Genomic DNA, 57671 nt, shown 5'->3' with positions numbered 1-57671 from the left:
GTGATGTCGTCTATTGTAATCGTGTTTTCTATGGTCTTTCCCTCTGCACTTTCAACCCTGACGTCAATAGGATTGCCTTCAAGGATTTCCTTTAAAAGGAAGCCTCCGCCGTATGACCCGTCATATATTGAGTGTGCTGTTCCGTGAAGTATCACGTCAACTGAACCGAGCCATTCGTTTGGGCATGGCCCTGCATAGGCCGGAACGCCGTTCAGGTATACCTCATTTGCCCTTATGAAAACTCCAGGGTCTGATACTATGAAGTTGAGTATCGCCGCTGTTCCGCTCATCACTCCGCATGTTCCGCAGGTGACCACATCCACTTCATCGAAGCTTGGAGCGTCATCATTTTTTATGAGCTTTTTAAATTCTTCTGCCGTATATATATTGGCTTCGCCATCCTCAATCTTTTGATTGATTTGGCTGATGCTTCTAGTTGTCAATTTTCTACTCTCCTTATTGTTTTAACTGCCAACGCCCGAGTTAAATACAAATTATATTTTGCCAACTGTATCTCCCCTCAAACCCTGCCTCAGGGTTTCAAGAGAGGTAATGTCATCACTGGAAACATTGCCCAAATTGACAGTGTTTCCAAGCTTGAGTATGAAAAAGACCTGCTGGTCCTTGTTTGGAGCTTCCCATAATATCTTATCTGCATCAATCTTATCCAGAATCATGTCTATTTCATCTTCCTTGGCATTTCCCGCCTTGTCGAATATGCCAATGTTCTTTCCGCCTTCCCTCGCTTCCACTATAACAAGTGAGGAACCGGCATCAAGCTCTTCCTGCATGCATTCTATCCTTTCATCGATGGAAAGTTCCTTATCCAATTCAGGATTCTTCTTGCCGACTTCAGACAATACCTCAAATCCTTCCTGCTTTGCTCTTTTGATGCAGTCCAATTTGTCATTATGGCTGATGTTTGTGGATCCGTCTGATATTTCAATGGCCGGAAAGCCCAGTTCACGGGCTTCGGTGAAAAATTCGTCCAGTTTATCGTTCATGTATGCAAGCTCAAAGAGGGTTCCTCCGGTGTATGGGGTTATGTCATGGTTCCTGTACATCTTAACCTTGGCTTTTATTATTTCCTGCTCATGGACGATGGATGTTCCCCATCCGAATTTCAGATAGTCCACATATTCTCCGGATATGTTCATGAGGCTTTCTGCGGTTTCAAGACCCAGTCCCTTGTCCAGAACCATTGTAATTCCACAATTTCTAGGTTTCTCTTCACGTTTTTTGGATAAAAATTCAAAGGATTTCAAGATATCACACGTGTTATTTAATTACTTTAAAATATTGTTAGTTATATTGTCATATATAATATTTACACTTTGCTAAAAATTACAAAAAAAGAAAAAGGGTTATTCGGCATGAAGTTCAGCTTCAGACCTTCTCACCAAATCTGAGAGTGAGTTGCGGACATTTTCAGGGATAGGGTTGTCCTCCCTTTCGGCGATGATTTCTGAAATAATCTTGCATAGGACAAATATGGCATGCTTATGCTCTGCCTTTGTCTTGTGAATGTGATGGGGGCTTATTTTCAGGGTGATATATTCACTACAGTCGTTTTTGATTTGGTCGTCTTCTGCTAAATATTTTAAAACATATACTAAAAATTGATGCATTTGAATCATTTCGTCTTTATACATAGATATCTAACCCTTATTTAACTAATTTCAGTTAGTTAAAAATTAACTCCTTAATTATATACAATAATATTATATGATTATCATATTTAAATATTGCATTCAAAAATATATTACTTTAATTGGAAAATCAACTTGACTTAAATTTTATTAATGTCAAACTTATCTGTCTCGACGATTTTCGGAAGCCTTCCGACAGTTGCAACGTTCCCGCCGCATATTATGAGAACGCCATAAAAAAGTTCGGTGAAGCATTCGGCGGTTTCGGCAGCATTCACCACCCTCTCCTCACTGCCATGCCCCTTTGCATCATTGGCAATCCTTGTTGCAAGTCCGTCAGCAACTGATGCTGATTTTGAAATAACTGTAACACTGTCGGATTCACCAAAGCTTATGGAATGGCCGATTCTTCCGGATGACGTGCATATTCCCAATGGAGATTTCCTTTCCCTTATTCTAAAGGCGATATCATTGCCCAAAATGTCATTTCCGGAATATATTCCGCACAAAAGGGTCCGGTCGTTGACAAGTGCAATGTCCCCGCCGTTTTCTACAATAGAATTTTTTGAATTCAATGCCATCAGATAATCCAGCGAAAGCTCAGAGATGGTGCCTGCAACGCATGCCATAGGTCCCACTTCGCAGAGGTTTGAGGATTCATACATTTTGGATACAATCATCGGCAGGTTCTCCTCACTGGATTTGATTGGATTGAAGCTGTGAAGAAAATTGGGGTTTAAAGCTATATGTGAGCTTAAATCCGCCCTTATGGAACGGATGTAATTTTCCAAGTCATGATCCTTCACATCACTCCTCAGTCTGATGTGTGTTTCGTCGATGTTTATTTCCATAATTTATAATTAAACTTTTATTTATTAAAACTATACTATTATTATGAAATCCTTAACTAAAATGCTCTGTTTGGTTGACGGTGAACACTATCTGCCAGTCACACAAGAAGCAATAGACACATTAAACAATTTGGAACACATTGATATCAAAGGAGCAGTATTCATCGGAGGAACCGAAAAGCTCAGGGACGATTCAGAGGAATCATACTCAGAAAAGCTTGGAATTCCCGTGCAATTTGCAAAGGACAAGGACATCCCGTATGACATCATTGTGGAAATGATTAGAGAATATGACATAGACACTGTCTTTGACCTGAGCGACGAGCCTATACTTGACTATTCGAAAAGGTTCAAGATTGCCTGCAAGGTACTCGGTGAAGGAATATCATATGAGGGGCCGGACTTCAAGTTCGAGCCTACAACACAGTATGACATAATGGAAAAGCCTTCAATAACAATTCTCGGAACAGGAAAAAGAATAGGCAAGACTGCAGTGTCAGGTTTCGTTTCAAGGCTCATCGACAAAAACGGCTATGACCCATGCGTAATCGCCATGGGAAGGGGAGGACCTGAAGAGCCTGAAATAGTGCATGGAGAGGAGCTTGAAATCAATGCGGAATTTTTGCTTGAACAGTCAGAAAAGGGAGTTCACGCTGCAAGCGACCACTGGGAAGATGCCCTCATGAGCAGGATTTTAACAATAGGATGCAGACGCTGCGGCGGAGGAATGGCCGGCGAAGTCTTTTTGACCAACATGAAAAAGGGCGCAATGCTTGCAAATGAGGTCGACTCCAAATTCGCAATATTTGAGGGAAGCGGTGCTGCAATACCTCCTATCAAGACAAACAGGAAGATTGCCCTGATCGGTGCAAACCAGCCTATTGAAAACCTCACTACCTACTTCGGACCATATAGGGTAAGCCTTGGAGATCTGGTCATTTTGACAATGTGTGAGGAGCCAATGTGCTCTGAAGATAAGGTAAAAGAAATAGAGGAGTTTGTAAGTGAAGTAAATCCCGATGCCACTGTAATATCAACAGTCTTCAGGCCTAAGGCTCTTGGAGACATAAGCGGCAAGAAGGTGCTGTTTGCAACAACAGCTCCAGAAGCGGTAAAGGACAAGCTGGTGGACTATCTTGAGGAAAAATTCGGCTGTGAGGTTGTTGGAACCACAGCACACCTTTCAAACAGGCCACTTCTACGGGAAGACATGCAGAAATATATGGACAAGGCAGACGTCATGCTCACCGAACTCAAGGCGGCTGCAGTTGATGTTGCAACAAAGGACGCAATTGCCCACGGACTTGAGGTCGTCTACTGCGACAACATACCTGTGCCTATAAATGATTCATACCCTGACTTGGCCGAATCGGTATTAAAATTAGTTGACATGGCTATTGATGATTTCAAATCATCATAACTTTTTCTTTTTTTTCAGTGAAACATTGATAGGAATGACAGAAACCAGACTATCACAGTAACTATCAGCACATATTTTCCATGCTTTTTGGCATTCGGCGAATCATCCTTGTGAGAAGATAGATTGATATTATCAAACCGAAGAGCGGAATCAGAATTGCCAGAACATATCCAGCCACTATTGCCAGAGTGTGGCTTTTCTCAGTAGCCGTTTTGAACTGCTGGGTGTTTTCATGATGGGCATTAATATTGCCTTGATTGTTTTCAAGCTCAATGCCACAGTTTTTGCAGAATCTGGCTTCATCTATAAGCTTCTCTCCGCATGAAGGACAATATTTGGTCATGAAATCACTCTTCAGCAAACAATTTATTAATCAGATCATCTTCTGACTTATAAAAGTTAAGCTTCAGCACCCTTTGGAGGGTATCAGGCGCTCCCAAAAGTTCCATTGCCTGGTCCCATGGAATGAAGACTTTCTTTGCGTCCTGCTTGTAGCACAGCTCCAATGTTTGTGGCAACATTCCCTTACTTGAGTCAGTGAGTATTACTGTAGCGTCATCAATATTTTGATTTCTATTGATGGATTCATCAGATAGGAGTTCTGCTATATTAAAATTAGTACTTTCATCACCACCCATCAGATTATCAATCACTTTTTCATTATTTTGGATAGATAATTTGTAGATGTCACCGTCTATGAAATAGACCTCGCCGACTTCACATGTGACGTCGAGAAGTGAGGTGAATGAATCGGCTTGTGGATAGACCTCTTCGGGTTCCTCGAATTCAGGAATCACATAGCCTGACTTATCCACAAAGTCGGCTTCTCCTGCAATGATTTTCAAAAGGCGAATGATTTCCCTGTTCTGCTTTTCAATGTTTTTGTTGATTCTTATCAGTTCCGCTAGTTCAGACATGATAATCTATTTAAAATTAGTAATTATTAAAATTTTTTAAAGGACCCTCATCGGCCACAAACTCTCGATGAAAAAATAGTACACAACACAATTGCCGATGAGGTCCATTTTCAACCATCACCAAATAGTATGGGGATTGCCTTCAACAATCCCATATCTTAATATGAACCTCAAAACATATATATTTTGTCATTTAAAGCCAGTACAATATTGCAATTGGAATATAATATCATAATATGGTTTCAATTTTGAAATCAGGACAACAAAAACATGTAATATATAGTATCGCACAGCTTCTCGTCATGGGCAAACTTCTCAAATCCTATGGAATACTTGAGGAGAGTTACCCTTGTAATCAGGACATTGTCGCTTTGGGGATTTAGAATGATTCCTTCCATGTCTTCCGAGAGGACAAAATTGACAAGCATCGCAAGGTTGACCACCTGTGAATACCTGAACTTGTCAGTTTCAACCTTTTTCATCTTCTCCTCGCTTGAAAACAGGGTTGCATATGTCCCTCCGACATTGTCGGTATACATCTGGGCCAGGGGGCCTGAGTCCATCATGGATATGATGCCGTCCTTTGCCTTTGGAGAAAGGTCGATATCGCTTACCATCATTGTCAGAAGCCTTGAGTTGGACATCAGCTCAAAAAGGGCCTCATAATCCCCTATATTTTGGGGATTTTCAATGAATCTTTCAAGATCATCATTTATGGTGTCCTTAAGCTGCTTCAGCTCCTCAGCGGTGTATGCATTGGTTGAGTAGAAGTTGGTTTTAGGGATGTTTTTGATTTCCAGGATGAATTCCTTTGTGAAGACATACTTCTCGGTTGCAGGATTCAAGACATAGCCTTCGATGTTGCTTGTCTTTAAAACATTCTGGTATAGCTCGAAGGAGTTCTGCATGAGCTCAATGTCTTCCTCATCCTTGAAGAACTTTCTGAACTCATCAGGGTCTGTGAAAAGAGGTGTCAGTCTCAATCCATTGTCATCCTCATATATTATGAAATTAAGGGTGAAATCATCCCTTTTTGCCGGAATATAAAGGTTTGAATATCTGAACTCATGTATAAGTCTCAATGTCAGGTCCTTTGTCAGCTTATTGTTGTTTGAATAGATATCCTCTATTACTGTCCTTAGGTGTTTGTGGTTTGTCATCAAAGGTATATTGTTCAAGGAAATATTTAAAATTTTCAAATGGCCTTGCTGTGAGATTTTCTATTATTTTGACTTACCGACTATTTTTCAAAAAGCCCCTTGAATGAATCCGGCAGGAACCTGTCATTTTTCACGAATTCGGGGATTCTGGAATCTATGCAATAGGTCACGCAGCTGTCATCTGCAAACCTCATCCCCCTTCCGTAAGTCTGGACCAGTGCAAGCGAGGTCTTGTAGTCATACCAGTCCGCATCGGCATTTGCCCTCATCATTATCTGCTTGTCCCCCAAATCGGGATATGGCAGCTTATATATAATCTGAAATCGGCAGAGCTCTCCGGGAAGGTCAACTCCCTCATTCATGGATGGCGAAACGAACACCAATGGCTCTTTAGAGCTCTTGAACTTTTCAAGCTGCTCTGCACGGTTCTGGGTGTTGTGCTCCATAAGCCTCGGGTCCTTTAGATTGTCAATCAGATAGTCCTTGCAGGATTTGCTTACCGTGTGGATTATACCCTTTTCGCCTTCATGACGGCTTAAAATGGATCTTACAGCATCAATTGTTTTCGGCGCATTATCGGCGATGCATTTGCGGGACAAATCATACTCTCCAATGGTCCTGATCGGGTTTCTGCTTAAGTCGAATGGGGATTTTCGCCTTATCGGATATATCTCATCTTCACCAATGCCAAGGCATTTGGAAAAGAACTTCCAGTCAAGTATGGTTGCGCTCATGAATATGCAGACCTCCCCGTATTCAAGAAGGGTATTCTTGGCGTAGTTGTCCACCTTGAGGGGCTTGAATTCAAGGATTTCATATTCGGGATTGTAGTCGAACACCCATCTGTATGGGTCATATGCAATGTTTTCGATGAACCTGTTGCAGTCGCTTATTTCCCTTTTAATGAACGCTATCTTTTCAGTCAGGTGTGGCCTCTCCACATCCTTTATCCTGTCGAGTTCGGCCAGATATTTCTCCCTCACCTCATGGATGAACATGAGCCATACATCATAGTCACCGTTTTCAAGCTCATAAAGCATCTCATCGCTTATCTCCATTTTAAGATAACTTGAAAGGTCATCTATTGAAAACTCAAGCTTCAGCTGGCTCATTATGACATTTTCAAGGTTATGGGCCTCATCACAGATAAGGAGTTCCCTTTTTGTGAAGTCCCCTACATAGTTAAGTTCCAGAAACATGTAATGATAGTTGGAGATGACAGTCTTTGAATTCAGTGCAGTGTGCTTTTGGATATAGTAATCGCAGTCTGTTTTCGGATTTTCGCATGGCTCGCCTTCGCCGATGCATTTGCCCTCGTCGCATGAAAGCTCCATATCCCTGCGGCATCGGAAGTTTCCCCTTCCCTTCACAAGGCACAGGTTATTGAAATCCTCAAGGTACTGGTCCTGCAGCTGTTTTGTTACGGTCAGTATATATGAAGACCCGTAAACTGATGACAGTGTGGCGGCGATTGCGGATTTTCCGGTTCCAGTTCCGGCCTCAAGGACAATATATCGATAGCCCCGGCTGATTGCATAAATTATTTCAGATACAGTTTCAAGCTGGTCCGGCCTTGGACTTTTAAATGGAAAGTTCCTTTCGGCTACGGGGCTGACCTTCGAATAATCGCTATATTCCCACATTGATTTAATTTTAGTTAACGGTTAGTATTTAAACATTGAGAGAGCATTTGAAAACTATTCATAGTCCTTGACTGAGTGGATGAGATTATCCATTTCACCTATCAAATCGTCGACTTCCTCAGTGGTGGTGAGACTGTCTTTGACTATAAGTTCGTTTGAAAGGCTGTCCAGCTTCTCTGTAATCTCCTTTAGGATGCCTATTTTAGCCTCGATTTCAGATGCTATCCTTGGTGAGTATTCATCTGCAAGGCTTATCATGGTATATGCGGAATCCCTGTGCTTTTTGAAGAGTTGGGATGACTTGTCGACGCCTGTGATGAAACGTGTGTATGTCAGTTGAGGCGGCTCGAAGCGCTTGGCAATGAGATCACGTGTTGACTTTTCCTTGGATGTGAACTTCTTGTTCAGGTCATCCAGCTGGAGCTGGTAGTCAAGGTATTCCGGAATTATATCGGATTTTGTCCTTCTGGTAGTAATCTTTGGAATTTTCTTTTTCTTTTCGATTTCCTTTTTAGGCCTTTTCGGAAGCTCTGGCTTGACATTGGAGTCGTCGCTTGTAATCTTGTGTATTCCGAATCCGATTGCAAATGCCGGAACCTCAAATATCAGTGCGAAGAGGATTGCGCTGAAGATAATCAGGTTATTGAATGTGAAAAGCCCTATGCCAAATGCCCCAAGGAATATGCAGAATGAAAATATTTTTGTTTTTGACTGCACATATCCTCCGTTTGGAGTTTGCCAATAGAAAAAGAGATGCTTCAGGTCCTTAATCAATCCATAGTCGTTAAAGATTAACTTGTTTGGCTGCGGTTCGCCCTTAATCTTATGGATTATGAATCCCAGAAGGAATGTGATTACTCCGAAAATGGCTCCGAAAATTATCGCAACGGGAATGCTGGGTGATGTGGCATATGCAAAGGCTGCCATGGATATGAACATTACAATTCCTGAAAGCTTTGATTTGGCAAGGATGCTTCCCTGAGGATAGTTCCAGTAAAACATCCTGTGAATCACATCATCTTTCGGCTCTACAAGCTCACCTGTATATCTGAATGTAGTGCATTTGCATTCCGGGCAGAAATTCGCCTCATCGTAAACCTCGTTTCCGCAGTTATTGCATATCTTTGTCATGTTATTCCTCAACTAAAAAATCCTCATAGGTAAGTGTGTTAAGTTCCTCATCGGTGATGTCCTTCTGTGGAGCCAGCCTGTTTGCCTGGGCGGTTATGACCTCTTCAAAGAAGTTCCTCACTGCCCTGCCGTTTGCAAAGTTGTCTGACTTGTGCTCGCACATCTTTTTAAAGTACTGCCTTACATATTCATCTGCAGGCCCGTCAAGGCTCAGGTTGGCCTCGCTGCACATGAGCATGAATATGTCGTAGAGCTCTTCTTCCGTATAATCCTCGAAGTATATGAACTTGTTGAATCTTGACTCGAGGCCTGGATTTGAATGAAGGAACCTTTCCATAAGTGCAGGATAGCCTGCCACGATGACTATCAAATCATCCCTGTGGTCCTCCATAGCCTTTAAAAGGGTGTCTATCGCTTCCTTTCCGTAGTCGTTTTCGGATGTTGATGCAAGGGAATATGCCTCGTCGATAAAGAGTATCCCTCCCATTGCCTCATCTATGACTCCGCTTGTCTTTATTGCGGTCTGGCCGACATATCCTCCAACAAGACCTGACCTGTCGGTTTCAATAAGGTGACCCTTTGAGAGAAGCCCGATTTCATGGTAAATCTTTGAAAGGAGCCTTGCCACGGTTGTCTTTCCTGTTCCAGGGTTTCCGCTGAAGACAAGATGAAGGCTCATCGGAGGCTGTGTGATGCCCCTTTCCTCTCTGAGCTTTCTGATTTGAACCAGATTAATAAGGGAATTGACATCCTTCTTGACCTTTTCAAGGCCTATGAGCTTGTTCAGCTCTTCAAGGTATTCCTCAAGGGAATGGCTTTCCTCTTCCTCCTTTTTGTCCTCAAATTCCTTCGGTATGACACAGTCGGTGCCGTCATCCTCAACGAGATAATCTCCAAGACGGCCCTCAAGGGAGGCAATGTAATCGGAGTACTTTTCAAAGACATCAGGATTCAAATCCCCGTCGACAGTGAGGAAGAACTTTCCAAGAAACCTGTATGTATAGAAAAGCTCGTTGCATGCCTTCACTCCGGTCATGTCGAAGTTCCTGGCGAATTCGTCAAGCTCATGAAGGCATTCGAAAGACACCGGCATGTCCTCCAGTTCGGCATCGGTGAGCTTCATGATGTCTTGTCTTGTATAATATGATACGAGAAGCTCGTTTATGAAATTAAGTTCATTGTCACTGATCACGCCGTCGCCCAGTCCCAGAAAGCTGAAATACCTGAAAAGGTCATCCAGAATAATCACCTCAAGGGAGGTGTTCTGGGATTTTATCTGCGGACAGTAATCCCTTAAAAGATCAATGTCCAATGTCCTTATCAGAAATAGCATTCCTGACAGGTGACTTTTCATATAGTCCATTCCAATCTTTTCAGTCTTTGAGCCGCAGTTCGGGCAGGTCACCTTCGAGTTGTCCAAAACCTTGCCGCAATTTGTACAGATAGTCCACTCCAACATAATATCCTAAAAATAGTTTTTGACTTGAGAGATTATATAAGTTGTGATTATTTGACCGGGAATGCATATCGGGTGGCGTCCTCAAAGTCGGGATTCATCAAATCATCATCCGCCATGTGAAGAAGGACCTGTCTCGGGACGTAATACTCGTCCGTTCCCGGATTTATGATAAGTCCGTCCAGGTCGTGGGAAAGGATGAAATTGAATACCCTGAACTTGTTGGTCACCTGGGCATAGTAGAAATAGTCAAGGGTGTCATGAAACTCTGAAATTGCATCGATATCGGTATATACTGCGCCGTAGTGTTCCCTTCCGCTTTTAGTGGTGAACATGGTGAATGTGTCTGACTCCTGCCTGTCGATTACCCCGTCCCTGGCAAGGCCGCTTATGTCCTCGTCGCTTACGACAACGTTCAAAAGCACTGACTTGACAAGAAGCTTTGAGAGCTTGTCGAACTTGTTGAAGTTGGAATCCTTGCGTATGAACCTCTTGAGGGACCTGTTCTTTTCCTTAAAGGCAATCTCCCTTAATTTAGCTCCGTCCAAGCCTTTGCCGGTGATCTTTTCCGTTGCAATTGGAATCTTTTCAAGAAGCTCCGTGTCTATGCAGAACTCATCGCTCATCATGTCTATGAGAACCCCGTCCAGTTTGAAGTCCTGGACAATCTTGACGAAATATGCGATTTCATTGTTGAATGAAAAGAAATCCTTGGAATATTTTCCCATTTCCTCCTCGCTTGTAAACAATGGAAGAAGAGTGGTTTCGCCATCAATCTCCACATGCGGAAAACTGATGTGCTCCCCGTCAAAAATGGCAGGCAGCATAAGATTTGAAACCTTAAGCTCCAGAATCAGATTAAGATACATATCTTCCGGAGGATTGGTGCTGTTATCAAAAAAATTCCTGATTTCCTTTATTGATGCTTTCAGATACTTGTTTGTTTCACTCATCAATATTATTTTGTCCCTTAAAGTATTTATAAATATTTTGTTAGTAAATGCAATAATGTGAAAAACATGAGAAAATAATGTCAAAATAATTAAAGTCTATTATATCAAATAAAAAGAAATAACATGAAAAGCAAGCCGACAGAAGATGAGATTTGGGCAATGATAGGATTCATAAAAATTTCACGTTCAAGATACAGGACCCTGCAGTGCCTTGGAAATGACCATCTTATGCCCATTGAAATATCAAAAAAGACCAGGCTCACACCTGCCCAGGTGTCCGTAGCCCTGCATGATTTAAAAAAGAAGAAAATTGTGCGGTGCATGAACGAAACCGTGAAAAAGGGAAGGATCTATCAGTGCACAGAATTGGGTCTTGAGATAATTGACAGGCTTGAAAAGACAGGCTTTGACCCCGACAAAGACTAGTCGATAACCTCATGTCCGCATTCCTGACAGAAAAGTGAATCAGGATCTATTTTTGAACCGCAGTTTGTGCAGTACACGTCATCGCTGTAGATGACCGCCTTTCTTGCCTCCAGCTCCTCGGCTGAAATCTTTCCTTCCTCAAAGAGGCTTTGCAGCTCCAGAAGGGCATCGATTTCATCATAGTTCTGGTTGTATATGTTGTCCTCAATGATTTCCTTTAGCGGAACGGCCCTGTTTTCATTGATTTCAAATGCGATTTCACCGTTTTCCTTTGTTGTGATGGTGAAGCTGTTCTTGGACCAGCTGCCCTCCTCGATATCGATGTCAATCATGTCGGTGTATGGGATTTCCATGCCGGTTTCCTCTATCTCGATTCGGTCATGGTGAAGAATCAGGTCGGTTCCTATTGTCTTGTCCTCTTCGTCTTTAATGTTGATCCATACCTTGCGCTCGGTGAATATGATTTCCTTCTGCCTCCTGATTGCCTCAAGGCGAAGGTTAATGGAATCCACGGAATCCTCAAACTCCTCAATGAGCTCCTCTGTGATTTCATCCTCGTTGATGTCCAAGTCTTTTGATTTGAGGAACTTCAAAAATACCTTGTTCGGAGAGCCCATGATGTTTAGAAGGTCATGCTCCTCCAGAAGCTCCTTGTTCCTGTCCAGGGTGTCGAATGAGGAATTCTTGAAAATGTTTTTGAGTTCCATATTTATATGTATGGGATATTCTATAATTAATATTTTCTTATTGCACAATCAGTTTGGCAACAAGATGCCTCTCCATGAAAAGAAACAGGATTTCCGCTTTTGCATGGTCCTGGAACATATTTTTGATGTCGGATGCTGATGATGCCTCATCAATCAGGGTGTATGTGCTGTTTGCAACATATCCGACAGTCTTTCCGTTGTAATCAATGCGTATTGCATCGGCGTCATGCTCGTTTGAAGGCTCCTTTACCAAATCAAGAATGATTCCTTCACTCAATGAGACATGGTCATGGAACTGCCTTCCCGCAATGCAGATAATGGTTTCACTGGTGTTTTTAAGCATTTCTGACTGGCTTTCATATTCATCAACCTTGTCGAACTGCCTGTTTGCAAGCTTGATGCAGACATATGCCTCACGGGGCCTTTTCATCTTCTCAAGGATGCTTGCCTTTGTTCTTAAAAAGTCGCATCTGTCCTCATCATCACCTGTGAGTTTCAATGCTTGATTGATTTGCTCAAGTGGCCTTTGGAGATTTCCCGAGTATTGCTGTGCATTTGCCATCCTTTCCAGAAGCCTTGCCTTGTTGTCCCTTACTAGCTGGGAGCTTGTCTGGGACAATGCCTTGTCATAATAAAGCAGTGCCCGGTTATAGTCTCCCATGTCCTCAAGGATGATTGCCTTGACGTTGTAGATTCTCCAGTTTTTGCTGTAATTTAAAGCCTCGTTGATCTTATCGAGGGCTTCATCGTACCTCCCGTCGTTTCGAAGCCTCCAGGCCTCCATCCTCAATGACTCCGAAACTGATTTATGGGGATGATTGCCATCATCCGCATTCTCATCGTCCCTGAGATATCCCATATAACCTATATCGGGGACACCCACATGGTCTCCCCAGTCTTCAGGGTCCCCAACATGCCATTCATCCATGATTATTTCCTATGTTTATCCGAATTTTACAAATCCGCTGCGCAATGTTTTGCCATGGGAATAAATCTTAATCTTAGGTTTGGCCATCCAATCGCCTTGTGTGACAATTTTTGCCTTGACAGGATAGTACTTGGTTTTATAGGCATTCTTATATGAAACCTTTACCCATTTTGTTATTGCGTAGGTATATGCACTCAATCCAATACCATATCTGTTTTGAGGATTTTTTACAGTATATGTGTACTCAGATACTTTTTGCCATCCGTTATACCACATTTTTCTCATGGTCGCCAAATAGCTTACGCCATAAAATGTTTTGCATGATTTTGTGGTCTTATATTTTTTAACAGTTTTTATATATGGTTTTTTGACTTTATGGGTATAATCTGTTTTTATTTTTAAAGTAAGATATTTTTCTTTTAATATTGCCTTAGCCAATTTTTTATATTGCTTTGATGTGAGCTTAATTTTATATTTGCCCAATTTTATAGGATTTTTAATTTTTACTACTTTAATCCTAAATTTTGAAGTACTTTTTTTGTGATTTTTATCTCCTGAGAATTTGAAACTGCATTTATAAGTTTTTTTCTTTGATGGTAGTTTTAGTTTAATTATTGCAAATCCATTTTTAACTTTAGTCTTATACACTTTCTTTCCGATTTTAAACTTTGCTTTTCCAGTAATGCCTTCTCTATGCCCATTTTTATCAAAAGTATATGCCCAAATTGAATCTTTGTATCCTCCTAATGTAGTATATGATTCACTGTGGGATATTGTTGGAGCCTTATCTATTCTGAATGAGGATTTGGCTAGCAATTTACCTTTGCTGTCAACAATTTTGATAGTATATACCCCAGTTTCCTTAAGATTATTCATAGCAAAACTATATGAATGCTTTGGATATTTGAAATAATCACCAATGTATCCATTTGTATTGAAATCTTTGCTGTATTTTAAGGATTTGCCTTTATAAATCTTAAATGAACCTTGTAAATTGCCTTCAAAACTATAATAAATATTTTTATGTTGTTTATAATATGCATTCACAGGGTTGATCTTTAAATTCCTAAATTGATTTTCTACATACACGCTGTTAATAATAATATTATTTTTTTTCTCATCATTTCCACATTTAGTTGTAATTGAATAAGATCCACTTTTTAAATGAATTTTTAAGGTAGCATAACCATCATCATCAGTGGTGGCAAAATATTCATTACCATTACAAATGAAACTTACATTTAAACCGCTTTTATAAATACCATTATCAGAAACACGAACTTTATACACTATATCCCCATCACAATTTCCAGTAATGTCCTGTGTTTCAAGAATAATATTTGTAACATATAATTTGGCAGTGCTCATAACATGATTATCCTGATAATTGATGATTTTAATTGTATAAACTCCCTGATACAATGACCTGGCATTAAGATTGTAAGTTTTTGAATAGGCAGAGCTGGTACTATAATATCTCTGGGAAATTTTTTCATTATCATTAGAATCATATACTTTCAAATAGTAGTCATATTTATAGGGATAACTAGAAGCAGGTGTAATGGACATTATAATAGACCCACTAGAGCCATAGAACAATGAAACATCAGAAACACGAACAGAATAAGCAGAATAAGGAACGGATTTCACAGCCAAAGTAGCAGTACTCATTACATAATCATCACCATTGTTCAAGATTTTAATAGTGTACACTCCTAAACTTAAAGCATTAGCTTCAATAGTATAAGTTTTTGAAGTGGCCGCAGTAGTACTATAATACCTCTTACTAATCTTTTCAACATTCTTTGAATCATAAACCTTCAAATAAAAATCATACTTATAATTATAAGAAGAAGCAGGCGAAATTGTCATTTTAATAGATCCACTATTCCCATAATACATAGAAGTATCAGAAACACTAACAGAATATGCTGAATTTGGTACAGAATAAATAGACAACTTTGCAATATCCATTACCCTTTTATCATAGGTATTTATGATTTTTATTGTATATAATCCGGAAGTCAACTCATTTTTTGAAATACTGTATGTTCTAGATGAAGATGAAGAACGGCTATAATACCTTTGAGAAATCTTTTCTTCATCATTGGAGTCAAAAACCTTCAAATAAAAATCGTATCTATAAGTATAAGAAGAAGAAGCAGATGAAATTGACATTTTAATAGATCCAGTAGAACCATAAATCATTGAAACATCAGAAACACTAACTGAATAAGCAGAATAAGGAACAGATTTTACAGTCAATTTAGCGGAATCCATCAACCTTTTATCAAGGGAATTTCTGATTTTAATAGTGTAAGTCCCAGGCTCTAACTGCTCGGAACTAATGCTATATACTTCAGAAGTTTTATATTTTTCACCAAGATAATGTTGATTAATTACAGTAACATCATTTGAATCGATAACATACAAATCAAACATATAATACCTATCAAATCCCACAGCTGGAGAAATAGACATCTTAATAGATGCGGTATTACCATAATTATAAGACATATCAGACACACTCACTTCATAATCATCATAATAAGGCAATCCGCTTAAAATATCTTCATCAGGAGTGGCGGAATTCTCTTCAAATAATGTTAAAACTTCATCATTTTCATAAGAAGAATCATCGTTATCTATTTTTATATCTTCTTTAGCATTTACAAGATTATCGTTAGTATTGTCTAGATTATCAACAGCAATAGTTGCGTTATCTGCTGCATTTACTACCGAAACAGCAGATATAGATATAATAAAGATTACTAATATCATTAATTTTTTGTTTAGCAAAAGATTTCCTCCAAAATATTAATTTTCAATTGATATATATTTGTGTTTAAATTAATATATAATTATTTTGAAATTATTATAAAAATCCAAATTGATTATTATTTTTCAAAAAGAATCATATCAAATTTTCAATTGGAGAAATTGCTATACTGTAAGTCTTTATCAGAGCATTTCATTTTCCAAACTGCATATTCAAATAATTCACAATGTCCATCGCAAAAATCAGTATTCAATTAATCATTTACATATCACTTACTCTTGAACTATATCAACATGGAAACATACATAAAGACAAACATTGAGAAGCCTTCAGATATCCTAAAACACTGCAAGTTATCAAATTATTCTTCCCAGTCGTCAAAGTCAAAGTCCGGATCGAATCCGCAGTTCTCACAGTAGGGCTCGAAATCCGACAGGACAGAGCCGCATCTTGGACAAGTCTTCATAAAATCTCCTCACTCATCAGAATTCATCGTCGTCATAGATTTCCCAGTCGGGACTGTCTGAAAGATCTGAACCGCAATTTTCACAGATTACACTTGAAGGGTCGTTCAGATGTCCGCAAACGTTACATGTTATCATTTTTTCACCTATTTATGTATTTTACACTCCTCGTTTAAGTGCTTTACAGTTGATAGTTGTAAGCGTGCATAATATATGAATATAATGGTATAAAAAAGTTATGATAATAGTAATATCAACAATTTTATAAACAATTAGATTAATCTAACAATTATTTTAAGTAATTTTCAATGAAATTATTAAAAGCAATATTATCCACAAAACCTGCACTATAAACAATACCTGCGCGTTCGTATCTTCTGTGATAAGTCTGTAAGCTTGATTCGTAAGAGGATTCCAATTCCTTGTCGTGTCTTTCACGTGCAAGCTTTTTACAAACAGATGGAATTATATTAGAACATCTGTAAGATCTTGAACGTGTTCTCTGTCTATTCGGTTCATAATCTTCTGAAATTGATACAACTCTATAAACAATTCTACAATTTCTTAAGAATTTACGAATATCTAAAAAATCAACATTATCTCTGTTTTTCTCATAATATTCCTCATAAATCAGAGGCAGAGCAATTGTTACTGTTTCTAAAGGCTTTGCCGCAAGTCCATTTAACATTCTATCTGAATATTTTGAAAGAATCTTATCCAATAGGAAAAGTTCATGCTCCAATTCATCATTGTAGTTTTTATTTTTTAAGTTATCAACAACTTCTACCAGAGTGCATTTACTGGAGTTTCTGCAGAGCAGATCTCCCTTAAACTCAATTAGAAAGATAAAGAAATTCTCATCTACCTTCTTATACCAGATAGCATCAGTTGTTTTTGGAGTTATTGATAGATTTCCATCCCTAAAAATATCACATGAATGGCAAATATCATCTAAGGCATACATTTTAAAGTCATTTTCTCCATTTTCCATTGGAAGAATGGATATTCCCTTTGTGTTTTCAGCTATTTCATGGGCTTTTCTATAAAATTGCGGGAATGATTGGAGAAATTCCACAAATAGGGTTTCTTCAGTTGTTAATGTCATTTTTACTCCTTAAACAATATTTTTGCTTTGAGCTTATCCAGTTCATCATATGGACTTGTTAAATTTTCATAAACCGCACCCATGTTTTTAGGGTTAATTTTTTTGAAGTTATATTTATTATTATCCTGTTTTTGTGTCAGATAGAAATTGGTCTCACTTAATAAATCATAATATTGGGAGTAAAGTGAAATAGCCTCGATAAACATCGGACTATGGGAGTTTAGATATATATGAATGTTCAACTCTTTTGCAAGTAAAACCAAAATTTCTGCAAATTTGATTTCCCATTGCGGATGAAGGCTTGCTTCAGGCTCATCAATGATTAAAAATGAGTTTTCTTTCAATTTATTGTTTTGAAGTAAGATTTGAATTATTCCAATTTCCTTGATGCCTGATGAGTTTTCCTGAGACATCGGACAGTCACTTTTAATAATGTCTTGGATTTTTGAGAGAATTTCAGAGTCCGTATTGATAATATCTTCTTCTAAAGCTTCCTTAACATGGATTACATGATCCAATCTCAGTATCTCCAAATCCTTTAAATCCAAAACAGAAATATTATCCAGATAGAATATATCTGAAGGGATAAAATCATTTTCAAATTTAACATTTGAATCATTTAAATCAGTTAGTTCTTCACTGTCAAGCAAGTAATCTATTGATTCATCGTCAATTTCTGATTTCAGATAACAATATAATATTTTAGATACTGTTGATTTGCCGCTGGAGTTGACTCCACCAACCACATTAATCTTTTTAATATTGATTTCAGCATTATTTATTTGTCCAAAATCATTTATTTCCAAATACATGACTTATCCTCCATTTATCATCATTCTGTTATTTCTACGAATTTTTCCCATATTTTTACCATAGCATATGTATCAAGTTTACAATACTCAAGTAAAGCAGTTATTATTTCCTGTTTTTCAGGCGGATTATCTTTTAAGCTTAAAAATGCATTTGATGCCTCATCACCTTTATGAATTAATGATAATTCACTATAATCTAATTCCGGATCATTCGGGAATAATGCAGGCAATACTTTTTTAATTGAATAGGAACCTTCCATCTCTTTTGTATAGTAATCCCTATTTCTAAACGGCACCATCAAATCAACCATATTGGCATTGAACCTATCCATTTCAGGTTTTAAATCAGGACACATTTCACCAATTTCCTTGTTGCGGGTGGCTTCAAAAGCCTTATTATAGACAATTACACTGCCATCTTCAGGCATATCCCTAATCATGCTTTCAGCAAAGGCTCTAATTATATTTTCATCATCCACATCCACTAAGAATTCCCTATGCTCTATTGGTGCACCTTCCTCTTTTATTATATGTAACGAGTATTGGAAAGGAATCTGCTGATATGCCTTTGTTCCTTCCAATTCAGGAATGGCATACTGGCAGGATTCATAATCAATGAAATATAACGGAAAGTTAAGTTCGTCTAGAATACTGTTAATTGCATCCTTATTTATCTTAGGTTCTCTTTCGTATAATTCAAAATCGATCTGTTCTGAGTATTTTGGATTAAGGTCCTCATTTTCCAAATCTTCAAATGAGATTTTTCCTTCATCGTATTTTCTAAACTGTACAGATTTCCACATGCCGCTTATATCAAAAACATTAGGTTTAGGCAAATCCCTTGTACAGTAATCCCAGAATGCACATGAATATGGATCAAAACAATTCTTTCCCAAATGTGATTCAGGAGGATTATCGCTGTCATGTTCTTGCATAAACTCATTGATTTTATTAATATTATCTTTTATTTCGTCTTGTTTTGCTAAAACGATATCAGTTAAATCTTCAATATTGAATAATTGGTTAATGTCCAATTCCTTACCCCTTATATATTCATTGTTTATGTAAACGATACATGCTTTTTTAACATTCAAACCGAGATTGGATAAGACAAAGTATTGGTATGAAACATCATCAATGTAAATGTCCTTGATTTTAGTGGAACTTTTAACTTCATAGATTTCCACTCCGTCTGAATCATTTTTAAGGACATCCACACTGCAGAAATTGTTATCAAAGATAAATGACGCTTCAGTAATGATGTTTGGTTTGTCTTTAAGCAACTCTTCTGTCTTTTCAATTCTTATATTGATATTTTCATCAACCGGAACGTCCTCATAATCTCCAAATAAACATTTGGCAAGTTCCCCTACTTTTTTACCGGTTTCAAGAGTGGAATCATTACTTTCAATTTCTCCACATTCAGGCTTATATTTAGTTAACCAAAGAATATTTATACATTGCACACAGTTGCAATACTTGGATTTTGACAAAAATGTTTTGTCCATACTAATAACTCCTTATGTATTAGTTTAGTATAATTTTTAATATAACTTTTGTTTAATAATAAAAACCAATAATATTGCTATTTTTCATCTTTAAAAGTTATCACAAATACTGGAATATTAAAGTAATGAGAAAAATATCAATAACCTCATTTCATTCATACCTTAATAGATTATCATTTTTTATACAAATTAATCAATACTAATTAATTGAATAGATATTCCTAAAAGATAATATGAGAGACAATATCCTTCAACTTGTAATTTTTTGGATTTAAAACATAAGTATAAAAAAATTAGAAATCACAATTTATCTTTGAGATATCAATTTCTCCAGACATTAATTTAGGAAGTAAAACATCTCTCAATTTATTTAAACTTAAGATTTCCTTTTCTAATTTGTATTTTAAGAAAAGCATATTTTTCGTAAGCCCTTCATATTTTTGTTGAATATTATAAGGAGGACAAAGCATTTTAAAATTAATCAAATAATTTATTTTCATATTGGGCCTAGTAGAAGTTTCAATAGTTATTGCTTCAATATATTTTTTATAAATATATGAGTTAAGATAACCATATAAAAATAGATGTGAAATCTTAGAATAATCAATTTTTAATCTAATCAAACCATTATTATAAACAGCATTTAAATCTTCCATTATAAATCTATTTAAACCTAAACTTGCTGTTCCTGTTCTAGCAACAATAATATCTCCTTTAGATAATTTATATTTATCATAATTCCCTTCAGAAATATCGGCATATCCCCATTCTTCAAAAGATCTATTGTTAGATAAATCTCCTGTGCGAATACATTTAATACCTGTGTCATAATCAACAATTGGTGCTTTTTTAATTGCATCTGCCCCTGTGTTAGATTTTATTACAAATTCTGAAAGTTTTTTAAACTTCCAACCATCAGGAATATCCAAATCGTTGTTTTCATTAGAAGATACAAATTTTAAAAAATAATTATTAAATAATAAATACATTTGATTATCTAAATTTTTATTTATTTTCCGGTTAACATTAATTTTTTCTTCAATGGCATTTAGAATAGAAGAACATTTCTTCTGAGTATCTAAATCGAATAAATTAAATTCCATGTCAGTGAAATCCCTCTGATATAAATGAGGTATTACACTACCCTCAGTAACAGATTTTATAAACCATTTAAAGAATGGAGATTTGAAATAATAATATAAAAAATCAGTGTCAATATATTCCTCATTTTGATTTCTAACTACAAAAATACCTGATGCAACAGTTGAATCCATTTCTAAATTTTTCACATATCCTAATTTGCCTATAGTTCCATCTTTAGAAATTAAAATATCTTTATCTTTAAGAATTATTTCTGGAGATTCTTCAAACCTTTCTTTTGAGATATAACCACAATCATCCCAGTTAATACCTTCTTCTTCTAAAGCAGTAGCATTAATGATTCTATAATCTCCTTGATCCAAATATTCTTCTTTTTTTAGACCTTTCCAACCAATTCTACCTTTGATGTAAAGATGTTCACCTAAGGAAACTGTTTCAAAATTTAAACTCAAATTTATCCCCTTCCTGTTGAGTTTTCTAAATCACAATTTATCTTTGAGACATCAATCTCACCAGACATTAATTTTGGAAGTAATGTATCTCGTAAATTAGTTAAATATTCAATTTCAAAATAATTGTTAGCAATTTTATCATAAATCTCTTTAAATGGTAAATTTTCAATTATTTCAATTGGTGGCACAACTAATTCTAAATTAGCAATAAGATCTTTACTTAAATTTTGTTGTACTGATCCACTAGCTAGATTTTCAATTTCTTTTTGATTAAATAATAAAAACAAGTATAAAAACAGAGTTTTATTAAAATCATTACAAATCATTGCACAACAAGCTTGATTAGTAGTTGCTTCTAGTTTTAGTAAACCAATACGTGCAGCAGTTCCTTTTCCATATAATGCCATGATAATGCTATTAATTGGCAATAATTTTGCTGAACTGTTTTTTAAGCCTAATTCAGTTATATGCTCTTCACTTTTAATTATAATATTATTATTAATTTCACCAGTTTTTAACCAAGGAACTGTACCATTATCCCAATAATCTGATTCTCCACGTTTAGGAGTGCCTCCATTCTTCATGTCATCTACAAATTCTTCAATTGATTGTACGGACCAATCTTTAGGGATTAAACCAAGTGAACTTTCTTCAACATAACCTCCAAGAAGATAAGGTTTAAAATCAATAAAATGATAACGATAAATAGCTTTAGCTAACCCTTCTAAATTTATATTTATCTTTTTGTTAATTTCAATTTTTTTATCTATTTCACCTAAAACAAATGATATTCTTTTTTGTTCATCAATAGAAAAATTAGGAACTTCATAATTTTGAATAGCTTTCTTATCTCCCCTTGGCATTTTTGTTCCTTTTGCATTTGCCATTACATAACTAAAAAAGTCATCAGATGATAAAACATAATACAAAAACTTAGAATCATAGTTTTCTTTTGATCTTATAACAAATACATCATTAGAACATCCGCCTTCCATATCCGAATACCATATTTTTTTAAAATAAGGACGTATGTTGTTGATTAATATATCCTTAGGCAAATATTTTCTAACTGACTTAGTATCCGGCAATGAACTAGCTATAGTGATTCCACCTTTATTTGAAATCATATTTTCAGTAGAAATATAATTTGTTTCATTAATTTCAGATACTTCGATTTTTGAAGTCATGAACTTAGCAACATCATTTAAAACTAAACTCAAATTTATCTCACCTTTAAAAATTTTTAAAAAAATTCTAAACTCAAGTTCAGAATTCAAAACCAATCTCCTTTAAACTTTGACGGATTTTTCCTTCAAGTTCATTAGATTCTTTAAATAACTCATCAAGCTCAGAAGTTAATGTTTTCATTTTTTCTTCAAATGGTATTCCATCATCTTCTTCAGGTTTAAATCCAACATAACGGCCCGGAGTTAAAATAAAATCATGTTTTTTAATTTCTTCTAAATCACTGACTTTGCAGAACCCTTTCTCATCTTCTAAAACTCCACTTTCAAAATCAGAAAAAGTGTCGGCAATTAAATCTATGTCTTCATCAGTTAACTCACGTAATTTCCTTGAAACCATTGTCCCCATTTCACGCGCATCAATAAACAATGTTTTACCTTTTTGTTTCTTATCTCTGTTTAAGAACCATAAACAAACTGGTATTCCTGTTGTATAGAATAATTGTGTAGGCAATGCTACAATACACTCCACTAAATCATCTTCAACAATTGCTTGCCTGATTTTTCCTTCACCGGATGTTGTAGATGAAAGAGAACCGTTAGCTAGAACTAAACCAATTTTTCCTTTTGGTGACAAATGATGAATCATATGCTGCATCCATGCAAAGTTTGCATTTCCTTTCGGAGGAATTCCATATTTCCACCTAGGATCATCTTGCAATTGTTCTTGTCCCCATTTTTTAAGGTTGAATGGTGGATTAGCCATTACGAAATCAGCTTTAAGTGTTTTGTGCAAATCATTTAAGAATGTGTCTTCCTGATGTTCTCCAAGGTCGGCTTCAAGACCACGAATGGCTAAATTCATTTTAGCCATTTTCCAAGTTGTTGGATTCGATTCCTGACCATAAATGGATAAATTATTTATGTTTCCACTATGATTGTCAATGAAGTTTTTAGATTGGACAAACATTCCACCGGATCCGCAACATGGGTCATAAACTCTTCCATCATATGGTTTTAGGACTGAAACTAATGTTTTTACAACACATGCAGGAGTATAGAACTCCCCTGCCTTTTTACCTTCAGTTTCAGCAAACATACTTAAACAATATTCATATGTACGTCCAAGAATATCTTTTTTATCCCCTTTATCAGACATTTGCACATTTGTGAAAATATCTATTACTGCACCAAGTTTCTTTTTATCCAGTTCAGGTCTTGAGAAGTTTTTAGGCAATATTCCTTTGAGTGACTTGTTATTGTCTTCAATAGCTTTCATTGCATTATCGATTGTTAAACCATTTTCTTCAGTATTCGCTTTTTTAGCAATTTCAGACCAACGAGCTTCCGGAGGAACAAAAAATATATTTTTATAAGTATATTCGTCAATGTCCTCTTCAAAGCCATCTCCTTCTTCAACAAGCTCCTGATATCTTTCTTCAAATTTATCAGATAAATATTTTAAAAAAATTAAACCTAATACTACATGTTTATATTCAGCTGCATCCATTGAACCTCTAAGTTCATCAGCCGCATCCCATATCTGTTTTTCAAATCCTATTTCACTTATATTATCTTTTGCCATTAAATCACCTATGCTGCTTCATCTACCCATAATTCACATTGTGCAATAACTTTATCTAATGCAGATTTCATCTCTGCTGGAGGATAATCATATTTTTTAAGCAAACGTTTTATAGTTCTGCGCATATTTGCTCTCGCAGATTCTTTTTTCTGCCAATCGATAGTCCTGTTTCTTCTTAAAGAATCAGTCAACTCCTGTGTAATCTTGATTAAAGTTTCATCATCATAAAAATCATGGATGTTTTCCGGAAGAGCTATTGCATTGTAAAATGCCAACTCTTCTTCACTCAATCCTAATTTTTCCCCTTCCAAATGTGCTTCACGTAAAAGTTGCGCGATTCTGATTAACTCTTCAATAACCTCATCATTTGTAATATGGCCATTAATATAATCATTACGTGTTTTTTTCAAAAGGTCAGAAAATTCTTCAGCCTTAACAAGGTTTGTTCTTGTATAAACTTTTACTTCATCATCCAGCAATTTTTCTAAAATCGTTCTGGTTAAATTGGAGGATTCCAATGCCCTTACCTTATCCAGGAATTCCGGGTCAAATAATGACACTTCTTCACTGACATTAATGACATTAATTACCCCGGTACTTTTGATTGATTGATTTAGCAATTCTGTAATCTGTTTATTGATTTCCGGCAGAGACAATTTTCCATCTGATGTAACTTTAACAAGAACTGTCCTTACAGCTTCAAAGAATGCCGCTTCAAACCTTTCATGTTCCTTAGCCCTGCTGCTGCACAATGACAGCCATTTTTTAAGAAGCAATGCCTCTTTTAAATATTCCTTTTTGATGTCTTTGCGTGAAAACTCTTCCATGAAGTTGACACCATTTGAAATGATCTTTGACCTTTCCAAATCACTGTCTCCAAAGAATTTTGAGTAATCAAATCCATAGAACAAATCCTGACAAATTTCTAATTTTTCCTGGAATTTAGGATATGCCACCTTATCAACATCAGGATCACCATATTTCTTTTTGTCCCTATCAGTGTATTCACTCATTGCTTTTTTAAGCTCTGATGCAATACCTATATAGTCAACAATGAGTCCCCCTTCTTTTCCTTTGAATACTCTGTTTACACGAGCTATTGCCTGCATTAAGTTATGTCCCCTCATTGGCTTGTAGACATACATTGTTGAAAGTGAAGGTACGTCAAATCCTGTAAGCCACATATCAACCACAATAGCTATCTTCATTGGGTCTTCATCATCCTTGAATTTATTTTCAAGTTCTTTTTTATATGATTTATCTCCTATTATTTCATACCATTCTTCAGGGTCTTTATTGGAACCGCTCATCACCACTTTAACTTTTTCATTCCAATCCGGACATAATTCCAATATTTTTTCATACATTTTTATGGCAATTGCACGCGAGTATGCTACAATCATTGCCTTTCCACTTAAATGATTTGCACGATTGTCTTCATAGTGGTGTACAATATCTGTGCAGATGTCATTGATGATTTCAGGTGCTCCAAGCAGTTCTTCCATTCTGCTTAACTCTTTTTTGCTTCTTTCAATATTGTATTCTTCTGCTTCCTCTTGCAGCTCCCAGTATTTTTCATCAATTTTTTGTAAAACTGTTTCATCTAAATTTATATCAGCAATACGGCTTTCATAGCATATGGGTACTGTTGCACCGTCTTCCACTGATTGTGTCATGTCATAAATATCAATATAATCTCCAAACACTTCTCGTGTGTTTTTATCTGCCATTGAGATTGGAGTTCCTGTAAAACCGATGAATGTTGCATTTGGAAGGGCATTATGTATTCTTCTAGCTGCACCGATTTTTATTCTACCAGTTTTTGGATCAACCTTTTCTTCAAGTCCATATTGGCTGCGGTGTGCTTCATCTGATATTACAATAACATCTTCCCTATCAGTTAGGGAGTCTTCATAGTCATCGAATTTCTGCATTGTTGAAAAGAATATTCCATTGGCTTTCCTGTCATTCAGCAATTCCTTTAAGTTTTTCATGCTGGTGGCCTGTTTTGGGGTTTGTCTTAAAAAGTCACTGCATTTGGCAAATTGTGAATATAACTGATCATCCAAATCATTACGGTCAGTAATTACTACAAATGTTGGGCTTTCAAGAACCTGTTGCAGTTTATTAACATAAAAAACCATTGATAAACTTTTTCCACTTCCCTGAGTGTGCCAAAACACTCCTGCCTTGTGATCACTATTGATGGCTTTGACTGTTGAGTTTACTGCCTTGTTGACAGCGAAGTATTGGTGGTATGCACCGAGTATTTTGATTCTGGTTGTTGAATCATTTGAAAAAACTATGAAATTCTTTAATATGTCTATGAATCTTTGTTTATCGAATATTCCTTCAAAGAATGTTGTGAAATCAGCCCATTGTGTTGATTCATAACTTCCATCGGTTGTTTTCCATTCCATGAACCTGTCTTCTGAAGCTGTGATTGTTCCTGCTTTTGAAATGGACATGTCACTCATTACGCAAAAGGCATTGTAGTTAAAAAGAGTTGGAATAACCTGCATATATTTCTTCAGTTGGTTATAAGCTTCAGATGTGTCTGTATTTTCCCTTGATGGAGATTTTAGCTCACATACCACTAATGGAAAACCATTTACAAAAACGACAATATCTGGTATTTTAGTCTCCTTATCAACTACTGTCCACTGGTTAATAACCGTGAATGCATTATTATCTAAATTATCATAATCAATCAGTTTAACATGTGTGGATTCTTCTTTTCCATCATGCCAGTAATTGACATTAACACCATTCTGAATATAGTTCATGAATTTATTATTTTTTTCCTCAAGAGACCCTATATCAAAATCCTGAATTACTTCAATGGCTTTATCAACCGCTTCTTTATCTAATTGATCATTGATATTGTATAATATATCGATATCTCCCATATAAAGAGGATTTTTATGTTCTCTATCAATATCCGGACCATAAAAACTGTTATAACCTAAATTCTGAAACAATTCCATTAATGCTTTTTCATAAGCCTCTTCATTATAAAACGAGATAATAACCAACTCCTAGAAAGCAATATCCTAACTTAACAACAATATTGTGATAATTTTAGTTTATAAAAATATATTATTAAATTTTACTAAAATAATAATTATTAAAATGAATATTCTTCTTTTATTAAATAAGTATTAACGATAGAATCCAATTGCTCTTTGATCACATTAAATTCCTGATTCAGATCAAGAGTTTTCACTGAAATCTTATTACCACTCATCACATAGTCACTATCCGGTTGGATGCTGTCAGATGTCTTGGCGTAAAGTAACATTCCACCAACTTCCACATCTTTTCCTTGCATCTCAACTTCCTTATTTTTAACATAAGCAAAAATTTGATATAAATTTCCTGTGCGGTGCATATCTTTTCCATAATTTTGCAAAATGTTGTGCGAATAGAACTTGGCATCAATGATTAGAATCTTGTTTTCATACTCCAATGTCACATCGGTCTGCATTTTTGGAAGCAGGAAATCCAAACCATCATCGATTTGCCAGTCTATTTGAGGTGCATGAGCTTTAATCTCCGGATGTTCCTTAATGTAGTAATTCAAGATAAATTTCTCATATAAATGGCTCATTCTCTGGTCATCCAAGAAGCTCATCAGTTTCTGCTGTCCGTTCACTTCAGAGTGAATCAATCCATTAATCACTAAATAGCAGATATTTATGAGCATCTTATATGTCTGATTGTTCCTGTCAAAGCGTATCTTCCAGTTGATTGATTTCAAATCAATCAAATCGACATCCTCAAAATACATCAGCACTTTCTTCAGTTTCTTCTTTCTCTCACGTGCAATATCAGCTTTTACCAAAAGTTTCATTGCTGACTTTAAAATCTGGTTCAGATAGCAGTTTTGAGAAAACTCATCATAGGTGCAGTTCAGCTGCCTTTTGATGAAGCTCTGTGAATTTATTGACTCGGTAATGTTGATCTTGCCCCTGATTGATGAGGTGGTCTCTGTAACTTCAATATAATCCTTCACAAGACCCTGCTTAATCTGTTTGGAAACACCAATTACAAGAATTTCCGAAAGCAAATCTGCTGCATTGTCGAAGCTTTCAGATTCAATCTTTCTATATTCCCTCTCATTCAAGACCTTGAACGCATAAGAGAGCATATAATAGATATTTTTGATATAGATGGTCTCCTTAACTATCATCAAGTACACTTCTCAATCTGGCGGACCAGTTATTGACTTTTTCAGACTCATCAAACCAGTATTCCTTTAAAAGGGGAATAAGTTCATATTCTACAATATAATTTAATTTATCATCAACATCATCAGATTTTATGTTGCATAAATAGCTATGACCTATTCTAAATCCTTCCCCTAATGATTCATCATCATTGATGTCATGGTTTAATTCTTTCATGACTTCAATTAATCTATTGAATTTGGTGTTTTCTAATTTATCCTTGTATCTTTTAAATCCACTCGATTCAAATCCTGGCTTCAAATCAAAGAATGCAAATCTGCGCCTTAAAGCATAGTCAATCATTGCCAATGATCTGTCAGCAGTATTCATCAAACCGATAATGTGGATATTTTTTGGTATAAAAAATGATTCATCTGAATAAAGGAGCTGAATTTTATTTTTTTCTCCCCTCTTATCATTTTCAATTAACATAAATAGTTCACCAAAGATTTTACTTAAGTTTCCCCTATTAATTTCATCAATGATGAAGAAGTAATCATTTTCATCATCCTCCTGGGCTTCTTTACAGAATTTATAGAATGTTCCGTGTCTTAGCTCAAAACCTTCTTTTGAAGGCCTAAAACCCATTACAAAGTCCTCATAGGAATAGCTTTGGTGGAATTGAACCATCATTACCTTATTAACATCTTTAACACCCATTATGGAATATGCCAATCTTTTGGCCATGAATGTCTTTCCAACTCCAGGAGCACCTTGAACAATGATGTTTTTCTTGTTTTTAACCAAGTCAACCAGAGTGTTATAATCTTTTTCGTTAATGTATACCTCTTCAAGGAACTTATCTACACCATATTCAGGATATTGTGACTCTTCATCATCATCCGAATCATCATCAACAAAGAATTCTTTAATGTTATCAACCATTTCCTGATAAACTGTAATGTCAGTTAATGTCTTCATAGGCAATTTTCCATGCTCATATTCCCAATTGCCCTTATTGGTCCAGTTAACCTTTCTAATTTTTTTAAATGTATTGTTTTCATCATATTCATAGTCTGATTGGACAACACCCCTTCCAATAATCTCCCCCATACCTTTCTTAGCAAATACCACATCACCGATTTGAATATCATGTACAAATTGCCAGCATGCATTTACGTCATGTCTGTGGGAAGAATTATCCCCATGAAGTTCCTGAATTTTAAGTTTCAATTCTTCTTTGGATTTATATTGGTTTAAATCACCGGTTTCTCCAAATCCAATGCCCATATATCCTTTATCATAAAATTCATCCCAATATATTGCTCCAATACCTGGTGAAATTAACCAGTAATGAGTTTGTCTAACATCACCATCTCCAATTCCATCATCAGATTCATCATCCGATTTTGAAAGATATGCTCCATGAGACAATTCTGGGAAACTAGAATATTTATCTGTGCTGTTGATTGCCTTTCTACATTCTTCACAAATATGCAAGTATTGTTCAGCCTTAGGAGGTTCTTTCAGAGATTTGATTTCTTCTTTAAACTCTTCAGAAAATATTTCATCTGATGACAAAACATTTCTGTTATTTGAATCCAAATTAATAAAGGTAAAAGGCTGGATCCAGTTTAATGCCATAGTAATGTTCCATCGAATGCCTCCCTGAGGCAATATTCTATCGTAACAATCCATGAATCTTTCACGATTGTCCTCCGAAAAGTTAATTGCCTCTTCAAATAGGTTCCAAATATTATTTATATCATCTTTTCCACGATTTTCCTCAAATCGATAAAAAGTTGCCTTAAGATTATTTACCAATGCAACTCCATGAAATGTTTGTGGAACCTCAGAATCGATTGAAAATTCCTTTTTAATTTGAGTTAATATGTTTATACGATTTTCAGAAGTGATGCTTTTATTAAAAAGGGCAAATACGGTAAACGGATCTATATCATATGGAATTTTATAATTGCCTTCATTATCCCCTTCCAGACTTGGCAAATCCATTTTTAAATTAGAATAAACTTTTTGGATTTTATTAATTAGTTCTTTCCGATCATTTTGGTATTCCAATAGTTTATCGGCAAATTCCATATAAAATTCTGTCCATTCTATTTTATCATTGCTCATTCTTGTCAATATCTCATTTTTGGCAGCATCGTTAATTTTAAATAAAGTCATTACTGACTTTAGTGGCTTTAGCGAAGTTTGTGTCAAATCATCTCTTTTTGTCTCACCAACCCATTCAACATCCCTAAAATGGCAATAGGCATCATGAGTATTGTATTTTTTAGCCAATTCATCAGAGTAATAGTAATCAGAAATGATTTTGCCCACATGATATATTCTACTATGAGGATCATATGAGATTACATAATCCCCAATTTCGAATTCACAAACAAATTTGATTACTTGAGCAGAATTTAACCCCAAGGAGGTTTTACTGGCTTCAGGATATCTTTCCTGCATAAGTTGCTTAATCTCATCAGGATTTTTTCCAGATAAATCATTTAGTTCCCAACCAATAACTACAATATTTTGTTTTTTAAAATCATCAATTAAAAACGCTTTTTCACCTGCGCGAACGATCCACATGTTTGCCATTATTAACAATCCTTTAATTTATATACATAATTTTATTACATTTTAAATAAATAATTTATCTTATAAATTAAAACATTAAATCTGGACATTTTTAAAATTTAAATAAAAAATTATGGGGATAATAATGGAAAGTGAATTATTAAAACTAGCTAAAACAAAAGATGATGATACAAATACTTTTGTTAAGTTTACAGATGATCAAAATATAAACAACTTATTGAATAATTTAGATGAATATCCTCATGCATTCGTGCTTGGGTGTGTGATGGACAAGCAGATACCTGCTCATAGAGCATGGGCAATCCCATATAATATATCTGTTGAATTCGGTCGCTTTGATATTGATTTTCTTGCCAATGTTTCATTAGAGGAATATAAAAAGCTGTTTAATGAGAAAAAATACCACAGATTCAATGATAAATGTGCGGAAGATTTCTATGAAGCCGTGCATAAAATTAAAAATGATTATGAGGGGAATGCTTCAAAAATATGGTCCGATAATCCTAGCAGTAAAGAAGTAGTATCAAGATTTCTAGAATTCAAAGGGGTTGGTCCAAATATTGCCGCAATGGCTGCTAAAATACTTGCAACACAGTTTAAAATTGAAATGAGTGAATACTCATCAATTGATGTTTCTCTTGATGTTCATGTTGTAAGAGTTATGAAAAGATTGTTTTTTGATGACGATGCAACAGATGAACAAATAAAAAACAAAGCAAGAGAAATAAATCCTGAATTTCCAGGAATCATCGATTCAACATGCTTTGATATTGGTAGACAGTATTGTCGTCCTGAAAATCCCAAATGTGACCAATGCCCCCTGTTTAAAGAATGTAGGTATAATCTAAAATCTTCAACAGATTCCGTTGATAAAAATAAAATAAGTATAAGAAAAGATTTCCAAAAAGTTTTAGATGAATATCTGGATGCAAAAGAAAGTATTGGCACAACCAGTGCTCCAATAGCTCACTTCATTACAAATGATATTCCAATACATATAAATGAAATCATAGATTCTGATAAACATTTCTGCGGCTCTTCAGCAGGTAAAGGCAATCTTGCAGAGATACCTAGAATCGCATTTGGAATAAAAGAGGTCATAAACAAAAACAACATTGATGTAGCTTATTTATTTAAATCCGATATGAGTGGAGTTTATATTGTATTAAGAGCTTTCCATAATTCAGAAATTGAAAGAAAATATGGAAAATACTTACCAAATTACTTAAAAACAAAATCTAGAAATATTAGAAATTTTATTAAATCATATGGAATAAACACAGAAGAGTATCAAGAAACAATTGATTTATTGAGCAATACAAACACTGCAAACCTTTATGTCCAAGGAACAATCTATTCCAAATTTTATGAAAAATCAGATATTCCCTCTGATGAAATTCTTGAAAATGACTTATCCAACTTTTTAGACATGTTTGAAATAGTTCTAAATAACTACTCCGATAACATGTATCTGACTGTTGATGAATGGATTGAGGCCTTGGAAGATGAAAATCTGATTGATACAAGAATGCTCAATGTTTTGGAAATAATGTATAATTTTGAAGATCATACTGCATGTTTTGATGATATCGCTAAAGAAAGGCATAAATTAGGATATATTGATGAAAAACCTATGACATATAATTCCCCGATTATTTATACCTCAAAAAGATTAAAAAAGCATTTCAATAAAGATGCATTATATAATAAAGACGATAAAGAAGAATGGTGGTCCAGATTATTTTATGGAGAGTTTAAAAATCATGAAGATAACAGAAGATTATTCTATTTTACAATTAGAGATGAATTGATTGAAGCTTTAGAAAAATATGATAAAACAAGAAGATTAGATAGGATTGAAATAGACATGTTACCTAAAAATTCTACTTCCAAAGTAACTGAAATAGGTTCCGAACCGATTCGATATTGGATAATATCAGCAGGTGAAGATTCAATCTGGTGGGATGATTTCCAACAAAAAAACGAAGTTGGTATTAATTTTCCGGGCACTAAGGATATAAATCTATATAAAACACCTGATGAAATACGACGTGACTTACAAAAAGCAAATAATGATAATAGATCTTATAAAAATATTGTGAATGCCTGCTGGCAATTTGCCCATGATATTCAAATAGGGGATGTTGTGTTTGTCAAACATGGAATTAATAATATCATTGGAAGAGGCATAATTGAATCAAATTATAAATATGATTCTTCCAAACCTTATCCTAAATTCAGAAAAATTAATTGGACCCATAAAGGAAATTGGGAATATGAAGGTACACTCCCTCAAAAAACATTGACAGATATTACAGAGAAATCCTATTTGGAGATTATTAAAAAATTATTTGAAGAAAAAAAATACGATTCCTTTTATGACTATCTGCTTGACAAAGGATACTATTTTGAAAGAGAAACTATTGAAAATTACCTTCTATCCCTTAAAATCAAACCGTTTGTAATTTTAACTGGCAATTCTGGAACAGGTAAAACCAAACTTTCCCAATTGTTTGCTCAATACTTAAATCAACAAGACAATTACAGAATCATCCCTGTTGGTGCAAACTGGACTGAAAATAGGCATATCATTGGATACTTTAACATCATTAAGAATGAAGCACAATACACTCCTGCATATGATTTAATCAAACATTCACAACAGCATTCAAACCCACATTTTCTTATTTTAGATGAAATGAACCTTTCTCATGTTGAAAGATATTTTGCAGACTTTTTATCAGCAATTGAAAGTAAAGAGGCAATTCCATTGCATGAAAAGGAAGAGCTTGAAATACCTGATAATCTATACATTGTCGGTACCGTCAATGTTGATGAAACAACATATATGTTTTCTCCAAAGGTTTTGGACCGTGCCAATACCATTGAATTTGAAACATTTTCTGCCAAAGATTATATGACTGGCAAATTTTACCTTAAAGCACCGAAAGGCAATGTTGAATATCTGGAAGACATATTGCAAGACCATGAAATTAAAGATATGGCTATTGAAGAACTTGAAAAAATCTTCAACAATTACCAATTCTGGAATGAACTTTCAGATGAAATATTCAAATTCCAGGAAATTCTTAAAAAATCCGGTTTTGACTTTGGTTTTAGAGTAATCAATGAAATCGTGAGATTTATGGCTGTTGCATATAAATACGAAAACTCCCCTCAAAACTGGGCTAATTGGAAAAGGTATTTTGATGCCCAAATCAAACAGAAGATGCTTCCAAAGCTGCATGGATCACAAAAAGTAATTGGCGAAACATTGGATGAGCTTTTAGAAGCCTGTGAAAACTATCCTACTTCAAAAGCGAAGCTTGAAGAGATGATTGATGTTTTAGACAAACAAAGGTATGTATCCTTTATTAATTAGGTTTTAAAATGAAACAGATTCTTAAAATTGATACTGATTATGGCACAATTACACTGTCAAGCGAAAGCAAATACTCGCAAAACAATATAACACAAATTGATAACCTTTCGCTGAATAATGTTCCAATCCAATATAATCATACCCAAACAATACCAATTATCTTTAATAAAGCAAATGAATTCGCCAACATCTGTCTTTTAGAAGAGTTAAGATATGACATTTCTTTTGAAACCACACATAAAGATATCCAAGCATTCAAAACTCTTAAAAATTTTAAAGATGATTCCCCATTAACCATAATGGAATTTGAAGACAACTACAAAGGCTATCTGCAGTTTTCCAGTTATGTGGGAAAGACATTTCTGGATATTTATAAAAATGAAGAGTGTGTATTCTCACTGCCGATTGAAATCCAATCCAGAAAACTCAATTACAACAAACACTACCCACAGATGATTGGTGATTTATCCAAATATTCTTCCGGAATAATTTTTGAGTTAAACTCCCCAATTTATCAAGAATTTATCCTTGAAAATGAAAATCAAAGCCCTTATGAGAAATTCATGCTTTTGGAGTATATATTAAGGGAAGAACACCTACCTTCAATTGTTGAGTATCTCTCAAGAAACCTATATTCAACATTGGAGAACGTTGAAGAAGAGGTTCCTATTTCATTTGCGGCAAACATCAATCCAGATGATTTGATTGATGCAATACTTGACTCTGAAGAATTATACAACAACATTCCACTAAGAGTTAATGAAACCAAATATGAAGATACAATTGATGTTGCTGAAAACAGATTCTACAAACACTTTTTAGAACAAATCAGCAATTTGATTGAAGAGTTGCTCACCAAAATCGATGAAGGCTATGTGTATGATAAATTAAAAACCTACGAAAAGGAATTGGATTATTACTTATCTCAAAAATATTTTAGAGATATTTCGCGTTTGGATTATATTCCTCTAAATTCACAGGTTTTACAGAAAAAGGAGGGTTACAGAGATCTTTTATCATATTATTTGATGTTTGAATTTGGTTTTAAGTTAAACTGGAAGGATTTATCTGACAAATTCAAAGGGCATGAGAAAAAACTCTATGAACTATATGAATACTGGTGTTATTTTAAATTAATTGAAATTATGAATGAATTGTGTCAAACAAAAGTTAACTTTGAAGACATATTCAAAATCAGTGATGATGGACTTTCCATTGAGCTTAGAGAAGGCATATTCAAAAGATTTAATTACAATGGAATCGATATTGATTTGTTATATAACAAAACATTTAACCGATTTGGTGATGACTACAAGACCTATTCTGTTGAATTGAGACCAGATTATACCTTAAAGATTTATGGTGATGAAATTTACTTCATCCATTTTGATGCGAAATACAAAATGTATGTTGATTCCGAAACATTCAAAAATGAGGATATTGTAAAGATGCATGCATATAAGGATGCAATTAAAAACACGATTGGAGCATATGTCCTATATCCTGGAAGTAACGATAGATTATATTATGAAGATTATGGGAAAGTTGAATCTGTTGGGGGCTTCGGTTTAATTCCTGGTGAAGAAAAAATAGAAAGAATTAAAAGATTCATTGAAAACATCCTTTCTCAAAAATCAAACTAACCTTACTTTACAAACTTGACTATTATACTGGAGTCTATAATCATTGTTATCTGAATGAACAAAATATTCTAAAAGAATTTACGTATATTTTCATTTAATATAGCAGTTTTTTATCATAAAGTTAGAATTAACATTTATAACATAAAATCAAATTTTACTTTAACTTTTTGATTTTTCACAAGTATATTTAAAGTAAGTTTTGAATAGCTAATATTTGATGTTAATGTTTAATTGAATCTAATATTTCCATTAAAACTCTTTTAACATTTTTATCATCTTGTTTTTCAAGTTCTTTTTTAATAATCTCAACAGCACGATTATCTGATTCGTTAACACTATTCATTAAGTCTATTATCTCATCAATAGTCCCATATGATTTCAAATGTTTCATATCTCGTACAAATACTCCACTAGGAGCTAACATGAATCTTTCCTTAGTAAATATTTCTCTTCTTATTCCATTTATTTCACACAATAAATATTTGAATTCATCATTGCGAAGCTGTGAATTTAGATTAGAGTAATCTTTCCATTTAAAGTGATAATCAAACTTTAAAGTTATGGGATCTTCCCGACCTTTTCTAGTGCCCTTGCCACTTGATTCTCCCCAATTTAAACTGCATTCCTCATTAATTTTTCTGCCATCATGAATAGAGAATTCCTTATAGCCTGCATTCGGATTCGGTTCTTTTAAATATCCTAAATCATTAGTTAAAAAAATAGTATATCCTTTTTCAAATTTTGGACTTTTCATTAAACTTTCCACTCGTTGAATATCCTTTAAATAATCATAACAGGCCAAATCGTTTGCACTTTGAGTTTTTAAATTAAATGAATGGAATTCTAGTTTCTTTGTCTTATATTTTAACTCTATTGGAATAATTTTTTCATCTTTCTCTAAAACTATATCAAAATATCTATATTTATTCCCAATTTTATCGCGCCATTCTAAAAAAATCTCATAATCAGGATAGTTTTCTTTTATTATCCAAGCTAAAGCTAATTGAAAATCTGCTTCGGAATGAAAAAGCTTTCTTTCATTGCTCAATTTATCCATAATTCCTTTCATATCAAAATTTTCCATAAACACACTTCCCTTCGAACTATCAAGATAACATGTTCTTTCATTCAAACTTTTAATTAAATTTCAAAAATTATAGGCACATGATCACTGAAATTCATCCAGTATTCAGGTTCCGGAATCTCTAAATCCTTAATCTTATCGGGTGATGCAAAAACATGATCCAAATGAAACGGTTTTTCTAACTTCCTGTTCATGAAAAATGTTGACTTGCTTTCCTCACCTTGAATCTCATCATTCAGATAATGATAAACATCTACAAGACCCACTTCAGACAGTTTATCCATCATTTCATAGACATTTTTTCCATGAGTCTTGTTTACAAGTCGTACATCGCAATTGAAATCCCCACACATAATCATGTCTTCATTGAAAAACCCTGAGTCCTTATGTTCCTCATAATATTTGGTGACCTCTTTTGGATAATGAACCACTTTTGTACCTTCCATATCCGGATTGGTCCATATGCCTAAAAGATTAAAGTCATCATTCACCTTAACAGGTATGAAATATCTAAGTCCCTCATCGTCCAGGTCAACCAATTCCATATTCACTTCGTCACGGGCAAATATTCCTAATCCCCTGTGCTTATTTGCTCCAACCCAAAAATAATTAGATGCAAATTGCCTATAATCATCTGATTTTGATTCTGAAGGATTTCCACATTCTTGAATAACATAAATGTCCGCATTTTCCTTAATTATTTCCTTAAAAGATTCCTGAAATTTGCCGTTGCAGTTCCAAGTTATGATTTTCATATAGATAGTATATATAATGTGATTAATAAACTTTTAAACATGACCGAAATAATCGAATTTGAAAAGGAATATTATCTTCAGACAATAACAAATGGTCATCTGAGTGAGCTTTTTGACTTGAAGCTCATCACGGCCGAATTTCAATTCCACGACTTCAGGCTTGACGGGCTTGCATATGATGAAAAGGAAAAAGCGTTTGTCATCATCGAATACAAAAACAAGATTGACTTTGAGGTTTTAAATCAGTCAGAAACATATTACAATCTGCTTCAGGACAATCGCCAAATATACATCGACAGATTTAACGAGGAATTCAACACCTGCCTCAGTGAGGAGGATTTTGATTTTAAAAAAGCGAAAGTGATGATTATCGGCCCCAAGTTCACCAAAGAGCAAATCAAAAGAAGTGAAAATCCCGAATATCCCTTTGAGCTTTACCGGGCCACATTATACAAGTGTGATGGGAAAAACGGCTTCATTACATATCGTCAAATCAACGGTGATTTCAATAAAAGGCTGGACATAAAGTTGGATGAGCTGAAAATTACAGAGGAAATGCTTCTTGAAGGCAAATCTCCGGAAATGCTTGATTTATACAATGATTTGAAAAATAGGGTTCTGAATGAATATGATGATGTCTCCATCAAATATATGGTAGATCAGTTTTCATTCAAGGCCGGCAATAATCTTATCTGTGTGGTTGTCTTTCTCAAATCGTCATTCAACATCTTCCTCTATGGGGAAAACCTTGATGATGCAGAAAAAGCAGTCAACATCTGCGAAAAGTCAACCGGAGGAAACGCAAACTATAAGCTCAAATGCAAACCTGACGATATCGATTATTTCATGAATCTATTCAGGCAGGTCTATGAGCAGAAGTGTGATAACATGAAAGTCTGTCCTGCCTGCAGCACTAAAAACAACACAAAAGAGGAATATTGCTTAAATTGCGGTCAGAAACTGATTGAAGATGACCAGAAGGACGAAATATTAAACGATAAACTGCAGATTCCAAAAGACAAGATTATTCTTCTCGATTTGAACTATACCCTCATATCCAATTCCTGGGCAATAAGGTATGAAAAGCTGCCCGAAAAAATCAGCAAAAGGAAGTATGAGCATGAGCTGGTTGACCTAATAAAGGACAACTACGTCATCCTGATAACTGCAAGTCCAGACTATACCTCAGAAGACTCCCTGAAGCATATCAAGGAAAACACAGATTTGAACATTAATGAATCATACTGGAACTTCGGCAAACGTCCCCATGAACTAAAAAAGTACTGGCTTGAAAAGGAAGTCATGCCAAAACATGGATATGACCCTGACAGGTACCTTGCAATCGAGTCCAATCCGAAAACCCGGGCGATGTATGAGTCCTTCGGGATTGAGGCAAGGCCAAAGGGAGATTTCATTTAAGGGAGCGGCTGTCTCTTAAAGATTATTAAATTCTCCCATATCTTTATTCTTAAACAAGCTCTAATATCCTTTTTTATTATTTGAAATTCACAATCCTCACTGTACATGAAGATGAGTATTCATTGACAGAGTTGACAGGTCAAAGCATAGTTAACTTTAAATTCAGAAAAAATGGTGCAAAAAGACAAAGTGATGGTATTATTAAGGATAAGATTAAAATATTTGATGAAATGATGAATTGAACCACCCACCCTAAAAGAGGGTGGGGTGGTTCAACATGGAATATGGAAAAACAGGCTCATTTTTCAAATTAAACCTGCTTCTCAAATCATAATTTCAGAGCATCATTCGGACAATTGTGAACACAATTAAGGCACAATATGCATTCCGTACCGTTTTCTCTTTTTCTGGAATTGTTTAACATTTCAACATCCATCGGACATGCCCTTACACATTTGCCGCAACTGATGCACTCATTTTCATTGACTTTAACTCTTAAAAGTGAAAAGTAGCTTGAAATCTTTAAAAATACAGTAATCGGACAGACATATTTGCAAAATGCACGATTGTCTTTTAGATAAAATGCCAGAGCAATTCCGAGAATATAGTAAACCGCATTTCCTAAAATAAACAGGTAAAACATTATTGAATCAAGATTGGCAACTTTAAAAACGAATAGTGAACATACACCGCATGATATTGCTAAAAATAATATGTATCTGACATATCCCCAGTTTTTCCTTTCGTTTTGAGGGGTTTTATAAGGCAGCAGATCCAATATCATCGCTGTCCAGCAGGCATAGCCGCACCATCCACGGCCAAACAGTAATGGCCCAAGGATTTTTGCAATTAGAAAATGAATAACGGCACCTTCAAATACACCTAAACTTAAATAATACCAAAATCCGGACAGGGACAAGTTTTCATGACCTAAAATGCCAACATAAAAAAACAGGTAACATCCAACTGCAAGCATAATCAGGTTTCTTGCGTATCTGTAATTTTTAGCCATCATGAACAGTCCAACAGCTATTGCAGTTCCGATATAGAGGAAATTGAATATGAAAAATGTGTTGGAAGTTGTAATATATACCAAAACGGAAATAACGATGAAAATTAACTCCATTATTATTGGTGCCTTAATGTTCATGAACAACTATTTGCTGATAATAGTAATTAATTTTTTGCATGCATGCGATTCAAAAATATATCAGAAAAGTCTATTTTCACTTACTATTTCAATTATGAAAAATTAATCTTCATCACTTGTGGACTCATCAAGCTGTTCAGCTGATGAACGCAGAGATATCTTTTCCAAAACGGATGAACCGTAATAAGGCAGAATTACCAGACCTATAATTGTAGCCATCCAGAATGAAATCAATCTTTCAATCAATGTTACAGGCCCTGCAAGTGAAAGTGAAATGCCCGCTTTTGAATAAAAACCAATCATAATACCATCAACAGCCCCAAGACCACCAGGAAGAAGCGGAATCATACCGACAAGAGAAGCGATAATGAATACCTCACCGATGACGATCACATTCAAAGAGGCTCCAAATGCCAAAAATACGACATATACCCTTAAAATCTCAAAAATCCAAATCAAAAAGGACAAAGGAATAGTGTAATACAAAAGCTTTCTGTTTAAAATCAGCACAGACATGGTTTCCTGAAAACCGAAGATATTGTCATGAATCTTTTTTTCCAGATCTTCAGAACTTTTTTTATAGAATCTTCTAACGATTCTGAAAATAAATTTTTCAAGGGCGCTTCCAAAATTCGGTTTTATACATAAATAGACAAGAATTCCCAAAACCACAAGAATGCCTATTACGGACAATACCAAAACAACAACCAGCCAGGTGGGAATCTCAAAGTACAAAATCATTGCCACAATTGTTATTGCTGCAAGAACAATGAATGGAAATGTATCCAAAACCCTATCAGCCACAACACCTGCAAAAGTATCTTTCAAATCATAGCCACCTTCCCTAGACAAAATATAAGCCCGGACAGGTTCTCCACCTCCACGACCTGAAGGAGTGATGTTGTTAACCGCAAGCCCTACCATCATCATAGGAAACAGCCTTCTGAAGCTGACCTTGATATTTACCGCATCATTGACCAGTTTCCAACGCAGAGTGTATAAAAAATAAGTGAATATCTGGATAAGAATAGCCAAAGCTATTAAACCTAAGTTAGCTTTTTTTAAAGCATCCAAAACATTTTCAATTCCAATGAAATGGAACATTACTATTAAAATTATAAAACTGACTATGATGAAAATAGCAGACCTTTTATCCATATTAATAAGTTATATGATATTTGTTTAAATAATTTTCCCATTATCAATTTTTAAAAATCATTCAAATAACTATAAATTTCATTTCATAACTTTTTTTAAAGTCTTATCCCTGACATATTCGGATTCAAACAATTCCTCCGAAATCTTACAGTTTTCAAAATGGATTTTATCTGCATCAAAAGATGAATAAGCCAATTCATAATCCACCGAATTATCACAAAATTCACAGCCCTTAAAAGTAAAGCCCAGTGAAGGAGGGTCATGCGCCCAATCCGAAATAACCGCTCCGCCAAACTTGGAGTAATTGTCCTCAAAAATGCAGTTTTCAAAATTTCCCTCTGCGCAGCTGAAGACCCCGCCCCTGGGCGATTTGTTTGATTTGAATCCTGAATTTTCAGCAAGCAGTTTTCCGCATTCACTATAGGTCACACTGCCGCTTCCATGAGATGAATTGGACATGAATTCACAGTCAGACATTTCAACAGCTCCATTTTCCATATAAAAGAAATGATAATTTATTAAAGGACTTGTCGATAAAAAGCATATAATGATTTAACCTAGATTCAATTATTATGATAGATGATTGCTTGGAAAAAAGAATAAAAAAAGAAAAAAAGTTTAAATTTATTTTTTGGAGCGTCTTGCGACACCCACAATTATTATTATGTTAGTATATAATATTTTACACTAAATCACAAAAAAGCATTGGAAACTAAAAATTTTTCATAGATTTACATGACCCCTATTGAATCACTTTTCAACAAAAATTTAAAAGTGAACAAAACATAAATATATTCAATTCATTGCTTATAAATGGCCATTACACTAAAACATGGCAAAAGCAAGGAATTGAATTAAAATCAAGAGGTGACAATATGGCGGAAACAAAAGAGCTGGTGATTGTAATTGTAGGATACCTTGTCTCACTCGTATCCCCACTTATCGGTGCAATCATAGGTGCAGTGCTGTTCTTCACACAAAAGGAAAATCCTTTCTACAACAAGCATGGAAAGTATATAATAATCTTTGCGATAGCCGTATGGATTATCAGCATAATCCTTATTACAGCAGGACTGCTCCCATCACTATTTTAGCTTATCTATACGATAAGCTCTTTTTCTTTTTTTTCAATTCCTCTTATTTTAAAAAAATAGGAAACCGGATTATCTCATGCAGTTGCCGAGATAATGCCAGATGTCATTTTCTGACATTTCCGGCCAGTTCTTTTTTATCCCCTCAAACAGGGTGTCCAGATATGACTGTGAAGGCTCATTGTATGGGCGAAGGTCATTATTGGTGATTGTCTTCACCTTAAAGCCGTCCATAGCTTCAAGGTCAATGATGTCCTCATACCATTCGCCGTCGCCCGGACAGCGGCCTCCGTTTTCCTCACATGAGACATGCTCGAACTGCTCACGGGTTATGAGATATGCAACTCCAAGGGATTTTCCCTTTTTGGTGGTGTCGAGAAATGAGACGCCCCCTCCCCAGGAGCTCAGGTTTCCGAAATACATGTCAAATGGTATTTCAATGGTCCTGACCGCTGCAGGAAGTGAAGTATCCTTGCAGGATTCACGGTAGGCGCTGGTGCCGTATGATCCTCCCAGGATATATCTCATGAAGCTTTCGTAAAGCATGTTGCTTCCGTAGGAAACGTACCACACATGCTCCTTCCAGGAGGCAATCCTTTCAAGGCCTGAACAGTCCCCAAGATAGACATAGAGGAATGCGAATGTGGCATCTCCGTTCAGGATTATCCTTTCGCACTTTTTCACATAAAGGCTTCCTTCGCCTTCAAGTGAGTCTATTGATGGAATGTCCTCAAGAGGAACGCTGTACAGCTCCCCTATGATAAGTCCGTCACCGGCAATGATAGCGGGATACCATCCGCAGTCATACATCTCATAGCCTTCAATGGAGGTCTTGGCGAGGAATGTGCTGTTGCGAAGAAAGCCGTGGTTTGTCTCGCCCTTCATGAGGGTTCCGTAGACAAAGACTTTTCTTTGGAGGAAGTAGTGGTTTATCGCTCTGATTTCATCCTCATAGCTTTCGCCCCATGGTCCTGTGAACTTGCCCTGGGCTTCCATGTCCTCGAACTTGGCGATGATTTCACCAATCATTTCGCTGAATTCCGGGCAAAGGTCTGCGTGGAGATCAAGGAACTCGTTGAGTCCCGCCTTCATGAATATGTTCACGGCTTCAATCTGGCCCTTGAGACCTTCATATCCGTGGCCTGTCAGATTTCTTGCGGTGGACATATTAAGGCCATTTGAAAGGGCAGATGTTTCCTTAATTGTGAAGGATTCAGAATCTGTCAGGTATGCCTTCATGAGGGTCGCTGTAGCGAGGTATGTCGGAAGGTAGCAGAATTCGACTCTAGCATCGCTTGGGATGTTAAAGGAGTCGAATAGGTTGAAGCTTCCGTCGCCATCCTGGAAATCAATGAGGGCATTGAGGTTTTCAATCCATTGCTTGTCATTGAAATCAGCTTCCTCAGCAAGGAAATCCTTCATGCCCAAAAGCATTTCGGAAAGTTCGTCAAACTTAGGTTCATTTTGTTTTTCGAGTTTAATCTTTTTCATGGTAATGGCTCCTTTTAGTTTGTTTTAAAAAAAATCTGTCCTAAAAACATTTGGTGGATGTCTTTAGTACACAATTTATTATATATTTTTACACATATATAAATCTTTTGGTCAATTAAGTATAAAATCATGAAATCATTAGTGAGATTTCCAATGTTCAACTATATTGATTAAACATAATTTATAGAAATTTATAAAAATTGAAATAATTTTCAAAAATAGTTATCAAATAAAATAAAATTTCACTGAAATATTCATTTGAGGATGGGAGGCGAGCCCCACCCCAATATTAGAATTATCAGATGTCGCCTGTTTATTTGTCAATCATCTAATTCAGATAGTTCAATCAATGGATATAGGTTCCAAACTGTTCAATTCATTGAACTCAGATAGGTAATCATTGCATTCGCTCAATTTAGAATCGTCATTTCCATCGAAATAGCATTCTACAACATAGTATTTCCCATCAATTTCCACTATTTCCAATACTCCCACTTGATCGACAAGAGTATCCTTATATTCTGCTGTATCACCCATGACTGTGACGGAATAATCAACATCATCCTTAAATAAGGTGTCATAATCAGATTCCTTATTATAGGAATTTATGGATAGTTCAAAATCATCATTTTCGAAATAGTTTCCGCTTCCTTTCTCCAAATCGGAAGGTGCCTGAAAATCAGACATGTCTCCCGCAGCCACAACACCAACACCTACAATCAGAAGCACTGATGCTACAATTAAAATCTTTAAAATGCCCTTCATAATTTTCACCTTGATTACTAATCTGTATCCCATCACATATACATTTAATCAATTATTTTGACAATATGGAAAATTAAAGAAAAAAAATTGGGATTGAAATTTGAAATTGGAAGAATTCACTCTTCAATATCCCAATACTAAATAAAAAAATAGTGAAGATATTATTTCAACTTATTTGTTTTATAATTTCGAACAAATTTTTAATTGTGCATTAAATTTCACAATCAAGCAGGAATGTGTTTTAGAATGAAACAATAATATCATTCAGTATATCCCGCAACATTGTGCTTCATTACAAATTAAGTATTGAGAATAACATTAAGTTCCATCTTTTATAACATCTTCATTGATTTTAAATGTTTCAATGAATATTTTTGCTTCGTCTAAACTTTGGAAAGTTCCACTGAAATAATCATATTGACTTTCAAATCCATCTGGTTCAACAATAGTTATATTCTTTAAGTCAATATATACCTCATATTCATCAAAATCATCATATTTAAAAATATAGGAATCATATCCTTGAGAAGTAGGCTCGCTTTCAATTTCTTCATAATAAGCAGTATTTTGTTTACTTTCAACTGTATCACTACCACCATATGAAGCTAAACCCCCAAGCATATTGACTAAACCATCCTTACTACCATCTTTTGCAGGATATTCATAAGAAACCCCTTCTCCAAATATAATACTTTCTACTCCATCCTTATCTGTCAATTCATCACTTAAATTGAATGTAGCTTTATTTGCATAATTAAATTCATGTGTTTTAATATTTGCTTTATCATCATTTCCATCAAAAAGACCCGCAGATACAGCAGTAGCAGATGCTAAAACAAGTACAACAATACTTAAAATCAATATTACTTCTTTCGAATTCATGATAAATTACCTCCATTAATATATTATTTATGTTATTATCTGATTTATAAGTTATGTCTAAATTTAAAATCCCCAAGATAAAATAATGTATTAACAATATTATTAGAGCATAATTCAAAAATTTTTCATGGAGAATAATAGATTTGATAAAGTATCTGAATATTAATTCTAAATGAATTATTTATTTTTTTGAAAATAGATTATCGATAATAATCCTCCGTACTTATTTCTTTACCATTTGAATCATAGTATTTTTCGTATATTACACCATCACTACCTTGGTAGGTATAAACAGAGTTTCCATGACTATCTGTTTCCATCTGACCTGAAGCTTTAACATAATCACCCTTTTGAGAAGAGTAGACATAATCATCACTACTTGAACCACCTGACGATGATGAGGATTCAGATTCAATAACTTCTTTTTCTTTTATAGTTAATTTTTGTGTTGTATTATTTCCAGTGAAATTTCCATTGCCATCATAAGAAACATTGACTTTGTATTTTCCTTTCTTTAAATTAAGATCCAATTTTGCTTTGCCTTTGGAATTGGTTTTTACAACCTCATCAACAACGACCTTGCCCTTTTTGTTTGTGATGGTGATATTAACTATCTCTTTTGATATCGGTGTTTTGTTCAAATCGGTTAATTTTATTGACAGTTCCCCCTCATTTTCATATTGTTCATTATCACTTGTAATTTTAATTTTTGTTGGTTCTTTTGCATTTATTGGATTCAATAACATCACTCCGGCAACAACTGCAATAACAACAATCACCGCAAGTAATATTATCATCAGATTTCTGTTTTCCATAATATCATTCCTAATGTTTTGCTTAATTAACATTGTATAATCATCTGTATATAACAATTCCGTCACATATCTATACGTATAAAGAAGATTAGATTAATTTGACTATGAAATATAATTTTATTTAAATGAGAATTAATTAAAAGATGATTTTTGAAAAGAAAATAGTAAATAAATGAGTTTAATTTAAAATATTTTAATGGCGAAATTTATATAGTAAAATAAAAAAAAAGAGTTGTAGATGAAGATTCACCTACATTTTAAATAAATTTCCTTAAAAATTATTAACTCATATCCCTTGGATGAGAATCAATATAATCTTGCCCTGCATTTTTACCAGTAGCTTGATAATAAGCTGCGGGACTATCATATCCATGAGCCCTAGCATCATCTATAGCTGCTTGTTCTCCTTCACTAAAAGAGCTTCTAGAATATCCATTATAATAATTACTGTCATCTGATGTTGAGCTTGACTGCTGGACAGGTTGACTTTCAACAACTTCCTCTTCTTTAATAGTTAATTTCTGTGTTGTATTGTTTCCTGTGTAATTATCATTTCCAGCATAAGTGACATTAACAGTGTACTTGCCTTTCTTCAAGTCCAAATCAAGCTTAGCCTTACCCTTGGAATCGGTTTTGACAACCTCATCAACAACAACCTTGCCCTTTTTGTTGGTTATTGTAATATTGACAATTTCCTTAGATATTGGAGTCTTGTTGAAATCAGTCAACTTGATTGAAAGTTCCCCACCTTCATACTGCTCCTTGTCACTTGTAATCTTAATCTTGCAAGGCTCTTTAGCATTGCCGGACTGCAGAAACATAGCTCCTGCAACCACTGCAAGAACGATAACTACAGCGACCAATATTATGATAATGTTTTTGTTTTCCATTTATATCCACCTATCATGTATGGTAACATCCTGCCTTTGAATCATAAGGCGCATAAACTCCTGCATCCATTCCGTCAATTGTTTGAGGAATATAACGCATATTATTGGCCTTTGCATATTCACGGGTCTGACCAACTGAGTCCACAGCAGGCCCGCTATCCGGATAATATGAATATCCATCATCACTAAGACCAGATACCGAATCATAATTACTGGTTTTTTCTTCGCTTATCTCTTCAGTAGTGGCCTTTTTAACGCTGACATTTCCTTGAGCTGAACTTGATGAATATTGGCCGTTTCCATTAAATTTACATTCAACGGAATATTTTCCCGTTTCTTCCATCTTGAATGTAGCCTTTCCCTTGGAGTTGGTTGTTATGTCCTCATCAATTACTGTTCCGTCTTTGTCTTTGATCTTAATGTTTATTGTTTGACCTGCAATGGCATTGCCCTTGCTGTCGGTCAATTTAACGACCAATGAATCTCCAACATTGATTTTTTTATCGGCAATTGCCAGATTTGAATCCTCCTTTGCCATTTCTGAAAACACTGCAACCCCAACAATAAGAATAGCAATGATGACGCATAACAAAATTATGATAATTTTATTATTATCCATCCAAACCTCCAATTAATACATATACGAATCCACATTCCGTTTAACTTTTACTTTAATTTTTCCTACATAATCACTATCCCATACAAAATACCTATGATGGGCCGTTGATGTTGTTCCATATTTAGTCCAACCAGTCCATCTGCCGTTGATTTTATATTTTACAGAGTATTTTGAATTATAAACCTGTCTTCCGTTTTTATACAAAGTGGTATCAATATATTTGCCCGGAGCTCTGAAACCTGCAGTCATATCCCAAATTATAGTTTTTACGGTGAATTGACCTGATCTTTTAGTAATCCAATGATATTTAGCATTGGTTGTTATGATCTTATATTTGGATACCGGTTTTTTTACATGAAGATATATTGTGTCAGAACTCTGTTTGATATATTTATTTCCCAAATAAACCGCTTTACCCTTATAGAGTTTGCCGTTTGATGGAGCTACAATCTTTATTTTAGCATTACCATTTTTTACTTTTGCATAGTATGTTCCGCCAGCAATCTTGAATTTAACAGTACCGGATTTAGCCCTTGAAACTCTGCCATCTAAATTTTTTACAGCAATCCATGCATATATGACAGATTTGGTTCCGACTTTAGTGGCCGGAGCATATGTGCCTATATAAGACTTTAATTTCATGACTTTAATTTTAAATTTTTTGTAGCTTGCCTTGTGATTTTTTCCTCCCAAGAATTTAACGCTGCATTTATAAGTTTTTACTTTATTTGAAAACTTTACCTTTTTAACAATGGCTTTACCGTTTTTTACTTTAACTTTATATGTTTTCCCTTTAATTTTAAATTTAGCAATACCATTAACATTTTTTCTGGAACCCTGTTTATCAACAATATATGCCTTTATGGTTCGTTTTGATCCGACTTTTATTTTTAATGATTTGCATTTGATTTTTGTTGGTGATTTTTTAATTTTTATTGTGGCTTTAGCCAATACATTTCCTTTCTCATCAGTAATCATTGCCTTATATGTTCCAATATTTTTTATTGCTGAACCGGCATAATGATTATTATGTCCTGTATATTTGAAATAATCATCAACATAACCATTAGAATTTAATTTGGTTTTATACAGTAACTTATTTCCTTTATAAATCTTAAAGAAACCCTTGAAATTGCCTTTCCAACTGAAATCAATATTATTCTTACCATAATAACCATTTAAAGATTTTACATATACATCCTTATACTTATTTGCTACATACACAGGATTAATGTTGATAAAATTTTCATTGACAACATTTTCACATTTAATTGTTATCTGATAGGTTCCTGCTTTTAAATGAATATTCAGGGTTGCATAACCATCATCGTCTGTAGTAACCTGATATTCCTTTCCATTGCAATTAAAAATTACATTCAAACCAGATTCATAATTGTCATTTAGTGAAACCCTAACTTTATATTCAATATTGTCCTTATAAGTAATGTCTAAATCATTAGATTCGATGTTAATCTTTTTTATATTTAATTTTGCTGTACTCATTACTTTTTGATCATAACTATTTAAAATCTTAATATCAAATGTGCCCCATCCGAATAGATTTGGACTGACGCTATAAGTTTGTGTTACTTTAGAGGAAGCAGCAGTACTGTAATATCTTTGACTAAGCTTTTCATTATTGTTAGAGTCATAAATTTTCAAATAAAAATTATATTTATAGTAATAATTTGAAGAAGCAGGATTAATAGTCATGGTAATTTTTCCAGATGATTCATAATCCATTGTAACACTGGAAACACTAACAGAATACACATTATAAGTTAAGGCATAAACTGATAATTTAGCTGTGGACATAAGCACATTATCCGCGTTATTTATAATTTTAATTGTATAGGTTCCAGGGCTCAAAACAGTTGCTCCTATACTATAAGTTAGTTTTGAAGAAGAAGAAGTACTATAATATCGTTTACTAATCTTTTCATTATTCTTTGAATCATATACCTTCAAATAAAAATCATATTTGTAATAATAACTGGAACTGGAACTGCGAATTGTCATAGTAATTGTTCCACTTGTTTCATATTTTATGGCAGTATCCGAAACACTAACCGAATAAGCACTTGAAGGCACCGTTGATACAGTTAGTTTAGCAGTTTTCATAACACGATTATCGGCATAATTTACTAATTTCATTGTATAGGTTCCTATGGCCAAAGATGTAGCACCAACAGTGTAAGTTTCTGAATAAGTATAACTATTACCAGCATATCGTTTACTAATCTTTTCCGTATTGTCTGAATCATAAATTTTCAGATAAAAATCATATCGATAAGAATAACTACTTGAAGTTGATGGTTTGATGGAAATTGAAATAGTTCCAGTAGATCCATAATATTTAGTGGTATCATCAACGCTTGCACTATATGCATAATATGGCGGTGAATCGCCTAAAACATCATCATTCTCTTCAAAAGAAACGATATCCCCATCAACTGAAGATAATAAATTTTCCTCATCCTGCGAATTTTCCAAAGTATCCTCCGCAATTTCAACAGAAGAATCCTGATTAACAACTTCATCAGACGTTTCTTCAACAGCAACAATATCACTAGTTTCATTATCGGCTGCACTGACTGCAGAAACGGCCAATAATAAAACAATAACTATTGACAGAAGCATTAATTTTTTATTAAACAAAATATTTCCCCCAAATTAATAATATGAATAATATATATTATGTTTAATTTAGTATATATTAGTTATGAAAAAAATCCAAATGCTGAATATTTTATAGATAACTAAGAAAAAATAGTGATAATATACAATGGATTTTTTTCAATATGAAATTGAAACCCAGACCCATTATCCGGCAAAAGCTGATTCCACAGCGCTGAAATATTAAAAACAAGCACATTTCGACAGTCCCATGCCCTCAGAAACGTGCTTATCTACTTTTAAAAATAATGTTGTTTTAGATATTATTTTATTGATTAGCTTATTTAACAACGTTTTCTATACAGAAATTCTCTCCTGTAACATATTCATCATTAATAGGCACCGTTGTTGCATCCGTTTTGTCATTGACAAAATATCCCTCAACAGTTACTGTTTGGCCTTCCATGCCCTGAACCTTATCAGTATTTATAACCGCATAGGAATTTCCAACCTGTATCACTCCACGGTTCTCATCGAAATTAAACAATCCATCATCCGGACCAAGGTATGTTCCTGTAAACCTAACTTTTTCACCACCAATCGGCGCATAAACATAATTTTCATCAACATCCTTATACGGGTCAAAAGGATTAACATCAAGAACAAACAATGATAGGACAATAGCTAAAATCACGACTATAATGCCGAGAACAATTATGATATTCCTGTTTTCCATTAAATACCTCCAAATATAATATGTTAATATATCTGTCCATGCTGACTTAAATCATTATCCTGTTGAGTTTACAAGTAGCAGTAGCGCGACCTTAATGAATCTTGTCCAAAGGGTTTATAATAATAATTCCCTCTCTTCAACTGTTTTTTTAATGAACCTCATAGCATATACAATTCCAACATAATTTCCATGAACCCATCAATTCTTATAATGGATTTATAAACCAGTCACAGTAATTATCTTGCCAATATGGTACGCCATGTATTGGACATATATCATATGGATCTTTAACAACTGTACAGCTAGGGTCATTTAAAATTCTATCCACATATGAATTTGAAGACGATGAAGAAGTTGTGCTCGCTTCCTCTTTGACTTCCTCCTTGATTTTCAATTTCTGTGTAGTGTTGTTCCCTGTATAGTTTTCATTGCCTTTGTAGATAACCTTGACTTGGTAATTTCCCTTTTTCAAATCCAAATCAAGATTTGCCTTGCCCTTGGAGTTGGTTTTGACAGTTTCATTGACAACGACTTTCCCTTTTTTATTTTTTACAATGACATTAACCTTCTGCTTTGAGAGTGCGGTCTTGTTCAAGTCAGTCAATTGCACCTTAAGTTTTCCGCCCTCATATTGTTCCTTATCGCTTGTAATTTTTATTTTGGTCGGTTCCTTAGCATTGCCTGACTGCAGAAACATAGCCCCTGCAACCACTGCAAGAACGATAACTACAGCGACCAATATTATAATTATGTTCCTGTTTTCCATTCAAATCCCTCAGCTATATCTATGAATAAAAATCACCGTCTCTCATGAACGGCTCAACTGGATCCTCACCACTTAGCGCACGACTTTTATCCTCTATGAAATTTCCGGTAGGGGTCCAAAAACCATATCTTCCATCTTTATAACCATATTGCAGACTACCTTCTGTTCTTTCAACATAAGTGTCGCTTTGAGTGGTAGGCTGTTCGGCTACAACTTTTTCCTCTTCCTTGATTTTCAAGTTCTGTGTCGTATTGTTCCCAGTATAGTTTTCATTACCGCCATAAGTTACATTTACCACATATTTTCCCTTCTTCAAGTTCAAATCAAGCTTAGCCTTGCCCTTGGAATCGGTTTTGACAACCTCGTCAACAACAACCTTGCCCTTCTTGTTGGTTATTGTAACATTAACTATCTCTTTAGAGATTGGAGTCTTATTAAAATCAGTTAATTTTATTGAAAGTTCCCCATCATTTTCATATTGTTCCTTATCGCTTGTAATCTTGATCTTGCAAGGCTCTTTAGCATTGAAGGGATTTAAAAATATAAATCCGATTACAGCCGCAAGAATGACAATAATAACAAGCAGAATAATGATTATATTTCTATTTTCCATAATATCTCCCATATTTTTTTCTATAATAAAAATTGTGTAATGCCATGTATATAACAATTCCGACACAATTTACTGACTTCATCTATACGACTCAATATGATTTAATTTATTTATTAATACAACATGACAATATTGAAATTATGCTTAATTAAAAACGGTTTTTTGAAAAAGAAATAATGAATAATTAAAGGATTCTTAAAGTAAAATAAGAATTCATTTTTTAGAAAAAAGATTTAAACAGGTGATGCTGCACCTACTTTAAATATTAAAAATCAAAACTCATCCAAAATTTAATTTATCGGACGCTCATTTTAAAAAAAAAGAATGTATTGCCGAAGCAATTACTTTGAATTTGGTTTTTCCAATTACAATCTTAGCATTTGGAGATTACAGTTAGTTATAAAAACCGCACATGCTGTGCATGAAATTTTTCTCCATCAAATTAAATTCATTTTATTAAAAAATAATTTCATCTAAATGCAAGTGTAAAAAAAAAAGAGATTGTAGATGCAGATGCACCTACTTTATCATTTAATAACGTCCGACCCAATGTCCTGCATCGTCGAATCCAGGCTCATCCAGGTTTACGTATCCGTTGTCCTGAAGGTGGTAGTTTACAGAACCATACTTGTTGTACATGTACTGGTCAACCTCAGCCTGGCTGTACATTGGAGTTCCGTCAGACTTGTATGCGTATGCGGAAGGTTGTGATGAAGATGAAGAACTGCTGGATTCTGCTTCCTCAACTTCCTTTTCCTCAATGGTAAGTTTTTGTGTTGCATTGTCGCCCTGATACTTGCTGTTTCCTGCAAAAGTCACGGTGACATCATATTTGCCCTTCTTCAAATCAATTTTTAATTTTGCCTTACCTTTTGAATTGGTCTTGACCACATTATCTACAACAACATCACCCTTCTTATCGGTGATTGTGACATTGACAACTTCCTTGTCTATCGGATTATCGCTAAGGTCGGTCAGCTTAATTGAAAGGTCCCCACCTTCGTTCATCTTTTTGTCGCTTGTTATCTTGACAACACTAGGATCCTTTGCAAATACGGAATTGAACAGCACAAATCCGATTGCGGCTGCAAGAATAACAATTATTACCAACATTATAATAATTATATTTCTATTTTCCATTATATTCCTCCTATGTAAATACTTTATAACTACAAAATATTTATAAATTGTGATAATGTGGGCAGATGGAAAAATTTCATTTCATTGAATTGTTTTCGCTGCATGAATTCATATTGCCGGCGATGGTCCATTAAGGACGAATATTGAACTTATTCTCAAAATGACATTTATTTCTTCCTTAATATAGTGAAAAACGATGCAAGTAACCACTTACATGCGAAAAACTTTATATATGGCCTGTTTCATATACATTAACTGTACTTTGAAGAGGCTCAAACGCAAAACCCCTTTTTCACAGTTCCAAAAAAAAGGTGAATATTATGGACATAAAAAAAATATTTTTCGCATTAATCGTAACCTCACTGCTCATTGGCGGAGCATGTGCGGCAAGTGTAAACGACTTTAAAATAGATGACACATACAAAAGCGTATATAACGGCGAGTACTATTCAGTATATGCAAACGGCAACCAAGACTGTGGAATTTCAATTTACAAAAACGTGAATGACGATGTTTACGATGACATGGAAAACGATGACATTCTTGAAGGAATCATCCATCATGACGGAAGGGAATACATCGTTCCTGATGAAGACTTAAGCCTTAATGTAGGATCAGACCACATCGCAAACTTCACAGATTTAGAACATGCAACACACGGGGTTTCAGAAGTAATCAATGCTAGCGGCGAACAATACATAGTTACTGTTTGGGCAAAAGATTCAAGCAACATGGACTCATCCAAATTGCTTTCAACATTAAACGAATTCAACAAAAACAACAATGTTGAAGCTGTTGCATTCTAAAACACCAAATTGGGAGTTTTGACTGATTCAACCCACTTCCAGGCAATTATAAAAAGTAAATAATTTAAATCATAAAATGCAATATTAAAGTGACAATGTAATATTGTTAAAATTTTTGGTGAAAAAATATGAAAAAGATATTAATAGCTTGTTTGATTTTAGTTGCAGCAATTGCCGCAATAGGAATGGCAGCTGCTGTACAAAGTGAAGTCAATTTGCCTGACGGATATGAACTTGATGAATCTCAATCCATTGCTAACCAATCCGCAGAACTCTTTGGTGTTGCATGTGACTACAACCGTGCTGTAATGGTAAACGGTGATAAAAACATCACTGTTGATACTTTCTTCCCACACGCAGAAATTACCTTAAATGAAGGTAATGGCTTCGGAATGAAAAACATCAGTGGCACTGAAGGTCTCTTCAAAGAAGTTGATGGACGCTTCATCTTTGTATATTCAGACAACAATCAATTTGTACAAATTAATGCCCCTGAAGAAAAATTGATTGAAGAAGTAATAGGCAAATAGACCGAATCTATTGAATTGAATATTAGTGTTGGGTGACTGATTTCACCTAACGATTTCTTTTTTTTTAATCAAATTGGAATATTTAAAATCCCATCATCCACAATGACAACATCCTTTTTTTGAAATGTCTCAAGAGAAATTATTACTAAAATATATCTATCATAGGATTAAATATTATATCATATTAACCAAGGTGAAAAAAATGAATTCAACAAAAAGGATATTTATTCTACTGGCAATCGCTTTGATTGCACTCAGCAGCATGTCATTTGCTGCGGCAATGCAGATATATGGAGGCGCATTTTCTACAAATGGTGGCCTTGACGATTTGACCTACGCTTCCGTTGATGTTGGAAGGGAATACGGTGGAGATAGTGTAATCATACAAATCTGGTACTCTCGTGACGGATCAATACTCAACAACGGGAACCTGGTTCCGATAACCGTGACCCACGACGGATACGCCAATGTCAGAAGCGCAGACGCATACAGCCTCTTTCCGGATCATGCGAAAGTCAACATTTACAACACAAACCATAACCTCCTCGCTTCAAAGGAAGTCTACCTATCCCCAAGTGCTGGAATCCAAACCTTCGGTTATGGAGACTATGACCACTCATACATTTAAAGCTCCATGAGCAAATGGGAAATCAAATGATTTTCCATTATTTTATTTTTATTTCAATAGATATTACTTGTTTTACAAACCAATTTGGCTTTTAAGCGAATGATTAGGATTCATCCGCTACATCGCACGGCTTGACCCAATCCTTGCCTTTTACAAGAGTCTCGATTGCATCCACTATACAGTGAGGATTCCAGCCGACAACCGCATCGGATTTCTCTTCCAGTTCCTTCAGGACATATTCCATCCCGAAAAACCTGACCAGAAGTATTGGAACATCAAATTCCCTGGATTTTTCAAACAAATCATCAAACATCTCCTGATTGTTGTGGTATAGGCCAAACAGCAGAACTATAACATCAATCTCTCCAAATAGCTCATCGGTCAGTTCATCGTCCTGTGTATTGTATTCTATATATGAGAAGTCCCTTTGGCTGTCAATTCTCTCCTTATAGAATCCATATTGGTCATCGGGATCGTTTCCCTTTGTTATCAAAAGAGTATAGACATTATCATCAGCCATGAAATCACCTCAAAATCGGCAAATGCCGGTTATCCTCCATAGATGATTTGAACCAGTCTTATCTCATCACCGTCATCTATTCTGCTCTCCTCCAGGGCCAGTTCACCGTTCTGTTTTGCGACGATGGTCTGAGCAGATAAACCCAGTTCCTTCAAAAGGTCGTTAATTGTATAATTATCATCATTCAATTCCCTAACTTCATCAATGTCCTTAAATTTTAAATTGAAACTCATAATATCACTTCTACGATTGGGTTAACATATTTCTTTTTTGAATATATAAATTCCCAAAAAAATTAACAATTGTTATATTATTTTGCATCAATATAAATCTTTCTATGGAAATCTCTAAAAAAAAATAAAACATCAAAAAACAAGGTGTTCCCGGCTCAATTCCATATTTTCCAAGTCAATCTTAAAAACTGCAATCCTGCCGTCACCCATATCGAAGTTAACATTGACATCAATCTCATCATTGAAGGTGAATCCTCCTGAGCTGTAATCCAGCTTTGCTCCATATCCTCCGGAACAATCCCTGAAAGTGAACCCTGTATTCTCCTCCATGTCCCTAATAGACTTTTTAAAGCGTGAATCGGCCAGAAGTTTATCATGAGTATGTCTGATGTCAAACTCTTCAAAGGCAAGAGGTCCCATGTATCCTGGATTGTAGGCGCAGACATAAGTTGTCCTGAAATACCTGTGTGCCTTTTCGAAAACAAAATCTATGCCGAAATCCAATCCCCTCTGGATTTTGACAAACTGGCAGTCATTGGATTTCATAAGCCTGATGGATGCATCAATGAGTCTCCTGATTATATTCTCATCGAAAATGATAGGCTTTATCTAAATGATGCAAGAATACCATGACCTCTTCAAGGTCATGGATGAATTGCACTATTGGGTGTACTATCTTTTTTAATTAATTTTATCGTGTTTAATTTTATTTTGTGTTTTTTGGTGGCTATTTTGGCTCTTGAATTTTTGTTCAGTATACTTTTTTATGGATTTTTAATAATTGCTTGGAGTATGAAAAATTGTTTTGGGTTTGAAAAATTGCTCTGAGTTCGTTATTCGAATACTTTTCAAATGCTCTCTCTCATTTTTTATATAGGATTAATTATAAATGAGATATTATTCAATTAAATGTGATTTTAATTGTTGTT

General features: G+C 34.9%; 54 protein-coding genes (1 of these 54 running past the window's edge). 9 read left to right on the top strand and 45 right to left on the bottom strand.

Going from position 1 to position 57671, the window contains the following annotated elements:
- The 4 genes from ACJMML_RS04360 to ACJMML_RS04345 all read right to left on the bottom strand — a co-directional run.
- Positions 1 to 443, bottom strand: partial view of a methanogenesis marker 16 metalloprotein gene (locus tag ACJMML_RS04360; protein ID WP_405306154.1) — the 5' portion only. 808 nt of this gene lie to the left of the window's left edge; 443 of the gene's 1251 nt are visible here — the first part of the coding sequence; the start codon lies at positions 441 to 443; its stop codon lies beyond the left edge, outside the window.
- A 51-nt stretch (positions 444 to 494) separates the two neighbouring features.
- Positions 495 to 1265 (bottom strand): phosphosulfolactate synthase, encoded by a 771-nt coding sequence (gene comA, locus ACJMML_RS04355; RefSeq protein ID WP_405306153.1) that lies wholly within the window; start codon positions 1263 to 1265, stop codon positions 495 to 497.
- Positions 1266 to 1364: 99 nt separating this feature from the next.
- Positions 1365 to 1652 (bottom strand): UPF0058 family protein, encoded by a 288-nt coding sequence (locus ACJMML_RS04350; RefSeq protein WP_405306152.1) that lies wholly within the window; start codon positions 1650 to 1652, stop codon positions 1365 to 1367.
- A gap of 137 nt (positions 1653 to 1789) precedes the next feature.
- Positions 1790 to 2500, bottom strand: coding sequence for a UPF0280 family protein (locus ACJMML_RS04345; protein WP_405306151.1), 711 nt, complete (start codon positions 2498 to 2500; stop codon positions 1790 to 1792).
- 43 nt (positions 2501 to 2543) lie between these two features.
- Here ACJMML_RS04345 and ACJMML_RS04340 point away from each other — a divergent pair, with 43 nt between their 5' ends.
- The gene (locus ACJMML_RS04340; protein ID WP_405306150.1) at positions 2544 to 3920 is read left to right on the top strand and encodes a 2,3-diphosphoglycerate synthetase; all 1377 of its coding nucleotides are present in this window, start codon (positions 2544 to 2546) and stop codon (positions 3918 to 3920) included.
- A gap of 64 nt (positions 3921 to 3984) precedes the next feature.
- Here the strand turns inward: ACJMML_RS04340 and ACJMML_RS04335 are convergent, their stop codons facing one another.
- The 22 genes from ACJMML_RS04335 to ACJMML_RS04230 form a co-directional block, all read right to left on the bottom strand.
- Positions 3985 to 4263, bottom strand: coding sequence for a zinc-ribbon domain-containing protein (locus tag ACJMML_RS04335; RefSeq protein WP_405306149.1), 279 nt, complete (start codon positions 4261 to 4263; stop codon positions 3985 to 3987).
- A gap of 4 nt (positions 4264 to 4267) precedes the next feature.
- Positions 4268 to 4837: a hypothetical protein gene (locus tag ACJMML_RS04330; RefSeq protein ID WP_405306148.1), complete on the bottom strand. Its 570-nt coding sequence runs from the start codon at positions 4835 to 4837 to the stop codon at positions 4268 to 4270.
- Between the two features lie 254 nt (positions 4838 to 5091).
- Positions 5092 to 5997 (bottom strand): SseB family protein, encoded by a 906-nt coding sequence (locus tag ACJMML_RS04325; RefSeq protein WP_405306147.1) that lies wholly within the window; start codon positions 5995 to 5997, stop codon positions 5092 to 5094.
- Positions 5998 to 6077: 80 nt separating this feature from the next.
- Positions 6078 to 7640, bottom strand: coding sequence for a helicase C-terminal domain-containing protein (locus ACJMML_RS04320; protein ID WP_405306146.1), 1563 nt, complete (start codon positions 7638 to 7640; stop codon positions 6078 to 6080).
- Between the two features lie 54 nt (positions 7641 to 7694).
- Positions 7695 to 8771, bottom strand: coding sequence for a hypothetical protein (locus ACJMML_RS04315; RefSeq protein ID WP_405306145.1), 1077 nt, complete (start codon positions 8769 to 8771; stop codon positions 7695 to 7697).
- A 1-nt stretch (position 8772) separates the two neighbouring features.
- On the bottom strand, positions 8773 to 9864 hold the full coding sequence (locus ACJMML_RS04310; protein WP_405306144.1) for an AAA family ATPase: 1092 nt from the start codon (positions 9862 to 9864) through the stop codon (positions 8773 to 8775).
- A 413-nt stretch (positions 9865 to 10277) separates the two neighbouring features.
- Complete coding sequence (locus ACJMML_RS04305) at positions 10278 to 11180, bottom strand: SseB family protein (RefSeq protein WP_405306143.1); 903 nt, start codon at positions 11178 to 11180, stop codon at positions 10278 to 10280.
- A 104-nt stretch (positions 11181 to 11284) separates the two neighbouring features.
- Positions 11285 to 11503, bottom strand: coding sequence for a hypothetical protein (locus ACJMML_RS04300; RefSeq protein WP_405306142.1), 219 nt, complete (start codon positions 11501 to 11503; stop codon positions 11285 to 11287).
- A 99-nt stretch (positions 11504 to 11602) separates the two neighbouring features.
- Positions 11603 to 12313 carry a zinc ribbon domain-containing protein gene (locus ACJMML_RS04295; RefSeq protein ID WP_405306141.1) on the bottom strand — a complete coding sequence of 237 codons (711 nt, stop codon included), beginning with the start codon at positions 12311 to 12313 and terminating at the stop codon, positions 11603 to 11605.
- 37 nt (positions 12314 to 12350) lie between these two features.
- Positions 12351 to 13241, bottom strand: coding sequence for an HIRAN domain-containing protein (locus ACJMML_RS04290; RefSeq protein ID WP_405306140.1), 891 nt, complete (start codon positions 13239 to 13241; stop codon positions 12351 to 12353).
- 15 nt (positions 13242 to 13256) lie between these two features.
- The gene (locus ACJMML_RS04285; RefSeq protein WP_405306139.1) at positions 13257 to 16022 is read right to left on the bottom strand and encodes a hypothetical protein; all 2766 of its coding nucleotides are present in this window, start codon (positions 16020 to 16022) and stop codon (positions 13257 to 13259) included.
- A gap of 359 nt (positions 16023 to 16381) precedes the next feature.
- The gene (locus ACJMML_RS04280) at positions 16382 to 16486 is read right to left on the bottom strand and encodes a zinc-ribbon domain-containing protein (protein ID WP_405306138.1); all 105 of its coding nucleotides are present in this window, start codon (positions 16484 to 16486) and stop codon (positions 16382 to 16384) included.
- Positions 16487 to 16502: 16 nt separating this feature from the next.
- Positions 16503 to 16622, bottom strand: coding sequence for a zinc ribbon domain-containing protein (locus tag ACJMML_RS04275; RefSeq protein ID WP_405306137.1), 120 nt, complete (start codon positions 16620 to 16622; stop codon positions 16503 to 16505).
- Between the two features lie 151 nt (positions 16623 to 16773).
- Complete coding sequence (locus tag ACJMML_RS04270; protein WP_405306136.1) at positions 16774 to 17589, bottom strand: hypothetical protein; 816 nt, start codon at positions 17587 to 17589, stop codon at positions 16774 to 16776.
- A 2-nt stretch (positions 17590 to 17591) separates the two neighbouring features.
- The gene (locus ACJMML_RS04265) at positions 17592 to 18401 is read right to left on the bottom strand and encodes an AAA family ATPase (protein ID WP_405306135.1); all 810 of its coding nucleotides are present in this window, start codon (positions 18399 to 18401) and stop codon (positions 17592 to 17594) included.
- 20 nt (positions 18402 to 18421) lie between these two features.
- A complete protein-coding gene (locus tag ACJMML_RS04260; protein ID WP_405306134.1) occupies positions 18422 to 19909 on the bottom strand; it encodes a DUF2779 domain-containing protein in 1488 nt (495 codons plus the stop codon).
- Positions 19910 to 20202: 293 nt separating this feature from the next.
- Positions 20203 to 21462 carry a restriction endonuclease subunit S gene (locus ACJMML_RS04255; protein ID WP_405306133.1) on the bottom strand — a complete coding sequence of 420 codons (1260 nt, stop codon included), beginning with the start codon at positions 21460 to 21462 and terminating at the stop codon, positions 20203 to 20205.
- Positions 21463 to 21464: 2 nt separating this feature from the next.
- On the bottom strand, positions 21465 to 22739 hold the full coding sequence (locus ACJMML_RS04250) for a restriction endonuclease subunit S (protein ID WP_405306132.1): 1275 nt from the start codon (positions 22737 to 22739) through the stop codon (positions 21465 to 21467).
- Positions 22729 to 24231, bottom strand: coding sequence for a type I restriction-modification system subunit M (locus ACJMML_RS04245; protein WP_405306131.1), 1503 nt, complete (start codon positions 24229 to 24231; stop codon positions 22729 to 22731). Before ACJMML_RS04245 ends, ACJMML_RS04250 begins: the two co-directional genes overlap by 11 nt.
- A gap of 8 nt (positions 24232 to 24239) precedes the next feature.
- Complete coding sequence (locus ACJMML_RS04240) at positions 24240 to 27266, bottom strand: type I restriction endonuclease subunit R (protein ID WP_405306130.1); 3027 nt, start codon at positions 27264 to 27266, stop codon at positions 24240 to 24242.
- Between the two features lie 92 nt (positions 27267 to 27358).
- Complete coding sequence (gene mcrC / locus ACJMML_RS04235; RefSeq protein ID WP_405306129.1) at positions 27359 to 28423, bottom strand: 5-methylcytosine-specific restriction endonuclease system specificity protein McrC; 1065 nt, start codon at positions 28421 to 28423, stop codon at positions 27359 to 27361.
- Positions 28413 to 31010 (bottom strand): AAA family ATPase, encoded by a 2598-nt coding sequence (locus ACJMML_RS04230; RefSeq protein WP_405306128.1) that lies wholly within the window; start codon positions 31008 to 31010, stop codon positions 28413 to 28415. Before ACJMML_RS04230 ends, mcrC begins: the two co-directional genes overlap by 11 nt.
- 124 nt (positions 31011 to 31134) lie before the next feature.
- Here ACJMML_RS04230 and ACJMML_RS04225 point away from each other — a divergent pair, with 124 nt between their 5' ends.
- Both ACJMML_RS04225 and ACJMML_RS04220 read left to right on the top strand, forming a co-directional pair.
- Positions 31135 to 34392 carry an MrcB family domain-containing protein gene (locus tag ACJMML_RS04225; RefSeq protein ID WP_405306127.1) on the top strand — a complete coding sequence of 1086 codons (3258 nt, stop codon included), beginning with the start codon at positions 31135 to 31137 and terminating at the stop codon, positions 34390 to 34392.
- A gap of 8 nt (positions 34393 to 34400) precedes the next feature.
- Positions 34401 to 36035, top strand: a complete 1635-nt coding sequence (locus ACJMML_RS04220) for a DUF2357 domain-containing protein (RefSeq protein WP_405306126.1) — start codon at positions 34401 to 34403, stop codon at positions 36033 to 36035.
- A gap of 220 nt (positions 36036 to 36255) precedes the next feature.
- On the opposite strand, the gene ACJMML_RS04215 is transcribed toward ACJMML_RS04220, so the two are convergent.
- Complete coding sequence (locus tag ACJMML_RS04215) at positions 36256 to 37119, bottom strand: hypothetical protein (protein ID WP_405306125.1); 864 nt, start codon at positions 37117 to 37119, stop codon at positions 36256 to 36258.
- Positions 37120 to 37175: 56 nt separating this feature from the next.
- Positions 37176 to 37874, bottom strand: coding sequence for an endonuclease/exonuclease/phosphatase family protein (locus tag ACJMML_RS04210; protein ID WP_405306124.1), 699 nt, complete (start codon positions 37872 to 37874; stop codon positions 37176 to 37178).
- Between the two features lie 39 nt (positions 37875 to 37913).
- Between ACJMML_RS04210 and ACJMML_RS04205 the strand changes: the two genes are divergently transcribed.
- Together ACJMML_RS04205 and ACJMML_RS04200 are read left to right on the top strand one after the other, a co-directional pair.
- Positions 37914 to 39293 (top strand): hypothetical protein, encoded by a 1380-nt coding sequence (locus tag ACJMML_RS04205; protein ID WP_405306123.1) that lies wholly within the window; start codon positions 37914 to 37916, stop codon positions 39291 to 39293.
- A gap of 80 nt (positions 39294 to 39373) precedes the next feature.
- A complete protein-coding gene (locus ACJMML_RS04200) occupies positions 39374 to 39535 on the top strand; it encodes a hypothetical protein (RefSeq protein ID WP_405306122.1) in 162 nt (53 codons plus the stop codon).
- A gap of 86 nt (positions 39536 to 39621) precedes the next feature.
- On the opposite strand, the gene ACJMML_RS04195 is transcribed toward ACJMML_RS04200, so the two are convergent.
- From ACJMML_RS04195 to ACJMML_RS04185, 3 genes are all read right to left on the bottom strand, one after another.
- Positions 39622 to 40443 carry a 4Fe-4S binding protein gene (locus ACJMML_RS04195; RefSeq protein ID WP_405306121.1) on the bottom strand — a complete coding sequence of 274 codons (822 nt, stop codon included), beginning with the start codon at positions 40441 to 40443 and terminating at the stop codon, positions 39622 to 39624.
- Positions 40444 to 40545: 102 nt separating this feature from the next.
- Positions 40546 to 41601 (bottom strand): UPF0104 family protein, encoded by a 1056-nt coding sequence (locus ACJMML_RS04190; RefSeq protein WP_405306120.1) that lies wholly within the window; start codon positions 41599 to 41601, stop codon positions 40546 to 40548.
- A 78-nt stretch (positions 41602 to 41679) separates the two neighbouring features.
- Positions 41680 to 42078, bottom strand: coding sequence for a hypothetical protein (locus tag ACJMML_RS04185; RefSeq protein ID WP_405306119.1), 399 nt, complete (start codon positions 42076 to 42078; stop codon positions 41680 to 41682).
- A 398-nt stretch (positions 42079 to 42476) separates the two neighbouring features.
- Between ACJMML_RS04185 and ACJMML_RS04180 the strand changes: the two genes are divergently transcribed.
- Positions 42477 to 42695, top strand: a complete 219-nt coding sequence (locus ACJMML_RS04180; protein ID WP_405306118.1) for a DUF4870 domain-containing protein — start codon at positions 42477 to 42479, stop codon at positions 42693 to 42695.
- A 69-nt stretch (positions 42696 to 42764) separates the two neighbouring features.
- Here the strand turns inward: ACJMML_RS04180 and ACJMML_RS04175 are convergent, their stop codons facing one another.
- The 11 genes from ACJMML_RS04175 to ACJMML_RS04125 form a co-directional block, all read right to left on the bottom strand.
- Complete coding sequence (locus ACJMML_RS04175) at positions 42765 to 43688, bottom strand: gamma-glutamylcyclotransferase (protein ID WP_405306117.1); 924 nt, start codon at positions 43686 to 43688, stop codon at positions 42765 to 42767.
- 837 nt (positions 43689 to 44525) lie between these two features.
- Complete coding sequence (locus ACJMML_RS04170) at positions 44526 to 44948, bottom strand: hypothetical protein (protein WP_405306116.1); 423 nt, start codon at positions 44946 to 44948, stop codon at positions 44526 to 44528.
- Positions 44949 to 45266: 318 nt separating this feature from the next.
- Positions 45267 to 45830 carry a hypothetical protein gene (locus tag ACJMML_RS04165; protein ID WP_405306115.1) on the bottom strand — a complete coding sequence of 188 codons (564 nt, stop codon included), beginning with the start codon at positions 45828 to 45830 and terminating at the stop codon, positions 45267 to 45269.
- Between the two features lie 200 nt (positions 45831 to 46030).
- Positions 46031 to 46645: a hypothetical protein gene (locus ACJMML_RS04160; protein WP_405306114.1), complete on the bottom strand. Its 615-nt coding sequence runs from the start codon at positions 46643 to 46645 to the stop codon at positions 46031 to 46033.
- 281 nt (positions 46646 to 46926) lie between these two features.
- Positions 46927 to 47535, bottom strand: a complete 609-nt coding sequence (locus tag ACJMML_RS04155; RefSeq protein ID WP_405306113.1) for an Ig-like domain-containing protein — start codon at positions 47533 to 47535, stop codon at positions 46927 to 46929.
- Positions 47536 to 47548: 13 nt separating this feature from the next.
- A complete protein-coding gene (locus ACJMML_RS04150) occupies positions 47549 to 48154 on the bottom strand; it encodes an Ig-like domain-containing protein (protein WP_405306112.1) in 606 nt (201 codons plus the stop codon).
- Between the two features lie 12 nt (positions 48155 to 48166).
- On the bottom strand, positions 48167 to 50812 hold the full coding sequence (locus tag ACJMML_RS04145; RefSeq protein ID WP_405306111.1) for a hypothetical protein: 2646 nt from the start codon (positions 50810 to 50812) through the stop codon (positions 48167 to 48169).
- 298 nt (positions 50813 to 51110) lie between these two features.
- Positions 51111 to 51506 (bottom strand): hypothetical protein, encoded by a 396-nt coding sequence (locus tag ACJMML_RS04140; RefSeq protein WP_405306109.1) that lies wholly within the window; start codon positions 51504 to 51506, stop codon positions 51111 to 51113.
- Between the two features lie 205 nt (positions 51507 to 51711).
- The gene (locus tag ACJMML_RS04135; RefSeq protein ID WP_405306108.1) at positions 51712 to 52272 is read right to left on the bottom strand and encodes a hypothetical protein; all 561 of its coding nucleotides are present in this window, start codon (positions 52270 to 52272) and stop codon (positions 51712 to 51714) included.
- Between the two features lie 19 nt (positions 52273 to 52291).
- Positions 52292 to 52885 (bottom strand): hypothetical protein, encoded by a 594-nt coding sequence (locus tag ACJMML_RS04130; protein ID WP_405306107.1) that lies wholly within the window; start codon positions 52883 to 52885, stop codon positions 52292 to 52294.
- Between the two features lie 531 nt (positions 52886 to 53416).
- Entirely contained in the window at positions 53417 to 54025 is a 609-nt protein-coding gene (locus ACJMML_RS04125; RefSeq protein ID WP_405306106.1) for a type IV pilin, read from the bottom strand.
- A 320-nt stretch (positions 54026 to 54345) separates the two neighbouring features.
- On the opposite strand from ACJMML_RS04125, the gene ACJMML_RS04120 reads away from it, so the two are divergent.
- The 3 genes from ACJMML_RS04120 to ACJMML_RS04110 all read left to right on the top strand — a co-directional run bounded on the left by ACJMML_RS04120 (position 54346) and on the right by ACJMML_RS04110 (position 55989).
- Positions 54346 to 54831 (top strand): hypothetical protein, encoded by a 486-nt coding sequence (locus ACJMML_RS04120; protein ID WP_405306105.1) that lies wholly within the window; start codon positions 54346 to 54348, stop codon positions 54829 to 54831.
- Positions 54832 to 54959: 128 nt separating this feature from the next.
- A complete protein-coding gene (locus ACJMML_RS04115) occupies positions 54960 to 55361 on the top strand; it encodes a hypothetical protein (RefSeq protein ID WP_405306104.1) in 402 nt (133 codons plus the stop codon).
- A 202-nt stretch (positions 55362 to 55563) separates the two neighbouring features.
- Positions 55564 to 55989 carry a hypothetical protein gene (locus ACJMML_RS04110; RefSeq protein ID WP_405306103.1) on the top strand — a complete coding sequence of 142 codons (426 nt, stop codon included), beginning with the start codon at positions 55564 to 55566 and terminating at the stop codon, positions 55987 to 55989.
- Positions 55990 to 56092: 103 nt separating this feature from the next.
- On the opposite strand, the gene ACJMML_RS04105 is transcribed toward ACJMML_RS04110, so the two are convergent.
- The 3 genes from ACJMML_RS04105 to ACJMML_RS04095 form a co-directional block, all read right to left on the bottom strand.
- Complete coding sequence (locus ACJMML_RS04105; RefSeq protein ID WP_405306102.1) at positions 56093 to 56509, bottom strand: nuclease; 417 nt, start codon at positions 56507 to 56509, stop codon at positions 56093 to 56095.
- Between the two features lie 29 nt (positions 56510 to 56538).
- Positions 56539 to 56742, bottom strand: a complete 204-nt coding sequence (locus ACJMML_RS04100) for a MoaD/ThiS family protein (protein ID WP_405306101.1) — start codon at positions 56740 to 56742, stop codon at positions 56539 to 56541.
- 132 nt (positions 56743 to 56874) lie between these two features.
- Positions 56875 to 57288, bottom strand: coding sequence for a hypothetical protein (locus ACJMML_RS04095; RefSeq protein ID WP_405306100.1), 414 nt, complete (start codon positions 57286 to 57288; stop codon positions 56875 to 56877).
- Between the last annotated feature and the right edge of the window lie 383 nt (positions 57289 to 57671).

The organism is Methanobrevibacter sp., from assembly GCF_045130115.1.
Lineage (GTDB): Archaea > Methanobacteriota > Methanobacteria > Methanobacteriales > Methanobacteriaceae > Methanocatella.
Note: the sequence above shows the minus strand (reverse complement) of the source record. Positions and strands in the feature narration are given on the sequence as shown.

Coding starts and splice junctions, on each gene's coding strand:
- ACJMML_RS04350 (WP_405306152.1), bottom strand. CDS start 1,652: ATGTATAAAGACGAAATGATTCAAATGCATCAATTTTTAGTATATGTT.
- ACJMML_RS04345 (WP_405306151.1), bottom strand. CDS start 2,500: ATGGAAATAAACATCGACGAAACACACATCAGACTGAGGAGTGATGTG.
- ACJMML_RS04340 (WP_405306150.1), top strand. CDS start 2,544: ATGAAATCCTTAACTAAAATGCTCTGTTTGGTTGACGGTGAACACTAT.
- ACJMML_RS04335 (WP_405306149.1), bottom strand. CDS start 4,263: ATGACCAAATATTGTCCTTCATGCGGAGAGAAGCTTATAGATGAAGCC.
- ACJMML_RS04330 (WP_405306148.1), bottom strand. CDS start 4,837: ATGTCTGAACTAGCGGAACTGATAAGAATCAACAAAAACATTGAAAAG.
- ACJMML_RS04325 (WP_405306147.1), bottom strand. CDS start 5,997: ATGACAAACCACAAACACCTAAGGACAGTAATAGAGGATATCTATTCA.
- ACJMML_RS04320 (WP_405306146.1), bottom strand. CDS start 7,640: ATGTGGGAATATAGCGATTATTCGAAGGTCAGCCCCGTAGCCGAAAGG.
- ACJMML_RS04315 (WP_405306145.1), bottom strand. CDS start 8,771: ATGACAAAGATATGCAATAACTGCGGAAACGAGGTTTACGATGAGGCG.
- ACJMML_RS04310 (WP_405306144.1), bottom strand. CDS start 9,864: ATGCCGGTGTCTTTCGAATGCCTTCATGAGCTTGACGAATTCGCCAGG.
- ACJMML_RS04305 (WP_405306143.1), bottom strand. CDS start 11,180: ATGAGTGAAACAAACAAGTATCTGAAAGCATCAATAAAGGAAATCAGG.
- ACJMML_RS04300 (WP_405306142.1), bottom strand. CDS start 11,503: ATGCACCGCACAATTTTCTTCTTTTTTAAATCATGCAGGGCTACGGAC.
- ACJMML_RS04295 (WP_405306141.1), bottom strand. CDS start 12,313: ATGGAACTCAAAAACATTTTCAAGAATTCCTCATTCGACACCCTGGAC.
- ACJMML_RS04290 (WP_405306140.1), bottom strand. CDS start 13,241: ATGGATGAATGGCATGTTGGGGACCCTGAAGACTGGGGAGACCATGTG.
- ACJMML_RS04285 (WP_405306139.1), bottom strand. CDS start 16,022: ATGATATTAGTAATCTTTATTATATCTATATCTGCTGTTTCGGTAGTA.
- ACJMML_RS04280 (WP_405306138.1), bottom strand. CDS start 16,486: ATGAAGACTTGTCCAAGATGCGGCTCTGTCCTGTCGGATTTCGAGCCC.
- ACJMML_RS04275 (WP_405306137.1), bottom strand. CDS start 16,622: ATGATAACATGTAACGTTTGCGGACATCTGAACGACCCTTCAAGTGTA.
- ACJMML_RS04270 (WP_405306136.1), bottom strand. CDS start 17,589: ATGACATTAACAACTGAAGAAACCCTATTTGTGGAATTTCTCCAATCA.
- ACJMML_RS04265 (WP_405306135.1), bottom strand. CDS start 18,401: ATGTATTTGGAAATAAATGATTTTGGACAAATAAATAATGCTGAAATC.
- ACJMML_RS04260 (WP_405306134.1), bottom strand. CDS start 19,909: ATGGACAAAACATTTTTGTCAAAATCCAAGTATTGCAACTGTGTGCAA.
- ACJMML_RS04245 (WP_405306131.1), bottom strand. CDS start 24,231: ATGGCAAAAGATAATATAAGTGAAATAGGATTTGAAAAACAGATATGG.
- mcrC (WP_405306129.1), bottom strand. CDS start 28,423: ATGATAGTTAAGGAGACCATCTATATCAAAAATATCTATTATATGCTC.
- ACJMML_RS04230 (WP_405306128.1), bottom strand. CDS start 31,010: ATGGCAAACATGTGGATCGTTCGCGCAGGTGAAAAAGCGTTTTTAATT.
- ACJMML_RS04225 (WP_405306127.1), top strand. CDS start 31,135: ATGGAAAGTGAATTATTAAAACTAGCTAAAACAAAAGATGATGATACA.
- ACJMML_RS04220 (WP_405306126.1), top strand. CDS start 34,401: ATGAAACAGATTCTTAAAATTGATACTGATTATGGCACAATTACACTG.
- ACJMML_RS04215 (WP_405306125.1), bottom strand. CDS start 37,119: ATGGAAAATTTTGATATGAAAGGAATTATGGATAAATTGAGCAATGAA.
- ACJMML_RS04210 (WP_405306124.1), bottom strand. CDS start 37,874: ATGAAAATCATAACTTGGAACTGCAACGGCAAATTTCAGGAATCTTTT.
- ACJMML_RS04205 (WP_405306123.1), top strand. CDS start 37,914: ATGACCGAAATAATCGAATTTGAAAAGGAATATTATCTTCAGACAATA.
- ACJMML_RS04195 (WP_405306121.1), bottom strand. CDS start 40,443: ATGAACATTAAGGCACCAATAATAATGGAGTTAATTTTCATCGTTATT.
- ACJMML_RS04190 (WP_405306120.1), bottom strand. CDS start 41,601: ATGGATAAAAGGTCTGCTATTTTCATCATAGTCAGTTTTATAATTTTA.
- ACJMML_RS04185 (WP_405306119.1), bottom strand. CDS start 42,078: ATGTCTGACTGTGAATTCATGTCCAATTCATCTCATGGAAGCGGCAGT.
- ACJMML_RS04180 (WP_405306118.1), top strand. CDS start 42,477: ATGGCGGAAACAAAAGAGCTGGTGATTGTAATTGTAGGATACCTTGTC.
- ACJMML_RS04175 (WP_405306117.1), bottom strand. CDS start 43,688: ATGGAAGCCCAGGGCAAGTTCACAGGACCATGGGGCGAAAGCTATGAG.
- ACJMML_RS04170 (WP_405306116.1), bottom strand. CDS start 44,948: ATGAAGGGCATTTTAAAGATTTTAATTGTAGCATCAGTGCTTCTGATT.
- ACJMML_RS04165 (WP_405306115.1), bottom strand. CDS start 45,830: ATGAATTCGAAAGAAGTAATATTGATTTTAAGTATTGTTGTACTTGTT.
- ACJMML_RS04160 (WP_405306114.1), bottom strand. CDS start 46,645: ATGGAAAACAGAAATCTGATGATAATATTACTTGCGGTGATTGTTGTT.
- ACJMML_RS04155 (WP_405306113.1), bottom strand. CDS start 47,535: ATGGAAAACAAAAACATTATCATAATATTGGTCGCTGTAGTTATCGTT.
- ACJMML_RS04150 (WP_405306112.1), bottom strand. CDS start 48,154: ATGGATAATAATAAAATTATCATAATTTTGTTATGCGTCATCATTGCT.
- ACJMML_RS04140 (WP_405306109.1), bottom strand. CDS start 51,506: ATGGAAAACAGGAATATCATAATTGTTCTCGGCATTATAGTCGTGATT.
- ACJMML_RS04135 (WP_405306108.1), bottom strand. CDS start 52,272: ATGGAAAACAGGAACATAATTATAATATTGGTCGCTGTAGTTATCGTT.
- ACJMML_RS04130 (WP_405306107.1), bottom strand. CDS start 52,885: ATGGAAAATAGAAATATAATCATTATTCTGCTTGTTATTATTGTCATT.
- ACJMML_RS04125 (WP_405306106.1), bottom strand. CDS start 54,025: ATGGAAAATAGAAATATAATTATTATAATGTTGGTAATAATTGTTATT.
- ACJMML_RS04120 (WP_405306105.1), top strand. CDS start 54,346: ATGGACATAAAAAAAATATTTTTCGCATTAATCGTAACCTCACTGCTC.
- ACJMML_RS04115 (WP_405306104.1), top strand. CDS start 54,960: ATGAAAAAGATATTAATAGCTTGTTTGATTTTAGTTGCAGCAATTGCC.
- ACJMML_RS04110 (WP_405306103.1), top strand. CDS start 55,564: ATGAATTCAACAAAAAGGATATTTATTCTACTGGCAATCGCTTTGATT.
- ACJMML_RS04105 (WP_405306102.1), bottom strand. CDS start 56,509: ATGGCTGATGATAATGTCTATACTCTTTTGATAACAAAGGGAAACGAT.
- ACJMML_RS04100 (WP_405306101.1), bottom strand. CDS start 56,742: ATGAGTTTCAATTTAAAATTTAAGGACATTGATGAAGTTAGGGAATTG.
- ACJMML_RS04095 (WP_405306100.1), bottom strand. CDS start 57,288: ATGAAATCCAATGACTGCCAGTTTGTCAAAATCCAGAGGGGATTGGAT.